This is a genomic window from Microbacterium sp. Leaf203, from assembly GCF_001421275.1.
Lineage (GTDB): Bacteria > Actinomycetota > Actinomycetes > Actinomycetales > Microbacteriaceae > Microbacterium > Microbacterium testaceum_A.
In genome coordinates this window covers 1229380-1278898 of sequence record NZ_LMKF01000022.1, presented here as the reverse complement: position 1 = coordinate 1278898, position 49519 = coordinate 1229380, and the positions used below count along the sequence as shown (strand labels likewise).

At 70.7% G+C, this 49519-nt stretch carries 42 protein-coding genes and 1 riboswitch; of the genes, 31 read left to right on the top strand and 11 right to left on the bottom strand.

Annotated elements, in window-relative coordinates; genetic code table 11:
* Positions 1-98: 98 nt before the first annotated feature.
* The 4 genes from ASE56_RS07175 (at position 99) to trpS (ending at position 4568) form a co-directional block, all read left to right on the top strand.
* Positions 99-884, top strand: a complete 786-nt coding sequence (locus ASE56_RS07175; protein ID WP_056226742.1) for a succinate dehydrogenase iron-sulfur subunit — start codon at positions 99-101, stop codon at positions 882-884.
* Between the two features lie 226 nt (positions 885-1110).
* Positions 1111-2310 (top strand): YihY/virulence factor BrkB family protein, encoded by a 1200-nt coding sequence (locus ASE56_RS07170; protein ID WP_081349632.1) that lies wholly within the window; start codon positions 1111-1113, stop codon positions 2308-2310.
* Positions 2311-2485: 175 nt separating this feature from the next.
* On the top strand, positions 2486-3334 hold the full coding sequence (locus tag ASE56_RS07165; protein WP_056226738.1) for an exodeoxyribonuclease III: 849 nt from the start codon (positions 2486-2488) through the stop codon (positions 3332-3334).
* Between the two features lie 229 nt (positions 3335-3563).
* Positions 3564-4568, top strand: coding sequence for a tryptophan--tRNA ligase (trpS, locus tag ASE56_RS07160; RefSeq protein WP_082450344.1), 1005 nt, complete (start codon positions 3564-3566; stop codon positions 4566-4568).
* A 173-nt stretch (positions 4569-4741) separates the two neighbouring features.
* Here trpS and ASE56_RS17710 read toward each other — a convergent pair whose 3' ends face one another.
* Positions 4742-5014 (bottom strand): DUF559 domain-containing protein, encoded by a 273-nt coding sequence (locus ASE56_RS17710; RefSeq protein WP_235556944.1) that lies wholly within the window; start codon positions 5012-5014, stop codon positions 4742-4744.
* Positions 5015-5724: 710 nt separating this feature from the next.
* Here ASE56_RS17710 and ASE56_RS07150 point away from each other — a divergent pair.
* The 9 genes from ASE56_RS07150 to ASE56_RS07110 all read left to right on the top strand — a co-directional run bounded on the left by ASE56_RS07150 (position 5725) and on the right by ASE56_RS07110 (position 15331).
* Positions 5725-6288 (top strand): GNAT family N-acetyltransferase, encoded by a 564-nt coding sequence (locus tag ASE56_RS07150; RefSeq protein ID WP_056226734.1) that lies wholly within the window; start codon positions 5725-5727, stop codon positions 6286-6288.
* A 46-nt stretch (positions 6289-6334) separates the two neighbouring features.
* Entirely contained in the window at positions 6335-7195 is an 861-nt protein-coding gene (locus ASE56_RS07145) for an Fpg/Nei family DNA glycosylase (protein WP_056226731.1), read from the top strand.
* Between the two features lie 331 nt (positions 7196-7526).
* On the top strand, positions 7527-8600 hold the full coding sequence (ribD, locus tag ASE56_RS07140) for a bifunctional diaminohydroxyphosphoribosylaminopyrimidine deaminase/5-amino-6-(5-phosphoribosylamino)uracil reductase RibD (RefSeq protein WP_056226730.1): 1074 nt from the start codon (positions 7527-7529) through the stop codon (positions 8598-8600).
* Positions 8600-9256 (top strand): riboflavin synthase, encoded by a 657-nt coding sequence (locus ASE56_RS07135; protein WP_056226728.1) that lies wholly within the window; start codon positions 8600-8602, stop codon positions 9254-9256. The genes ribD and ASE56_RS07135 overlap by 1 nt, the downstream gene beginning before the upstream one ends.
* Positions 9253-10521, top strand: coding sequence for a bifunctional 3,4-dihydroxy-2-butanone-4-phosphate synthase/GTP cyclohydrolase II (locus ASE56_RS07130; protein ID WP_056226726.1), 1269 nt, complete (start codon positions 9253-9255; stop codon positions 10519-10521). Before ASE56_RS07135 ends, ASE56_RS07130 begins: the two co-directional genes overlap by 4 nt.
* Positions 10521-10994, top strand: coding sequence for a 6,7-dimethyl-8-ribityllumazine synthase (gene ribH, locus ASE56_RS07125; RefSeq protein ID WP_056226723.1), 474 nt, complete (start codon positions 10521-10523; stop codon positions 10992-10994). The genes ASE56_RS07130 and ribH overlap by 1 nt, the downstream gene beginning before the upstream one ends.
* Before the next feature lie 231 nt (positions 10995-11225).
* Complete coding sequence (locus ASE56_RS07120; RefSeq protein WP_056226721.1) at positions 11226-11579, top strand: hypothetical protein; 354 nt, start codon at positions 11226-11228, stop codon at positions 11577-11579.
* Positions 11580-11758: 179 nt separating this feature from the next.
* A complete protein-coding gene (locus ASE56_RS07115; protein ID WP_056226719.1) occupies positions 11759-13210 on the top strand; it encodes an MFS transporter in 1452 nt (483 codons plus the stop codon).
* 243 nt (positions 13211-13453) lie between these two features.
* On the top strand, positions 13454-15331 hold the full coding sequence (locus ASE56_RS07110) for an ABC transporter ATP-binding protein (protein ID WP_056226717.1): 1878 nt from the start codon (positions 13454-13456) through the stop codon (positions 15329-15331).
* Positions 15332-15345: 14 nt separating this feature from the next.
* Here the strand turns inward: ASE56_RS07110 and ASE56_RS07105 are convergent, their stop codons facing one another.
* Both ASE56_RS07105 and ASE56_RS07100 read right to left on the bottom strand, forming a co-directional pair.
* Positions 15346-16809, bottom strand: a complete 1464-nt coding sequence (locus ASE56_RS07105) for an ABC transporter permease (protein ID WP_056226715.1) — start codon at positions 16807-16809, stop codon at positions 15346-15348.
* A complete protein-coding gene (locus ASE56_RS07100; protein WP_056228358.1) occupies positions 16806-17570 on the bottom strand; it encodes an ABC transporter ATP-binding protein in 765 nt (254 codons plus the stop codon). The genes ASE56_RS07105 and ASE56_RS07100 overlap by 4 nt, the downstream gene beginning before the upstream one ends.
* 171 nt (positions 17571-17741) lie before the next feature.
* On the opposite strand from ASE56_RS07100, the gene ASE56_RS07095 reads away from it, so the two are divergent.
* Positions 17742-18197, top strand: coding sequence for a hypothetical protein (locus tag ASE56_RS07095; protein WP_056226713.1), 456 nt, complete (start codon positions 17742-17744; stop codon positions 18195-18197).
* A 100-nt stretch (positions 18198-18297) separates the two neighbouring features.
* On the opposite strand, the gene ASE56_RS07090 is transcribed toward ASE56_RS07095, so the two are convergent.
* Positions 18298-20190 (bottom strand): phosphoenolpyruvate carboxykinase (GTP), encoded by a 1893-nt coding sequence (locus ASE56_RS07090; RefSeq protein WP_056226711.1) that lies wholly within the window; start codon positions 20188-20190, stop codon positions 18298-18300.
* A gap of 117 nt (positions 20191-20307) precedes the next feature.
* Between ASE56_RS07090 and ASE56_RS07085 the strand changes: the two genes are divergently transcribed.
* Positions 20308-21747, top strand: coding sequence for an XRE family transcriptional regulator (locus ASE56_RS07085; RefSeq protein WP_056226709.1), 1440 nt, complete (start codon positions 20308-20310; stop codon positions 21745-21747).
* Positions 21748-22053: 306 nt separating this feature from the next.
* Here ASE56_RS07085 and ASE56_RS07080 read toward each other — a convergent pair whose 3' ends face one another.
* Positions 22054-23526 (bottom strand): NAD-dependent succinate-semialdehyde dehydrogenase, encoded by a 1473-nt coding sequence (locus tag ASE56_RS07080; protein WP_056226708.1) that lies wholly within the window; start codon positions 23524-23526, stop codon positions 22054-22056.
* A gap of 137 nt (positions 23527-23663) precedes the next feature.
* Positions 23664-25514, bottom strand: a complete 1851-nt coding sequence (locus ASE56_RS07075; RefSeq protein ID WP_056226706.1) for an FAD-dependent monooxygenase — start codon at positions 25512-25514, stop codon at positions 23664-23666.
* A gap of 97 nt (positions 25515-25611) precedes the next feature.
* Between ASE56_RS07075 and ASE56_RS07070 the strand changes: the two genes are divergently transcribed.
* The 4 genes from ASE56_RS07070 (at position 25612) to ASE56_RS07055 (ending at position 30951) form a co-directional block, all read left to right on the top strand.
* The gene (locus ASE56_RS07070; protein ID WP_056226704.1) at positions 25612-26316 is read left to right on the top strand and encodes an IclR family transcriptional regulator; all 705 of its coding nucleotides are present in this window, start codon (positions 25612-25614) and stop codon (positions 26314-26316) included.
* 141 nt (positions 26317-26457) lie between these two features.
* The gene (locus tag ASE56_RS07065) at positions 26458-28110 is read left to right on the top strand and encodes a thiamine pyrophosphate-binding protein (protein WP_056226702.1); all 1653 of its coding nucleotides are present in this window, start codon (positions 26458-26460) and stop codon (positions 28108-28110) included.
* A complete protein-coding gene (locus ASE56_RS07060) occupies positions 28107-29576 on the top strand; it encodes an FAD-binding oxidoreductase (RefSeq protein WP_082450343.1) in 1470 nt (489 codons plus the stop codon). Before ASE56_RS07065 ends, ASE56_RS07060 begins: the two co-directional genes overlap by 4 nt.
* Positions 29577-30180: 604 nt before the next feature.
* Entirely contained in the window at positions 30181-30951 is a 771-nt protein-coding gene (locus ASE56_RS07055; protein WP_200914132.1) for an endonuclease domain-containing protein, read from the top strand.
* Positions 30952-31378: 427 nt separating this feature from the next.
* Here the strand turns inward: ASE56_RS07055 and ASE56_RS07050 are convergent, their stop codons facing one another.
* Entirely contained in the window at positions 31379-32761 is a 1383-nt protein-coding gene (locus ASE56_RS07050; RefSeq protein WP_056226697.1) for an MFS transporter, read from the bottom strand.
* 119 nt (positions 32762-32880) lie between these two features.
* Here ASE56_RS07050 and ASE56_RS07045 point away from each other — a divergent pair, with 119 nt between their 5' ends.
* From ASE56_RS07045 to ASE56_RS07020, 6 genes are all read left to right on the top strand, one after another.
* Positions 32881-34341, top strand: a complete 1461-nt coding sequence (locus ASE56_RS07045; RefSeq protein ID WP_056226695.1) for a fumarylacetoacetate hydrolase family protein — start codon at positions 32881-32883, stop codon at positions 34339-34341.
* Positions 34338-35024, top strand: coding sequence for a GntR family transcriptional regulator (locus ASE56_RS07040; RefSeq protein ID WP_056226693.1), 687 nt, complete (start codon positions 34338-34340; stop codon positions 35022-35024). Before ASE56_RS07045 ends, ASE56_RS07040 begins: the two co-directional genes overlap by 4 nt.
* Before the next feature lie 104 nt (positions 35025-35128).
* Entirely contained in the window at positions 35129-36649 is a 1521-nt protein-coding gene (gene hpaE, locus ASE56_RS07035; RefSeq protein ID WP_056226691.1) for a 5-carboxymethyl-2-hydroxymuconate semialdehyde dehydrogenase, read from the top strand.
* Positions 36650-36696: 47 nt separating this feature from the next.
* The gene (gene hpaD / locus ASE56_RS07030) at positions 36697-37845 is read left to right on the top strand and encodes a 3,4-dihydroxyphenylacetate 2,3-dioxygenase (protein ID WP_056226689.1); all 1149 of its coding nucleotides are present in this window, start codon (positions 36697-36699) and stop codon (positions 37843-37845) included.
* Positions 37846-38108: 263 nt separating this feature from the next.
* Entirely contained in the window at positions 38109-38894 is a 786-nt protein-coding gene (locus ASE56_RS07025; protein WP_056226687.1) for a fumarylacetoacetate hydrolase family protein, read from the top strand.
* Positions 38879-39679, top strand: coding sequence for an HpcH/HpaI aldolase/citrate lyase family protein (locus ASE56_RS07020; protein WP_056226685.1), 801 nt, complete (start codon positions 38879-38881; stop codon positions 39677-39679). Before ASE56_RS07025 ends, ASE56_RS07020 begins: the two co-directional genes overlap by 16 nt.
* Here ASE56_RS07020 and ASE56_RS07015 read toward each other — a convergent pair.
* The gene (locus ASE56_RS07015) at positions 39673-40512 is read right to left on the bottom strand and encodes a helix-turn-helix transcriptional regulator (RefSeq protein ID WP_056226683.1); all 840 of its coding nucleotides are present in this window, start codon (positions 40510-40512) and stop codon (positions 39673-39675) included. The two genes, ASE56_RS07020 and ASE56_RS07015, sit on opposite strands and share 7 nt — an antisense overlap.
* A gap of 101 nt (positions 40513-40613) precedes the next feature.
* On the opposite strand from ASE56_RS07015, the gene hxlB reads away from it, so the two are divergent.
* The 3 genes from hxlB (at position 40614) to ASE56_RS07000 (ending at position 42693) form a co-directional block, all read left to right on the top strand.
* Positions 40614-41186: a 6-phospho-3-hexuloisomerase gene (hxlB, locus tag ASE56_RS07010; protein WP_056226681.1), complete on the top strand. Its 573-nt coding sequence runs from the start codon at positions 40614-40616 to the stop codon at positions 41184-41186.
* Positions 41187-41215: 29 nt separating this feature from the next.
* Positions 41216-41839, top strand: coding sequence for a 3-hexulose-6-phosphate synthase (hxlA, locus tag ASE56_RS07005; RefSeq protein ID WP_056226679.1), 624 nt, complete (start codon positions 41216-41218; stop codon positions 41837-41839).
* A 122-nt stretch (positions 41840-41961) separates the two neighbouring features.
* A complete protein-coding gene (locus ASE56_RS07000; RefSeq protein WP_056226677.1) occupies positions 41962-42693 on the top strand; it encodes a DUF6882 domain-containing protein in 732 nt (243 codons plus the stop codon).
* Between the two features lie 48 nt (positions 42694-42741).
* Here the strand turns inward: ASE56_RS07000 and ASE56_RS06995 are convergent, their stop codons facing one another.
* The 3 genes from ASE56_RS06995 to glyA all read right to left on the bottom strand — a co-directional run bounded on the left by ASE56_RS06995 (position 42742) and on the right by glyA (position 45738).
* On the bottom strand, positions 42742-43221 hold the full coding sequence (locus ASE56_RS06995; RefSeq protein ID WP_056226675.1) for a hypothetical protein: 480 nt from the start codon (positions 43219-43221) through the stop codon (positions 42742-42744).
* A gap of 90 nt (positions 43222-43311) precedes the next feature.
* Entirely contained in the window at positions 43312-44196 is an 885-nt protein-coding gene (locus tag ASE56_RS06990) for a bifunctional methylenetetrahydrofolate dehydrogenase/methenyltetrahydrofolate cyclohydrolase (protein WP_056226673.1), read from the bottom strand.
* Positions 44197-44463: 267 nt separating this feature from the next.
* On the bottom strand, positions 44464-45738 hold the full coding sequence (gene glyA, locus ASE56_RS06985) for a serine hydroxymethyltransferase (protein WP_056226671.1): 1275 nt from the start codon (positions 45736-45738) through the stop codon (positions 44464-44466).
* Between the two features lie 57 nt (positions 45739-45795).
* A riboswitch (ZMP/ZTP riboswitch) is annotated at positions 45796-45881 on the bottom strand.
* Between the two features lie 171 nt (positions 45882-46052).
* Here glyA and ASE56_RS06980 point away from each other — a divergent pair.
* The 3 genes from ASE56_RS06980 to ASE56_RS06970 all read left to right on the top strand — a co-directional run bounded on the left by ASE56_RS06980 (position 46053) and on the right by ASE56_RS06970 (position 49379).
* A complete protein-coding gene (locus tag ASE56_RS06980; protein WP_235556943.1) occupies positions 46053-46439 on the top strand; it encodes a YrdB family protein in 387 nt (128 codons plus the stop codon).
* Complete coding sequence (locus ASE56_RS06975) at positions 46436-47851, top strand: FAD-binding oxidoreductase (RefSeq protein ID WP_081349628.1); 1416 nt, start codon at positions 46436-46438, stop codon at positions 47849-47851. The genes ASE56_RS06980 and ASE56_RS06975 overlap by 4 nt, the downstream gene beginning before the upstream one ends.
* Positions 47852-47978: 127 nt before the next feature.
* Complete coding sequence (locus ASE56_RS06970; RefSeq protein ID WP_056226669.1) at positions 47979-49379, top strand: L,D-transpeptidase family protein; 1401 nt, start codon at positions 47979-47981, stop codon at positions 49377-49379.
* Positions 49380-49519 lie beyond the last annotated feature (140 nt).

Here is a 49519-nt window from a genome sequence, read left to right as displayed (position 1 = left end):
CCCCGCCGATCACATCGAACTCGGCTGGAAGCCCGTGGTGTTCACCAAGAACGAGGCCGGGGAGCTGCGCTACCCGCCGCTGGAGAGGAAGTACTGAGATGGCATCCACCGTCATCGAACAGGTCGACACCTCGGACGAGGTCGCGGAGACCCCCGAAGACACCGGGATCCAGTCGTTCCTGGTCACCTTCAACATCCGCCGCTTCGACCCCGAGGTCGACGACGAGCCGCGTTGGGTCGATTACGACGTGGAGCTCTACTCCACCGACCGCGTGCTCGACGCGCTGCACAAGATCAAGTGGGAGACCGACGGCTCGCTGTCGTTCCGCCGCTCCTGCGCGCACGGCATCTGCGGATCGGATGCCATGCGCATCAACGGCCGCAACCGCCTCGCCTGCAAGACGCTGATCAAGGATCTCGACATCTCGCAGCCGATCTACGTCGAGGCCATCAAGGGTCTGCCCCTCGAGAAGGACCTCATCGTCGACATGGAGCCGTTCTTCGCCTCCTACCGCGAGGTTCAGCCCTTCCTCATCTCGAACTCGAAGCCCGAGGCCGGCAAGGAGCGCGTGCAGTCGATCGTCGACCGCGAGGTCTTCGACGACACCACCAAGTGCATCCTGTGCGCCGCGTGCACCTCGTCGTGCCCCGTGTTCTGGACCGACGGTCAGTACTTCGGCCCCGCCGCGATCGTCAACGCGCACCGCTTCATCTTCGACTCGCGCGACGACGCGGGCGATGTGCGCCTCGACATCCTCAACGACAAAGAGGGCGTGTGGCGCTGCCGCACCACCTTCAACTGCACCGAGGCGTGCCCCCGCGGCATCGAGGTCACCAAGGCCATCGCCGAGGTCAAGCAGGCCGTCCTGCGCGGCGGTCGCTAACCNGCGAACGGCGGGTGCGCCCGGTCCCTGAGCTCGTCTCATGGGGTCGGCGCCCCGCCGTTCGGCGTTTCCGCCCACGTTGCGCGCGCAAGTCGCCGAGATCCCGTCGCTTCGGGCATGGCCGAGGCGACATTCTCCGGCGACCCACGCGCGGGTAGAAAGGGGCCGGATGCCGTGGCTCCACGGAACGGCCGGGGCCGCGGCATCCATTCATTAGGCTTTTCCGGTGACCGATCACCGCCACGACCCGCGGCCGCTGCCCGCGGTGCGCGACGACGACAGCTCGCTACGGGAACGTCTCGAGGCGGCGCAGACGGCCGTGCGCGAGCGGTTGGACGAACCCATCGCGCGTGCCGCGAAAATCGCGGAGTGGTTCCCGATCCGCGTCTGGCGGCACTTTCTACGCCACAACGGCTTCCTGCTCGCCGCCGGCATGAGCTACCAGGCGCTCTTCGCCGTGTTCTCGGCGCTGTACCTCGCGTTCGCCGGGGTCGGGATCTGGCTGGGCGGAAGCAAGACGGCGATCGACGGGCTCATCCACATCGTCAACAGCTACATCCCCGGGATCATCAGCGAGAACGGGCTGGTCAAACGCGAGCAAGTCGAAGCCGTCGCCCAGGAGAGCGGTCGACTGCTCACCATCACGGGCATCGTGGCCGTCGTCGTGGTCGTGTGGACGGCGATCGGCTTCGTCACCTTCACCCGCCGCGCCGTGCGCGACACGTTCGGACTGCCCTTCGACCTGCGCAACTACGTGCTGCTGAAAGCCCGCGACCTGGTCGCGTCGATCCTCTTCGGCATCGCCCTGCTCGTGGGCGCACTGCTCGGCTCGATCACCACCGGCGCCGTCGATCTCGTGTTCGGACTGATCGGGTGGGATCGAGAGACCCTCGGCTGGTCGATCGGCGCACGGATCGTGTCGCTCGTCGTGGCCTTCGGCGTGAACACCGTCGCGCTCGCATCGCTCTTCCGGTTCCTCACCGGCACGACCCTCACCTGGCGCCGCGCCTGGCCGGGGGCGCTCGTCGGCGCGACCGGGATGGTGGTGCTGCAGGTCGCCGCGGGCTTCCTCTTCGTCTACACGCCCTCGAACCCGCTGCTGGCCACCTTCACCGTGCTGATCGGATTCCTGCTGTGGTTCCGCTTCATCGGCATCGTGATCCTCGTCTCGGCCGCCTGGATCGCCGTCGCCGCGGGAGACCGCGACGTGCCGCTCCGTTCTCCCGAGGACCGACTCGCGATGGAACAGGCCGCCCTCGTCATCGCCGCCCAGGTGGGGGTGCGCGAGGCGCAGAAGGAACTTGCTCTCTCGCACTGGCCGTGGCGGTGGCGGGCCAAGCGCAGACTGAACACGGCGGAGAAGCAGCTGGCACGGGCGCGGGCCGACGTCCCGGCACCGCGTCGGGTGTCCCTCATTCCGGACTGATCCGGCGGCAGGCGCCGTTGGTGGACGCGCTGTCTCGGCCGGCCGCCTGTCGATGGTCTCTCTCGGCGGGTGCTCCCTCGGTAGGCCCTCCCCCAGCGGCCCTCTCTCGGTGGCGTTCGCTCTGCAGGCCCCCCTCGGCGGGCCCGATGTCGGAGGTCGTCGATAGGCTCGTCGGGTGGCTCGTTCCGTGCGTATCGTCTCCGTCAACGTCAATGGCATCCGTGCCGCCGTCCGCAAGGGCATGGTCGAGTGGCTCGACGCCTCGGGCGCCGACATCGTCACTCTGCAAGAGGTGCGGGCCACCGCCGACCAGCTCGCCGAGGCCCTGCCGGGGTGGGAGATCGTCAACGACGAAGCTCTCGCGAAGGGGCGGGCGGGAGTCGCCATCATCAGCCGTCTGCCCGGCGTCGAGACCCGCACGCACCTCGGCCCCGAGCCGCTCGACGCGTCGGGCCGCTGGATCGAGACCGACTTCGACATCGATGGCGAGACCATCACCATCGTCAGCGCCTACGTGCACAGCGGCGAGGTCGACACCCCCAAGCAAGACGCGAAGTGGCTCTTCCTCGACGCGATGGAGCGTCGCCTCGCCGAGCTGAAGACCGAGCGCGAGCTGGCCCTCGTGACCGGCGACCTCAACGTGGGTCACCGCGAGCTCGACATCAAGAACTGGCGCGGCAACCGCAAGAACGCCGGGTTCCTCCCGCGCGAGCGTGCGTACTTCGACCGCTTCTTCGGCCCCGCGGGCGAGCAGGTCGAGGGCGTCGACGGCTCCACCGGCACGGGCCTCGGCTGGATCGACGTCGGCCGCCGCGCCATGGGCGAGGTCGACGGTCCGTACACGTTCTGGTCGATGCGCGGAAAGGCGTTCGACACCGACAGCGGCTGGCGAATCGACTACCACGTCGCCACGCCCGCCCTGGGCGAGCGCGTGACGTCGTACCGGGTCGACCGCGCCCCGTCGTACGACACCCGGTGGAGCGACCACTCCCCCGTGATCGTCGACTACACGCTCGGGCGCTGACACCGAGGGCTTCCCCGAGGACGCGGGGCGCCCGCGGCCCGGGGCGCGCGGGTGTCCGGCCCGGAGCGTCGGGGTGTCCGGCCCGGGGCGCGTCAGGCCCGCGACACCGGCATCCGGGTCGTCCTGCGCCGAGGGCGGTGTCCCAGATCGCCCGGCGGGCCGGGTGTCGGCATCCAGGAAACCGCTTCGACGGCAGGAACGTCCCGCGCACGCCGCCTAGGATCGTACGGTGACCACCGAGCGCCTCTACTCCGGAATGCAGCCCTCCGCCGACAGCCTTCAGATCGGCAACTACATCGGGGCTCTCCTGCAGTGGCGCGACCTCCAGGACCAGTACGACGCCTTCTTCTCGGTCGTCGACCTGCACGCCCTGACGCAGCCGGGCGACCCCGCCGAGCGCCGCGAGAAGACCCGCCGCACCGCCGCCCAGTACATCGCCGCCGGCATCGAGCCCTCGCGCTCGACGCTGTACGTGCAGTCGCACGTGCCCGCGCACGCCGAGCTGCAGTGGGTGCTGTCGACCCTCACGGGCTTCGGCGAGGCCGGGCGCATGACGCAGTTCAAGGACAAGTCGGCCCGCTACGGGACGGACGCCACCAACGTCGGACTCTTCACCTACCCGGTGCTGATGGCCGCCGACATCCTGCTGTACCAGACCGATGTCGTGCCCGTCGGCGACGACCAGAAGCAGCACATCGAGCTCACCCGCGACCTTGCCGAGCGCTTCAACCAGCGCTTCGGCGAGACCTTCACGGTCCCCAAGCCCGTGATCCAGCGCGAGACCGCCCGCATCTACGACCTGCAGAACCCCACGGCCAAGATGTCGAAGTCGGCCGAGTCCGACGCGGGCGTGCTGTGGCTTCTCGACGATCCCAAGGTCAGCGCGAAGAAGATCATGCGCGCCATGACCGACTCCGAGGGGTCAGTGCGCTTCGACCGCGAGGCGAAGCCGGGCGTCTCGAACCTGCTGGTCATCTACTCGGCCCTCACCGGCCGCGAGATCACCTCGATCGAAGACGAGTACGCCGGCCGCGGGTACGGCGACTTCAAGAAGGGCCTCGCCGAGGTCGTCGTGAACGAGTTCGAGCCGGTGCGCGCGCGGGCCATGGAACTGCTCGACGACCCCGCCGAGCTCGACCGCGTGCTGGCCGTGAACGCCGGCAAGGCGGCATCCGTCGCCGAGAAGACCCTCACCGACGTGTACGACCGCATCGGTCTGCTCCGCCGCGGCTGATCCTGCGTCTGTCCACCGCCCGCACGACTCTCCGAGTCGTGCGGGCGTTGCCGTTTCGGGGGGGGGCTCGACGCGCGCGGCACAACTCCTGCAGATCCCGCCTCACCCACACCCTTCGCCCGCTTGAAGCCACGATGTGCAGGAGTTGTGCGCGCGACAACGGGCTCCCCGGATCACCGCCGATGACGGGACGCGAGGCCCGCGATCGCCGCCCGCACCATGTCCGGTTGGTACAGGATCTCCTCCGCGAGGAGGCGGAGAGTCGCGTAGCCTGCCGCGGCAGCGGCTCGATCGCGCCGGCGGTCCTCACGCTGGGCGTCCCAAGAGGAGTGGTGGGCCTTGCTGTCGCATTCGATGATGAGCCACCTCTCCACGACGAAGTCGACGCGACCGACGAGGGGAATTCGGACCTGGGTCTCCCACCTCAGACCAAGGCTGCGGAGCATGAGCCGCACGATCGTTTCAGGCCCGGATTCTGCTGTGGGGTCGACGAGCCGCTGGAGCGATCGGAATCTGCGCGGCAGCCGACTGAAGACATCCGCCACCTCGCGCTCCCCGATCAGACCGGAGTTCCACGCGCTGTCCAGCGAAGCCACAAGGCTCCGCGGCGGCTGACACTGGGCGGACTGTACGAGTGCCTCTGGGAGCGGCGCATGTACCTCTCGCGGTGCCGCGGAGCTCGATCGCCAATGCGCGCGGAGGTCCGGGCCCCGGTGTGGCAGACGACTGGCCTCCCGATCGAATTGCACGTGCAGCCGCTGAGCGTCGTGGGCGAAAACGCCTCGCTCTCGGAGGAGGGAGAGGCAGTCGAGACGGCCTCCGTACTCCACCGCGCGCAGCACGTCTCGTGGACACTCGGCCGGCAGGTAGGCGTCGCGACGCGGACGAAGAAGCCGACCGTCGTCGATCGCGCGGGCGATCTCGGCACGGGTCAGGCCTCTGGCACGGAGGTCGCGATAGGAGGCGGAGGCGAGGGACATGCGTCCGAGAATTCCGTCTCGCGACGGGCCGGAACGGCCCAGGCAGACATCTGGGGATAAGTCGTACGGAGCGCGCGACACAACTCCTGCAGATCCGGTCCCCGCAGAAGCGGTATGGCCCTCAGCGGCCGATCTGCAGGAGCTATGCCATGAACACCCCCCGGTAGCGTGGCCGGATGGAACCGAAGATCCTGCGCACCGCCCGCCTCGAGCTGTCGGCGCCGCGCGAGAACGACGTCGCGGCGATCCACGTGGAATGCCAGGATGCCGCGATCCAGAGGTTCACGACGGTACCGGCGCCGTACCTCCCCGAGGACGCGGAGACCTTCGTCGAGCTGACGCGCGGGTGGTGGGCCGAGGGGTCGGAGGCGACCTGGGCGATCCGCCTCGAGGGGCGACTCGTCGGCATGGTGGGCCTGGCGAAGCTGCCCTCGGGCGGTCCCGAGAACGGCTACTGGGTGTCGCCGAGCGCGCGTGGGCGGGGGCTGGCGACCGAGGCCGCGCGCGCGGTCGTCGACTGGGGCTTCGCGCTCGAGCGTCCGGCGATAGAGCGCATCGAGTGGCGCGCGGTCGTCGGCAACGCCGGCTCGGCACGCGTCGCGCAGGCGCTGGGATTCCGCTACGAGGGGCTTCTGCGGCACGCGCACGTGAACTCCCTCGGTCGTTCCGACCTCTGGGTCGGAGGGCTGCTGCGCGACGACGACCGCGCGCCCCAGCCCTGGCGGGTGCTCGAACCCTGACGCAAGGCCCCGTGCCGATGTCGGAGGTCGGTGGCACGATGGGCGCATGCCGGAGATGCCAGAGGTCGAGGGGCTCGTCGAATACCTGCGCGGGCGGGTGACGGGGCTGCGCGTCGACAAGGCCACCGTGTCGGCGATCAACGCGCTCAAGACGTACGACCCGCCGTTGACGGCCCTCGTCGGCGCGCGCATCACGGGCGTCGATCGCCACGGCAAGTTCGTCGACGTGGCGTCCGACGCCGGCATCCATCTCGTGTTCCATCTCGCCAAGGCGGGGTGGCTGCGCTGGTACGACGCCCTGCCCACGACGATCGTCAAGCCGGGCAAGACGCCGATCGCGCTGCGCGTGGGCTTCGACGATGGCTCGGGTTTCGACCTCACCGAGGCCGGCACGAAGAAGTCGCTCGCCGTGTACGCCGTGCGCTCCCCCGCCGAGGTGCCGGGCATCGCACGGCTGGGTCCCGATCCGCTGAGCGAGGGCTTCGACCGGGCGACGTTCGGCTCGCTGCTCGAGGGCCGTCGCACGCAGATCAAGGGCGTGCTGCGCGATCAGTCGATCGTCGCGGGGGTCGGCAACGCCTATTCCGACGAGATCCTGCACGCGGCCAAGATGTCGCCGTACGCCCTGGCCGCGAACCTGTCGGAGGCCGAGGTCGACCATCTCTACAGCGCGATGACGACGACGCTGGCCGAGGCGATCGACGCGGCAGGCAAGCCCCCGGCCGAGTTGAAGGACGCCAAGCGTCGCGGCATGCGCGTGCACGGACGCCGCGGCGAGGCGTGCCCGGTGTGCGGCGACGAGGTTCGCAGCGTGTTCTTCGCCGACAACTCCCTCGAGTACTGCCCCACCTGCCAGACCGGCGGCAAGCTGCTCGCCGACCGTCGACTGTCGCGACTGCTCAAGTGACCGCATCGCGAGACGCGGGGTGCGAGACGCAGCGCCGCGGGGGCCGGAGAGAGCGACCACGAAACGTCGCCGTATGACCGGGAATGAAACCGCGAGAGGCACGTTGAGTAGGATCAGAAGTGCAAAAACGTGCTCCGGGGTCGGTGAGAATCCGAACCGGCGGTGACAGTCCGCGAACCCCTCCGCTCACGCGGTGGGGCCGATCCGGTGGAATTCCGGGACCGACGGTGATGCGAGGGTGAGCCCTCGCTAGTCCGGATAGGAGGCAGCACGGACGGCGCGACACGCCTTCCCGCTGGCCCTGCCCCGACTCCGCGGGAAGGACAAGGAAATGGCATCCGCCGTCGAGATCGACGCCATGCGGCGAGCTCTGCAGCTCGCCCGGCGCGGCCCGCGCGGGCTCAACCCCCAGGTGGGCGCCGTGATCCTGTCGCCTGCGGGTGAGGTTGTCGCCGAGGGATTCCATCGCGGCGCGGGCACCGCCCACGCCGAGGTCGACGCGCTGTCGAAGCTCGCCCCCGGTGCCGCACAAGGCGCCACTGCCGTGGTGACCCTGGAGCCGTGCAATCACACCGGTCGCACCGGCCCGTGCGCTGTCGCGCTCATCGAGGCGGGCATCGCCCGCGTGGTCTACGCGCTCGACGACCCCACCGACGCGGCGGCCGGTGGAGCCGACCGCCTGCGCGCAGCCGGGGTCGACGTCGAGGCGGGACCCGAGGCGGATGCCGCCGAGGCGCTCGTCGCCGACTGGACGCACCTGCAACGCAGCGGCCGCCCGCACGTCATCGTGAAGTGGGCGCAGAGCCTCGACGGTCGCGCCGCGGCCGATGACGGCACGAGCCAATGGATCACCGGACCCGACGCCCGCCGCGACGTGCACGCGCGCCGCGCGCAGGCGGACGCGATCGTCGCCGGCACCGGCACCGTCCGTTCCGATGATCCGGCGCTGACCGCGCGAGCGGATGACGGGACGCTGCTCGAGGACCAGCCGATGCCGGTCATCATCGGCGAGAGCGAAACGGCTCCGGATGCCGCGGTGCGCCGCCACCCGCGCGACCCCCTGTTCTGCTCGACGCGCGACCTGCGCGCGGTGCTCGCCGATCTCGCCGAGCAGGGCGTGCAGCGCGTGTTCGTAGAGGGCGGGCCGACCCTCGCGAGCGCCTTCGTGCGCGAAGGCCTCGCCGACGAGCTGCTCGTCTACATCGCGCCCGTGTTGCTCGGCGGTTCGCGCCTCGCACTCGGAGACGTCGGCGTGCCGAGCATCGACGCGGCGAAGCGCCTGGCGGTGGCATCCGTCACCTCCCTCGGCGACGACCTGCTGATCGTCGCCCGCCCAGCCGAGACCGCACCCGAAAGCACCGAGACTGTGCCCGCGACCGCGGGCGAGAACGAAGGAGACGCCTGATGTTCACCGGAATCGTCGAAGAGATCGGGGCCGTCACGGCCGTCGAGCCCTCGGGCGACGGCGTGCGCCTGACGCTGCGCGCCCCCCTGTCGGTGTCGGACGCCGGCCACGGCGACTCGATCTCGGTGAGCGGTGTGTGCCTCACCGTCGTCGATCAGGGCGACGACTGGTTCACCGCCGACGTGATGAAGCAGACCCTCGACATGTCGACGCTCGCCGACGTCGCCCCGGGCCGCGCGGTCAACCTCGAGCGCGCGACCGCCGCGCACGGCCGCCTGGGCGGGCACATCGTGCAGGGCCACATCGACGGCACCGGTGTCGTGCGCGAGGTACGGCCTGGAGCGCAGTGGAGCGTCGTGCGCGTCGGCATCCCGTCCCCCCTCGCCCCCCTCGTGGTCGACAAGGGGTCAATCGCGATCGACGGCGTCTCGCTCACCGTGAGCGCCGTGAGCGAAGCCTCCGAGCCCGAGCCGTGGCTGGAGGTCTCGCTCATCCCCGAAACCCTCGAGGCCACGACACTCGGCCGCGCCGAAGCCGGCACGCCCGTGAACCTCGAAACCGACATCCTGGCCCGTCATGTCCAGCGCATGCTCGCCTTCCGCACGACAGAGAATCCCGCGGCGACCGCCGCACAGACCGAGAGGGGCTCCCGATGAGCCTGTCCACCATCCCCGAGGCCCTGGAAGCCCTGCGTCAGGGGCGGCCGATCCTGGTCGCCGACGACGAGAACCGCGAGAACGAGGGCGACGTCATCATCTCGGCGCAGCTCGCGACCCCCGAGTGGCTCGCCTGGACCGTCCGCTGGTCCAGCGGTTACGTCTGCGCCCCCATGCCCGCCGAGTGGGCCGACCGTCTCGACCTGCCGCCCATGGTCGAGGTCAACCAGGACGCCCGCGGCACCGCGTACACGGTCAGCGTGGACGCGGCATCCGGAGTCACCACCGGGATCAGTGCCGCCGACCGCGCGCGCACCCTCAACGTGCTCGCTGCACCCGACTCCGAGCCGTCGAGCCTGATCCGCCCCGGACACGTGCTCCCTCTGCGCGCGGTGGACGGCGGCGTGCGCGAGCGCGCGGGGCACACGGAGGCCGCCGTCGATCTCATGCGCCTCGCGGGGCTCGAGCCCGTCGGTGCGATCGCCGAGGTCGTCGCCGAGGACGGCAGCATGATGCGCCTGCCCGGACTGTTCGAGCTCGGCGAGCGCGACGGCATCCCGGTCATCACGATCGAACAGCTCATCGGTCACCTCAACGAGACCGACCCGCTGCCCGCCACCGCGCCCGCCCGCCGCCGCGTGAGCCTGCGCGCCGAGTCGAACGTCCCCACCTCGCACGGCACCTTCCGCTTCCTCGCCTATAAGGACCGCATCACCGGCACCGACCACCTGGCGGTGGTCTCGGGCGACCTCACCGAGACGGCGCCCCTCGTGCGCGTGCACTCGGAGTGCCTGACGGGCGAGGCGTTCGGTTCGCTGAAGTGCGAGTGCGGGCCGCAGCTCGAGGCGGCTCTCGACACGATCGACCGCGACGGCGGCATCGTGATCTACATGCGCGGTCACGAGGGTCGCGGCATCGGCCTCATCAACAAGCTGCGCGCCTACAACCTGCAGGAGCGCGGCATGGACACCGTCGACGCCAACCTCGCCCTCGGCCTGCCCGCCGACGCGCGCGATTACGCCGCCGCCGCCGGCATCCTGACCGACCTCGGCGTCGAGAAGGTGCGGCTGCTGACGAACAACACCGACAAGGTCGCGCAGCTGCGCGGCTTCGGTCTCGATGTCGTCGAGCAGGTTCCGCTGCTCGTGGGCGTCGGCCCGAACAACCACCAGTACCTCGAGACGAAGCGCGACCGGATGGGTCACATCATCGCCGAGGACGACCTGCGCGATGCCCTCGCGCACATGAAGGAAGAGAGCGCCTGATGGCCGGCAGTGGAGCACCCGAGACCGGCGGCGTCGACGCGTCGGGCCTGAACGTCGTCGTGGTCGCGGGAACGTGGCACGAGGTCATCACGAACGGTCTGATCGCGGGCGCGAAGCGCGTGCTCGACGCGACCGGTGCGACCTACCGCGTCGTGCGCGTGCCCGGCTCGTTCGAGCTCCCCGTCGCCGCCAGCGCGGCATTCGAGGGCGGAGCGGATGCCGTGGTGGCCCTGGGCGTGATCATCCGGGGCGGCACGCCGCACTTCGAGTTCGTCTCGTCGGCGGCCACCGACGGTCTGACCCGCGTGGCCCTCGACGCCGGCAAGCCGGTCGGCTTCGGCGTGCTGACGCTGGACGACGAGCAGCAGGGCCTCGACCGTGCGGGGCTCGAAGGCTCCAAGGAGGACAAGGGCGAAGAGGCCGCGGATGCCGCGATCCGCACCGCCCTCGTTCTGCGGGAGCTGCGCGGCTGACGCGTCGTTCCTGACGGGCCCGGTGACCTCTGCGGTCGCCGGGCCCGTTCTCGTCCGAGGGGTGCAGGGGGCTGAGCCCGTCGACGCCACCGAGGTCCGCGCGTCGGGGCGCGCCCTTCGACAGCCTCAGGGCCGCTCGCGGGTCCGGGGCCGTGCGCGCGGGCCAGGAAGCGCGCGCGGTGAGGCCCCCCTTCCTGGCGGGTGACGCACCGCGTCCCTACCCTGTCGGGTATGGAGATCCTGCGCAGCGTCGTCGTCCTCGTCCACCTCGTCGGCTTCGCCATCCTCTTCGGCGCGTGGGTCGTCGAGGCGGTCAGCCGCCGGGCGCGCGTCACCTCGTTGATGAACTACGCCCTCCTCATCTCCCTGGTCACGGGCCTGGCGCTCTCAGCGCCGTGGGGCCTCGATCATGAGCTCAACTACGCCAAGATCGGCATCAAGCTCGTTGTCCTGCTCGTCATCGGCGCACTGCTGGGCATCGGTTCGGCCCGACAGAAGCGCAACGGGTCGCTGTCGCCGGCGATCTTCTGGCCGATCGGCATCCTGGCTTTGCTCAACGCCGGTCTCGCGGTGATCTGGCACTGACGACGCCGCTCGTCGGCATCCACTCAGCACGCGCATAGACTGGAGGGTCTAACGCCCCCCACTCGGAGACGTTTCCGGTGCTCCCTCGCGCGCCCGCTCACACACACCCCCGTGATCGCGGCGCGCCACCGCTGCGCCCCACCCCGGACGCGATTGATCGACCTTCTCGTCAGGCAGTCATGACCACCTCCTCCCCCTCCACCCGATCCGCTGCGGCCCCCGCGAACCCCCGTTCGCGCGTCATCACCGCGAGCCTGATCGGCACCACGATCGAGTTCTACGACTTCTACGCGTACGCCACGGCTGCGGTCCTCGTCTTCCCGATCCTGTTCTTCCCGACCGGCAACGAGACCACATCGCTGCTGCTGTCGTTCAGCGTCTTCGGCGCCGCCATGATCGCGCGCCCGCTGGGCGCCATCGTCTTCGGCCACTTCGGCGACCGCTTCGGCCGCAAGGCCACCCTCGTGGCATCCCTTCTCACCATGGGTGTGGCGACCTTCCTCATCGGCTGCCTGCCCACCTTCAACGAGATCGGCGTCTGGGCTGCGGTCCTGCTGCTGGTCATGCGTCTCGCACAGGGCTTCGCACTGGGAGGCGAGTGGTCGGGCGCGGCGCTCGTCGCCACCGAGAACGCCCCGAAGGGCAAGCGCGCCCTGTTCGGAACCTTCCCGCAGCTGGGTGCCCCCATCGGCTTCATCATCGCCAACGGCGTCTTCCTGTTCATCAACTTCGCCCTCCCCCACCCCGACGGCACCGCGCAGCGCTCGGCCGAGTTCCTCGCGTGGGGCTGGCGCGTGCCGTTCCTGTTCTCGGCGGTCATGGTGATCGTCGGACTCTGGGTGCGCCTGCGACTGGTCGAGAGCGAATCGTTCGCGAAGGCCGAGAAGACCGGCGCCATCAAGAAGTTCCCGCTCGGCGAGGCCGTGCGTCGCAACTGGAAGCAGCTCATCCTCGGCACGTTCATCATGCTGGCGACGTACGTGCTCTTCTACCTCATGACGAGCTTCACGCTCTCGTACGGCATCAAGCCCACCCTCGAGGGGGCTCAGGCCGCCGCCGAGAAGGCGGGGACGGCGTTCAACGCGGCCGAGTTCGTGCCGGGCCTGGGCTACGGCTACACCGACTTCGTGATCATGCAGATCATCGGCGTGGTGTTCTTCGGCATCTTCACGATGCTGTCGGGCCCGATCGCCGACCGGATCGGCCGTAAGCGCCTGCTCATCGGCGTCACGGCCGCGATCATCGTGTTCGGTCTGACGTTCTCGTTCTTCCTGGTGCCGCACGCCGACCCGGCGTTCACGCGCATCCTGGTGCAGTCGTTCCTCATCCTCGGCTTCATGCTCATGGGCGCGACCTTCGGGCCGATGGGCGCGGTGCTGCCGGAGCTCTTCCCGACCAACGTGCGCTACACGGGGTCGGCGATCTCGTACAACGTGTCGTCGATCCTCGGCGCGGCCCTCGCCCCGATCGTCGCTGTCGCGCTGTGGGCGGCCGGTGGCGGCAACCCGTGGCTCGTGGGCGTGTACCTCTCGGCGATGGGCGTGCTGACCCTCGTCGCACTCGTGCTCTCGCCCGAGACGAAGGACGTCGACTACGACGACAACCTCGCCGCGGGAGCGACCGCGCCGTAACGGGTTCGCTCTCGACACCGGATGCCACGGGGCCCAGGCCTCGTGGCATCCGTCGTTCGTGCCGCGGGCGGTCGGGTGGCGGGCCGGATTCCGGACAACCTGAGCGTTCGCGGCGTTGCGGTCCCGGATCGACAGGCGTGCGGCCATTCTCTCGGGAGTTTCGCACGCCATCGAGGGGACCGACCGGGGGTGTCGGTGGGGCGGGGTACGGTCGAAGCACCCCATTCCTTTCCCGAGGTGAGCATGTCGTTTTCCGCTCCCGCGCGTGGTCGGCGCGGCCGCCGCGCGCCCGAAGGCCCGCGCGCGTCGTTCCGTCAGCTGGTCCCCTTCCTGCTCGAGCACAAGCGGACGCTCGTCGTCGTCGCCATGCTCAGCGTGCTCGGCGCCGCCGCCACGCTCGCGCAGCCGCTGCTCGTCGGCGAGGTCATCTCGCGCGTGCAGAGCAGCGTCCCCCTCGGCGCCCTGGTGTGGCTGCTGGTGGCTTTCGTCGTGCTGTCGTCGGTCATCTCGGGCTTCCAGCACTACCTGCTGCAGCGCACCGGCACCGCCGTGGTCTTCTCGAGCCGGCGGCGACTCATCTCGCGCATCCTGCGCCTGCCGATCAGCGAGTTCGACGCGCGTCGCACGGGCGATCTCGTCTCGCGCGTGGGAACCGACACGACCCTGCTGTACGCGGTGCTCACCCAGGGCTTCGCGGATGCCGTGGGCAACGCCCTCATCCTCGTCGGCGCGGTCATCGCGATGGCCGTCATCGATCCGCTGCTGCTCGGGCTCATCATCGTGGTCGTCGGCGCCTCGCTCGCGGTGGTCGTGCTGCTGAGCACGCGGATCCGCTCGGCATCCGCCGATCAGCAGGCCAAGGTCGGCGAGCTGTCGTCGGGCGTCGAGCGCGCGGTCGGCTCCATCCGCACGATCCGCGCGTCGGGCGCGACCGAGCGCGAGATCGCGGCGGTGACCGAGAACGCCACGGCCGCGTACGCCGCGGGCGTGCGCATCGCGCGGGTGTCGGCGCTGATCGTGCCGATCGCCTTCGTCGCGCTGCAGGTGTCGCTGCTCGTCGTTCTCGGTGTCGGCGGGTACCGCGTGGCATCCGGCGCCATCGACGTCGCCGCGCTCGTCACGTTCGTGATCTTCCTCTTCCTGCTCGTGCAGCCTCTGGCCTCGGCGATCGGCGCGATCACCTCGGTCAACCAGGCGCTGGGGGCGCTGGGGCGCATTCAAGAGGTGCTCGACCTCCCCCTCGAAGACGACGCCGACCGTCCGTCGTCGCCTGCGGCGGTTCCGGATGCCGCGGCCCTCGCGTTCCGCGACGTGCACTTCCACTACCCCGACGACGTCGTGAAGGCGCGCGAGGCCGCCGCTGCCGAGGCCCGGTCCGTGTTGGAGCAGGCGCACCTCGAGCGGGCGGCCGACGAGACGGTCGCCGAGGTCGACGACGACCGCGACGTGCTGCGCGGGGTGTCGTTCGAGGTGCCGCGCGGATCGCGCGTCGCGCTCGTCGGGCCCTCAGGTGCGGGCAAGAGCACGATCCTCGCGCTCATCGAGCGGTTCTACGACCCGACGGAGGGAGCGATCCTCGTCGACGGCGTCGACGCCCGCGACCTCTCCCGCGGCGACCTGCGCGCGCGCTTCGGCTACGTCGAGCAGGACGCGCCGACCCTGGCCGGCACGATCGCCGACAACCTGCGACTCGCCTCGCCCGCGGCATCCGACGCCGACTGCGAGCGGGTGCTGCGCGCGGTCAACCTCGCCGATGTGCTCGAGCGCAGCCCGCTCGGCGTCGACGCTCCCGTGGGCGAAGACGGCGTCATGCTCTCGGGCGGAGAACGCCAGCGCCTCGCGATCGCCCGCGCGCTGCTGGCCGCTCCCCCGGTGCTGCTGCTCGACGAATCGACCTCGTCGCTCGACGGCGTGAACGAGCAGCGCATGCGCGAGGCGATTGACGCCGTCGCCACCGACCGCACCCTGCTCGTCATCGCGCACCGCCTGTCGACGGTCGTCGACAGCGACCTCATCGTGGTGCTCGACAAGGGCCGGGTCGTGGGTCGGGGCACGCACAGCGAGCTTGTGGCATCCACCCCGCTCTATCGCGACCTCGCGAAGCACCAGCTGTTGGTCTGAGCCGCGACCGCGGGTCAGTCGCCCGCGAGAGCATCGATCGGCGACACCGCGGTGGCCAGGCGCGTGGGCGCGACGGCGGCGACGGCGGTGAGCAGTGCCGTCGCCACCGCGACGATGCCCACGGTCGCCCACGGGATCGCGGGCAGCACGAACGTCGGTGACGAGAACTCCGGCGGGACGCCGACCGAACCGAGCAGCGACTGCGCTCCCGCCCAGCCGTAGACCACGCCGAGCACGAGCCCGAGGGCCACCGACGTCACGGTGAGGTGTGCGGCCTCGAGCAGCACCATGCGTCGGATCTGCGGGGCGGCGAAGCCGAGCGTGCGCAGGAGGCCGAGCTCCCGACGGCGCTGGATCACCCCGAGGGTCAGCAGGTTCACCAGGCCGACAGCGGCGATCACGGCCGACACGGCCACGAGCGACATCATGATCGCGGCGAAGGTGTCCATGAGCGACAGCAGTTCCTCCGGCGGTTCACCCCCGCCCGAGCTGATGAGCACCTCGCGAGCCGACTGCGACGCCACCGCGAACATCGTCACGAGCGTCACGCCCATCACGACGCCGATCGCCATGCGGCTCGATCTTTCGGGATAGCGCAGGGCGTTCTCTGCCGCGAGGCGCGCCTCGGCCGATCGGCCGAAGAGGCGTCCGGTCACCCGCAGCAGGGGTGGCATGATCACCGTCGCGCCCAGGCTCAGTCCCGTGAACGAGAAGATGCCGCCCACGAACGCGACGACCACACCGAGCGGTGACAGCAGGCCCAGAGCCACACCGGCCGCCAGGACGAGGGAGCCGCCGAGGAAAAGGATCCCCGCGACGATGCGGCGGGCACGACCACCGACGGCCTCGCTCCGATTGCGCTCGGTCGCGCCCGAGATCGCCTCGAGCGGCGTCACCTCGAGAACCCGGCGCGAGCCGGCCCAGGCGGCGGCCCACGTCGTGAGGGTCACGATGACCGCGGGCGCGACGAGCACCGGCTGCAGGAGCGCGTACTCGACGTCGATCCCCCACACGGTGCGCGCCACCGGCAGCAGTGCAGCAGCGCCCGCGGCGCCGCCGATCAGGCCCACGGCCGCTCCGATGGCCCCCACCACGAGACCTTTTCGCGCGACCCGCACCCGCTCCGACCGCGCCGACGCCCCGATCAGGCGCATCAGGGCGATCTGCCGGGTGCGCCCCGCGACGATGGTCGCGAACGTGGTGGTGGTGACGATCGCCGCGACGAACATCGCCACCCCCACCAGCAGTGCGCTGAGGATCGCCACGACCACCACGACGCTCTCGCGACCCGCGAGATACGGCGCCGCCAGCAGCCACGCGCCGATGAACCCCGTCGCGGCGATGAGCAACGTGCCGAAGCCGCTCGAGATCGCGGCGACCAGCACCGAGGCGCCGAGACCGCGCTCCGCACGCGGCAGGGAGCGCGTCCGGCGGCGGGGGCGCGACGCGCGCACCGGCCGCTCGACGACGGCGCTCACGCCCCGACCTCCGACGACAGCATGTATGCCGAGATGGCCTCGGCGCTCTGGCGCGGAGTGTCGGCCACGACGCGGCCGTCGCCGAGGAAGATCACGCGGTCGGCGTGCGAGGCGGCCATCGGGTCGTGCGTCACCATCGCGATCGACTGCCCGTGCTCCCGACTCGCCGCAGCGAGCAACGCGAGCACCTCGCGGCCGGTGCGCGAGTCGAGGTTGCCGGTCGGCTCGTCGGCGAAGATCAGGTCGGGCTGCGTCGCCAGGGCTCGGGCGATGGCGACCCGCTGCTGCTGGCCACCCGAGAGCTCATGCGGACGGTGACGCAGGCGGCCACCAAGCCCCATCGACTCGACCAGCGCGTCGATGCGGCGTCGGGCCTCGGCAGAGGGCGACCGACCGGCCAGCTCGAACGGCAGGGTGATGTTGCCGAGCACGTCGAGCGTGGGCACGAGGTTGAACGACTGGAAGACGAACCCCACGCGCGACCGACGCAGCACCGTGAGGTCGAGGTCGCTGAGGCCCGTGATCTCGGTATCGCCGATGAACGCGCGGCCCGAGGTCGCGGCATCCAACCCCGCCATGACGTGCATGAGGGTGGACTTGCCCGAACCGGACGGCCCCATGATCGCGGTGAACTCGCCGCGTCGCAGGCCGATCGTCACGTCGTCGAGAGCGTGGACCCGCGATTCGCCGGCACCGAAGGTCTTCGTGAGGTTCTGCACCCGCGCGGCCATCGGCGCGGTGTCGAAAGAGTTCTGCTGCATGAACCCGACGCTACGAATCACTCCCGACCGGCGGCATCGGCCTGACGTCGTCTCGTCGTACATCCCGGGGATGACGCTGCACCAGCGGCGGGGTGAAATGCGTCTCGAGACGGACGGGGGTCATCCCCGCGGACGACGCCCCCGCGATCCCCACTCGGTCACGATCGACCCATGACATCGCACCGCTCGTCTCCCCTCCTCCTCGCGCTCGCCGTCGCCGCGGGCGGGAGCCTCACCCTCGCGTTGGCGGGATGCACCGGCATCCAAGAAGCCTTCTCTCAAGAGGTCACCACGGAGTTCCGCGATACGGCCGAGGTCGTCGCGCAGTCCGCGACGACCGTGCCCTGGCTGCCCGCCGACGCGACCGAGATCGTTCTGAAGACCAAGCGCGACGGCGAGGTCGCCGCAGCGATCGCGCGGAGCGGCTCCGCGCTCGATCCGGCCACCTGCCTCGAGATGGAGCGTCAGTCGGCTCCGACCGTGCACATCGATGACGCCCCCGACGTCTACGCGAAGGACCGAGTGTTCGCGTGCGGGGCGTGGTCGGTGATCGCCACGACCGACGGCTGGTACGGCTGGACGCCGAACAGCCCCGGCGAGAAGGAGAAATCGCCGGCGGCATCCTGAGCGGAAACACCGACGCCCCTCCCGCGCGCCAAGAACGGGAGGGGCGTCGATTCGAGGGCTCGCCCTGTCCGCACGAAACGGTGCGGAGGGCGAGCCGGTCTCAGGAGCGCTGCAGGCGGTAGCGCAGCGCGGCGAGCTCGGCGCGCAGGGCGGCCGGCAGGTGCGAACCGAAGGTGTCGTAGAACTCCTCGGTCAGGTCGGCCTCGGCGAGCCACGACGCGCGATCGATCGAGAACAATTCCTCGAGGTCGGCGGCGGGCAGGTCGAGACCCGACAGCTCGAGGTCGTCGAGCTTGGGCAGGCGGCCGATCGGGCTGTCCACAGCATCCACCTGTCCGTCGACGCGGCGGATGATCCAGTCGATCACGCGGGCGTTGTCGCCGAAGCCGGGCCAGAGGAACCGGCCGTCGTCACCCTTGCGGAACCAGTTGACCTGGAAGATGCGCGGAGCGCGGTCGAAGCGGAGCTTCTGGCCGACCTTCAGCCAGTGGCCGAAGTAGTCGCCCATGTTGTACCCGCAGAAGGGCAGCATCGCGAACGGGTCGCGGCGCAGCTCTCCGACGGTGCCCTCCTGGGCGGCGGTCTTCTCGCTCGAGACCGTCGAGCCGATGAACACGCCGTGCGACCAGTCGGTCGCCTCGACGACCAGCGGCACGTTGGTGGCGCGACGACCGCCGAACAGGATGACGTCGAGGGGGACGCCCTCGGGGGCCTCCCAGTCCTCGGCGATCTGCGGGCACTGGGCGGCGCCGACCGTGAAGCGCGAGTTGGGGTGCGCGGCGGGGCGGCCCGACGCGGGCGTCCAGGCGTTGCCCTCCCAGTCGATGAGGTGCGGGGGCGCCTCGTCTGTCAGGCCCTCCCACCACACGTCGCCGTCGGGGCGGAGCGCGACGTTGGTGAAGATCGTGTTGCCCCAGAGCGTCTCGATCGCGGTGACGTTCGTCGACTCGCCGGTGCCGGGTGCGACGCCGAAGAAGCCGGCCTCGGGGTTGATGGCCCACAGGCGTCCGTCTTCACCCGGGCGGATCCACGTGATGTCGTCGCCGAGCGTCTCGACGCGCCAGCCGGGGATCGTCGGGCGGAGCATCGCGAGGTTCGTCTTGCCGCAGGCCGAGGGGAACGCGGCGGCGACGTGGTACGCCTTGCCCTTCGGGTCGATGACGCGGATGAGCAGCATGTGCTCGGCGAGCCAGCCCTCGTCACGGCCGATGACCGAGGCGATGCGCAGGGCGAAGCACTTCTTCGCGAGGATCGCGTTGCCGCCGTAGCCCGAGCCGAACGACCAGACCTCGAGGGTGTCGGGGAAGTGGACGATGTACTTCTCGTCGTTGCAGGGCCACGCGACATCCTGCTCGCCCGGGGCGAGGGGCGCACCGACCGAGTGGACCGTCTTGACCCACGGCGCACCGCCTGCGATCTGCTGCGTGACCGAGGTGCCCACGCGGGTCATCACGCCGATGGATGCCACGGCGTAGGCGCTGTCGGTGATCTGCACGCCGATGTGGCTCAGGGGCCCGCCGACCGCGCCCATCGAGAACGGCACGACGTACATGGTGCGACCGCGCATCGAGCCCTCGAAGACGCCGTCCAGGGTCTCGCGGATCTCGGCGGGGGCGATCCAGTTGTTCGTGGGACCGGCGTCTTCTTCGCGGTTCGAGGCGATGTACGTGCGCGACTCGAGGCGCGCGACGTCGCCGGGGTGCGAGCGGGCGAGGTACGAACCGGGACGCCACTCGGGGTTGAGCTTGATGAGCTTGCCCTCGTCGACCATCTCGCGCAGCAGGGCGTCGTTCTCGGCGGCCGAGCCGTCGACCCAGTGGATGCGGTCGGGCTGGGTGAGGGCGGCGACCTGGTCGACCCACGCGGTGAGGGCGGCGAGGCCGGGGCCTTCGACGGCGGGGCGTTCCCCGTGGCCGGCGCGAGCCACGCGGCCCGCACGGGTGACGGGCGCGGCGGTGCGCGGGGTGGAGTTGAAGATGTCGGCGAGTGCCATGTCGTTCTCCTCGGTTGAGAGCGAAATCGGTGGTCTTCCTCCATGTTGGGCGCGCGAGCGACTTCTTTCCGAGAACTTTGCCCGTAAGAATCCACGATCTTTCGATATGGTCAAGGAATGGCATCGTCGTTCGAACTCACGACCCTCGGGCACCGCATCCGGCACCACCGACTCGCGCGCGGCTACACCCTCGACGAGCTCGGTGCGATGGTCGGCGTCGCCGGCAGCCAGCTGAGCCTCATCGAGAACGGCAAACGCGAACCGAAGCTCTCCCTCCTGCAGGAGATCGCGCGGGCCACCGAGACCGAGGTCACCGAGCTCCTCTCACGGGAGCCCCCGAACCGCCGGGCGGCCCTCGAGATCGAGCTCGAGCGGGCCCAGACCAGTCCGTTCTTCCGGCAGCTCGGCATCCCTCCCGTCAAAGTGACCAAGGGAACGAGCGACGACACGATCGAGGCCGTGCTGGGACTGCACCGCGAACTGCAACGGCGCGAGCGCGAGACGATCGCGAGCCCCGAAGAAGCCCGCCGCGCCAACACGGAGCTGCGCCTGCGCATGCGGGAGATGTCGAACCACCTGCCCGAGATCGAACGTCTCGCCGAGAAACAGCTCAAGGCCGCGGGGCACTCGACCGGCGCCCTCACCCACCGCACGGTGAGCATCATGGCGGAACAGCTGGGCTTCGAACTCATCTACGTCAGCGACCTGCCGCACTCGGCGCGCTCGGTCACCGATCTCGAGAACGGGCGCATCTACCTGCCTCCCGCGTCGATCCCGGGCGGCCACGGCCTGCGGTCGATGGCTCTGCAAGCGATGGCGCACCGTCTGCTCGGACACCGCCCGCCCACCGACTACGCCGACTTCCTGCAGCAGCGCCTCGAGATCAACTACTACGCCGCCTGCTGCCTCATGCCCGAGACGAGCTCGGTCGCCTTCCTCACACAGGCGAAGAAGGACCGCAACCTCGCCGTCGAGGACTTCCGCGACGCGTTCGGGGTGACCCACGAAGCAGCCGCCATGCGCATGACGAACCTGATGACCGTGCACCTCGGCATCCGCCTGCACTTCATGCGCGTCGACGGCGACGGTGCGATCTCGCGCGTCTACGAGAACGACGACCTCCCCCTGCCCACCGACGTCACCGGCTCGGTGGAAGGGCAGATCGTGTGCAAGAAGTTCTCGGCGCGGTCCGCCTTCGACGAGCACAACCGCACCACCGAGCACTACCAGTACACCGACACTCCCGCCGGAACCTACTGGTGCTCGAGCCAGACGGGAACGACCTCGAACGGCGACTTCTCGATCACCGTGGGCGTGCCGTTCGACGACGCCCGGTGGTTCCGCGGACGCGAGACCACGAAGCGGGGCGTCTCGCACTGCCCCGACGAGTCGTGCTGCCGCCGCCCCGACACCGAAGCCGCGGAGCGCTGGTCGGGCAAGGCCTGGCCGAGCGCCCGCGTGCACCAGTACATGTTCTCGCCGCTCCCCCGCGGCATGTTCCCCGGCGTCGACGACGCGGAGGTCTTCGCGTTCCTCGACCGCCACGCGGACGGCTGACGCCGGCGGAGGCGGCACAACTCCTGCAGGATCCGCCGGATCGCAGCCGAGAGAGGCGCGAACGGAAGGCATTGCAGGAGTTGTGCACGGGTGACCGCCGAGACGCCTGGATGCCGGCGCCCCGGCGAACCCGAACAACGCGGCGAACCCGCAGCACACCTCCTGCAGGGCTGACGGGATAGAGCCGAACGGGGGCCGAACCGACGGATGTGCAGGAGTTGTGCACGGGCGACTGCGCGGATGCCACGACCCCGGGGCCCTCGCGGGGCGCCGGGGTCGTGGCATCCGGTGTCTGGTCCTGCCCGATCAGGCGTAAGGGTTGGCCGTCAGCGTGTACTTGGTCTGCAGGTACTCGTGGATGCCCTCGTCGCCGCCCTCGCGGCCGAGGCCCGACTGCTTCCACCCGCCGAAGGGGGCCGCGGCGTTCGAGACGACGCCGACGTTGAGGCCCATCATTCCGGTCTCGAGCTTGTCGATCATGCGCTGACCGCGCGCGAGCGACTCGGTGAAGACGTACGAGACGAGGCCGTACTCGGTGTCGTTGGCGAGGCGCACGGCGTCGTCCTCGTCGTCGAAGGGGATGATCGCGAGAACGGGTCCGAAGATCTCCTCGCGGAGGATGTCGCTGCCCGGCTGCACGTCGGCCACGACAGTGGGCTCGAAGAAGGTGCCGGGGCCGTCGATGGGCGAGCCGCCCACGGTGACCTTCGCGCCACGCTCGACGGCGTCGCCCACGAGGGTCTTGGCCTTGTCGACCGCGCGGTCGTCGATGAGGGGTCCGATCTGCACGTCCTCCTCGGTGCCGCGACCGATCTTCATGCCCTGCACGCGCTCGGTGACCCGGCGGGTGAACTCCTCGACGACGCTGCGCTGCACGATGAAGCGGTTGGCCGCGGTGCAGGCCTGCCCGATGTTGCGGAACTTGGCGAGCATCGCGCCCTCGACCGCCTTGTCGAGATCGGCGTCCTCGAAGACGACGAAGGGCGCGTTTCCGCCGAGCTCCATCGAGGTGCGGAGCACGCCGGGGGCCGCCTGCTGCAGCAGCTTCACGCCGACCGGCGTGGATCCGGTGAACGAGAGCTTGCGCAGGCGCGGGTCGGAGATGATGCGCTCCGACACGGGGCCGGTGTTCGTGGTGGTCACGACGTTCACGACACCGGCGGGGAGCCCCGCGTCTTGCAGGATCTGCGCGAAGAACAGGGTCGTCAGCGGCGTGAGCGTGGCCGGCTTGATGACGACCGTGCAGCCGGCGGCGAGCGCGGGGGCGATCTTGCGGGTGGCCATCGCGAGGGGGAAGTTCCACGGGGTGATGAGGTAGCACGGGCCCACGGGGTGCTGCGAGACGATCATGCGACCGGTGCCCTCGGGGTTGGCGCCGTAGCGCCCCTGGGTGTGCGCGGTGACCTCGCTGAACCAGCGCAGGAACTCCCCGCCGTAGCCGACCTCTCCGCGAGCCTCGGCGAGGGGCTTGCCCATCTCGAGGGTCATCAGCAGAGCGATGTCCTCCTTGCGCTCCTGCAGCAGGTCGAACGCGCGGCGGAGGATCTCGGCGCGCTCGCGCGAGGGGGTCGCGGCCCACGACGGGAAGGCGTCGGCCGCGGCATCCATCGCCGCGATGCCGTCGTCGACGGTCGCGTCGGCGATCTGGTGGATGACCTCACCGGTGGAGGGGTCGTTGACGGCGACGGTCGCACCGCCCGTGGCGGGGCGCCACTCCCCGTTGATCAGCAGGCCGGTGGGTACGGATGCCAGCAGCTCGCTCTCGCGCGAATCGGTCATGAATCCTCCTGGATCGATGCGGGGGTGTCCCGCCCATTCTCGTCAGCACACGGGGGTGCGCCGATATACGTGGCGTACAAAGGGGGTGGCGTGCTCGCCGCCGTGGCCAGCCCTCCCCGGGCGCACGTCGCCCCCCGTCAGCGCGCGGCCGCCTCCGCCGGCTGCGCGATCACCCCGGCGAAGAAGCGCTCCAGGCCGGCCGGATCGGTCAGCGGCAGGACGTGGGCGACGTACTGATCGGGGCGCACGACCACGACGGCTCCCTCGGCGGCGATCTCGCGCTCGGCGAAGATGTCGGCGCTCGTCCAGGCCGAGGGCGCGGCGGCGAAGACCTTCTCCCCGTCGGTCAGGCCGAGCGGACCCGAGCGCGGGCGGAACAGCTCCGGCACGTCGACCACGTCTTCCCAACGACCCGGGTACACCGCCTTCACATCGAACACCGCGTCGAGGTCGGCACCCTCGGGGGTGAAGCGCTCGACGATCTCGCGCGCCGCCGCCGCCCATTCGCGCAGCGCCGAGCCCTCGGCATCCGCGAAGGCGTACACGCGCCAGCGCCCGTCGGCCGTGGCGTGGTGACCGAGGTGCACGGGGTTGCCGTCGCACACCCGCACGACCTCGACGCTCTTGAAGCGCTTGCCGACGGGGAATCCGGATGCCAACTCCTGAGCGGGCGCGTCGGCGGTGATCGCTGAGGGGCCGTAGTGCGTCATGAAGCCCGAGGGGAACTCGGCCGTGGCCAGGTAGTAGGTCGACAGCTCCGCGGGGTCGGTGATCTCGCCGGGCTTGCGCGCCATGAGCGACGACCACTCGCGGTCGAAATCGATGAGCTGCTGGGCGACGGGGCGGCGCTCGTCGTCGTAGGTGCGCAGGAGGTCGGCGGAGGCCAGGCCGGTGAGCACGTGTCCGAGCTTCCAGCCGAGGTTGAAGCCGTCCTGCATCGACACGTTCATACCCTGCCCGGCCTTGGCGCTGTGGGTGTGGCAGGCATCGCCGGCGAGGAAGACGCGCGGGGCGTCGAGGTCGTCGACGAACCGGTCGGTCACCCGATGCCCCACCTCGTACACGCTGTGCCACGCGACCTGCTTCACGTCGATCGAGTAGGGGTGCAGGATCTCGTTGGCCCGCCGGATGACCTCCTCGATCGGGGTCTGACGCACGCGGTGGTCGTCGTCGGCCGCGACCTCGCCGAGGTCGATGTACATGCGGCTGAGATAGCCGCCCTCGCGCGGGATGTGCAGGATGTTCCCCGCCGCGGCGTTGATCGCGCACTTGATGCGCCAGTCGGGGAAGTCGGTCTCGACGAGCACGTCCATCACTCCCCACGCGTGACGGGCCGCAGCGCCGACGTGGGTGCGGCCGATCGCCTGGCGCACGCCGCTGCGGGCACCGTCGCATCCGGCGACGTACTTCGCGTGGATCGTGCGCTCCCCTTCGTCCGTGCGGACGCGCACCTCAACGGGGTACTCCCCCTCACCGACCTCGAGGCCGAGGAACTCCACGCCGTAGTCAGGGCGGATGCGCGCGGGGCCGTCGGCCGCGGCCTCGGCGAAGTAGTCGAGCACGCGGGCCTGGTTCACGATGAGGTGCGGGAACTCGCTGATCTTGAAGCCGTAGTCCTCGGTGCGGGTCGTGCGCACGATCTTGGCGGGATCCTCGGGGTCGGGCGCCCAGAAATTCATCCAGCCGATGTTGTACGCCTCAGCGGTGATGCGGTCGGCGAAGCCGAACGCCTGGAACGTCTCGACGCTGCGGGGCTGGATGCCGTCGGCCTGACCCAGCGGCAGACGCCCCTCGCGCTTCTCGATGAGGCGCGTGGTGAGCTGGGGGAATTGCGACATCTGCGCGGCCAGCAGCATGCCGGCGGGTCCGGAGCCCACGATCAGCACGTCGACCTCGTCGGGCAGGCGCTCGGGCCGGTCGAGGCCGGTGCCCGCGGCGTTCTGCACGCGCGGATCGCCCGAGACGTAGCCGTGGTGGTGGAACTGCATCGTTTCTCCTGACGTCGATGTCGAGGTTGCCCCGCGAGACGGTGTGTTCTATATTCGAACTCAGCGTTCCGCTATCGAACGAGAGGTTAGCCGAGCCATGACGCCGCGGCAAGACTCCTCCCCCGCCTCGCAGACGCTGAGTCGCGGCATCCGCCTCCTCGAAACCCTCGCCGACGCCCGCACTCCGCTCACGATCGACGAGCTCGCGGGGCGCGTCGACCTGCACCGCTCCGTGGCCTACCGACTGCTGCGCACGCTCGAACACCACGGCCTCGTCACCCGCGACGCGGCGGGAGCGGTGCGCCTCGGCACGGGCCTGGCCGCCCTGGCCGCGGGCGTCGCCGCCGACCTGCAGGCCGAGGCCCTCCCCGAGCTCACCGCAGCCGCGAACGACCTGGGCATGACGTGCTTCCTCGTCGTGCTCGACCACGACGAATGCGTGACCCTCGCGAGCGTCGAACCCCGGCACACGGTGACCGCGGTGGCGCAGCGGCCCGGGTCGCGGCATCCGGTCACCCGAGGCGCTCCCGGTCGGGCGATCCTCGCGCAGCTCCCGCCGCGTCGGTGGCCCGACGACGTCGACGCGCGGTTGGCGTCGGAGGTGGCGGATGCCGCGGAGCGCGGCTGGGCGCGCAGTCACGACGAGGTGATCCCGACGCTCCGCGCGGTGGCGGTCCCCCTGCAGGTGCAGGGCCGCGAGCCCGCGGCGGTCGCCGCCGTGCACGTGTCGACCGATCTCGACGACGCCGCGATCGCGGTGCGGCTCGAGGCGGCGGCATCCGCGATCCGGGGGGCGCTGTAGGTCGGCCGCGCGATCGTATATGATCGCTCCCGTCAGGCGCACGAGGTCGTGCGTCGCTGCTCGAAAAAGGGGCACGTAGCGCGAGACCCGCGCGAGACACATACGGCTCATTCCCGTTCCTGTTTCGCGAAAGGCTTCCGCATGCCCATCGTCTCCGCGCACGTCGCCCACACCCTCGGCCGCCACCTCGACCACGTCTTCGGCGTGATGGGCAACGGCAATGCGTACTTCCTCGACGCCCTGCACCGGCACACCGACGCCGTCTTCACGGCGATGCGGCACGAGGCCGGCGGGGTCGTCGCCGCCGACGCGCACTATCGCGCGTCGGGTCGCATCGCCGCCGCCACCGCCACCTACGGCGCCGGCTTCACCAACACCCTGACCGCTCTGGCCGAGTCGGCGCAGGCGCGCATCCCCCTGCTGCTCGTGGTCGGCGACGAGCCCACCTCGGGCCCGCGCCCGTGGGGCGTCGACCAGGTCGCGCTCGCCTCGGCCGTGGGCGTGCGCACCTACACCGTCGGCGACCGCGACGCCTCGGCCACCGTGCTCATCGCGCTCGAGCACGCGCTGACGTATCGCGTCCCCGTGGTGCTGGCGATCCCCTACGACGTGGTCACCCGCGAGGCCGGAGAGCTGACGGATGCCGGGACCGTGACGATCCCCGCTCCCCTGGCCCCGCAGGGCCCCTCGGCGAGTGCCGCGCTCGACCGCATCGCCGATGCCCTCGCCGGAGCCGAGCGGCCGTTCCTACTCGCCGGCCGCGGAGCCTGGCTCGCCGACGCCGGCCCCGCGCTCGGGCGCCTCGCCGAGACGACCGGGGCGATCACGGCATCCACCGCCCTCGGCCGGGGCATCTTCCCCGCGTCCGAGCACGACCTCGGCGTCACGGGCGGATTCGGCGCCGCGGGAGCGATGGAGCTCGTGCGCGAAGCCGACGTCGCCGTGGTCTTCGGCGCGGGGCTCAACCAGTTCACGATGCGCTTCGGCGAGCTCTTCGCCCCGGGCACCGATGTCTTCCAGGTCGACGTGGCGACCACCGCGACCCACGCCCAGGTGGGGGGATTCGTGCGGGCGGATGCCGCGGTGGCGGCCGAGGAGATCACCAGCCGCCTGCGCTCCCGCGGCGCGATGTCGTCAGGCTGGCGCGATCGCGTCGACGCCGCCCCGCTGCGCGAGCAGGAGGCGGGCGAGGGCCTCGCGCCGGATGGCCGACTCGACCCCCGCTCCGCCGCCGCACGGATCGGTGAGCTGCTGCCCGAGGACCGTGTCGTCGTCTCGGACGGCGGACACTTCCTCGGCTGGTCGAACATGTACTGGCCCGTCGCCTCCCCCGACCGCGTGATGATGGTCGGCACCGCGTACCAGTCGATCGGCCTCGGCTTCCCCTCGGTCGCGGGAGCGATCGCCGCCCGCCCCGACGCGACGGTCGTTCTCACCACCGGCGACGGCGGTGGCCTCATGGCGATCGCCGACCTCGAGAGCGCCGTGCGCACGGCCGCCGGCCACGGCATCGCGGTGGTGTGGAACGACGCCGCCTACGGCGCCGAGATCAACCTCTACGGCCTGAAGGGCCTCGCCCGCGAGCCGATGCTCATCCCCGAGGTCGACTTCGCCGCGGTCGCCCGCGGCTTCGGCGCCGAGGGCGTGGTGGTACGCGAGGTCGCCGATCTCGAGGCGCTGGCGGAGTGGACCCGCCGCGACCCCGCCGAGCGGCCCTTCCTGCTGCTCGACCTGCGCATCAGCGGCACCGTCATCGCGCCGTACCAGCGCGAGATCATCAAGGTGAACTCGTGAACGAGTCCGCGGCGGGGGCCGGTCCCGTACCGGGCTTCGCGGGCGCCGCCGGACACAGGCCCACGGGTGCTGCCTGCGTAGGGCACGACGCCTCGACCGCGTCCGCCGCGGACACCCCGACCGACACCCTCGGCGACCTCCGCACCGCCCTCGGCGACCGCCTCCTCACCGACGTGGACAGCCTCGCCGCCTACGCCGTCGACAGTTCGCGCGCGCAACCCGAGGGGCTGCCCCTCGCCGTCGTGCGGGCGACCTCGACCGGCGACGTGTCGACGGCTCTCGCGTGGGCGCACGCCCGCGGCATCCGGGTCTCCGTCCGCGGAGCGGGCACCGGGCTCTCCGGCGGGGCCGTGGCGTACGCCGGCGGTCTGGTCGTCTCGCTCGAGGCCATGAACCGCATCATCGACATCGACGTCGACAACCGTCTCGCCGACGTCGAGGCGGGGGTGATCACGGCGGATCTCGATGCCGCCGCCCTCGCGCACGGCCTGTTCTTCCCGCCCGACCCGGCGAGCGCGCAGTGGTCGACGATCGGCGGCAACATCTCCACGAACGCCGGGGGCCTGCGCTGCGTCGCCCACGGCGTGACCACCGACGTCGTGGCGGCCCTCGAGATCGTGCTCGCCGACGGCCGCGTGATGCGCACCGGCGCGCGCACACGTAAGAACACCACCGGCTACGACCTCACCAGCCTGTTCACGGGGTCGGAGGGCACGCTCGGCGTGATCACCGCTGCGACCGTGCGCCTCAAGCCCGTGCTGCCCGGGCAGCCCCGCACCTTCCGTGCGAGCTTCGACGACATCGAAGACGCCGGCCGCGCGGTCACCGCGATCGTGTCGGGCCCGGCCGCCCCCGAGGTGCTCGAGCTGCTCGATGCGCGCAGCGTCGAGATCATCGAGGCGTTCCACCCGAGCGGCCTCCCCTCGCCCGGCGCGGCCATGCTGGTTGGTCAGACCGTCGGTTTTGCAGCGCTCGACACCGCCGAGGCCATCGCCGCGCTCTGCCGTGAGCACGGCGCCGCGGAGACCGAGATCAGCGACTCCGACAGCCTGCTCGAAGCCCGTCGCCTGGCGAACCCCGCGCTCACCGCGCAGGGACTGCGGGTGTCGTGCGACGTCGGCGTGCCGGTCGCGCAACTGGCGACGGTGTTCCGCGGCATCGGCGAGCTGGCCGAGCGCCACGGCCGCCGCATCGCCGTGGTCGCGCACGCGGGCGACGGCAACCTGCACCCGACGGTCGAGGCGGGCGAGAGCCCCAAGGAGTACGCCGCGGCCGAGCTCGTGATCGACGACATCACGCGCCTCGCCCTCTCACTCGGCGGCACCATCTCGGGCGAGCACGGCATCGGGTCGGTCAAACGCCACGAACTCCCCTGGCAGCAGGATGCCGTGGCTCTCGACGTGCAGCGGGCTATCAAGGCCGCGCTGGACCCGCGCGGCATCCTGACGCCCGACCGCTCGATCTGAGGTCCGGCCCGGGCTGGCCGGGATGCTGGGCCATCGGCGCGGGTGGTCTCCGTCGCGCACGCGGGACGGAAGGCGACGCGCGCGACGCTGGGCCCCGGGCACTCGTTTACCGCAAATGGTCGACCCCACGCGCACGCGGCGACCATATGAGGCATATGACGCAGGCGACAAAATTCTCGCTTGCCGCAAATGGTCGACCCCATGCGCACGCGGCGACCATGTCAGGCAAACGACGTGGGCGAGAGATGTCGCTTGCCGCAGGTGGTCGGCATGAAGCGGGACCGAACCACCATCTGAGGAAAACGACCCCCCGGGCAGACGGCGCGTTGCGCCGGAGACCCGCCCTGTTATCCACAGATCGCGGATGCCGCGCCGACGGCCATGCGCGGTGTGCGATGTTTCGGGGGTGAGAGCTGCTCCCCTTCCCGTCGAGCTACCCGAGTCCTTCTCGGTCTCTGCGGCGAGGAATCTCGGGGTGCCGCGAAGTCGGCTTCGGGCTGCCGACCTCTCCTCTCCTTTCCACGGAGTACGGACGCGCTCTGCTCGGCCGGACGATGCGTTCGAGACATCCGTTCGACGACGGTCAGCCGCCTACGCCGCACGCATGCGGGAGTGCGAGTTCTTCTGTCTGGTCGCCGCGGCCGTGGCGTGGGGCGCGCCGCTGCCCTCATCGGTTTTCCACCTCCGCGACGGACCGGACCGGCTCGTCGAGCGTCCCCTCGATGTCGGAGTGCTCCTGCCCGCTCGCGCAGGCAGGGCGCGCGGAGTGCGCGGCATCTCGCTCACCGAGGGGATGGGCAGTGTCCGCATCGAACCCGTGAGCGGGCTGCGGGTGACGAGCCCCGCAACGACCTGGGCCATGATGGGCGCCCTGCTGCAGCGGGACGACCTGGTCGCGCTCGGCGATGCATTGGTGCGCGAGCCCATGCGCTCCGATGACCCACCAGCGCTCGCGACGATCGCCGAGCTCACGGCAGCTCTCGAGGCGGGGCGGCGGCGGGGTGCCGCTTCGCTGCGCGCAGCACTTCCCCTGGTGCGTACTCGCTCACGGTCGAGGAAAGAGACCCAGACCAGACTCCTGCTTCTGGCCGCGGGCCTGCCCGAACCGTCGCTGAATCACCCCGTGGTCGTCGAGCGCGAGGTCGTAGCCCTCGTCGACCTCGCGTTTCCGGAGCGCAAGGTGGGCTTCGAGTACGAAGGCGAGCAGCACCTCACGGACCCGCGGCAGTGGGCACGCGACATCCGGCGCTACGAGATGCTCGCCGACCTCGGATGGCGCATCATTCGCGTGACCGCGTCCGACCTCGCGCAGCACCGGAAGGAGTTCGTGAAGAGGGCGCGCGCGGCGCTCTCCCGCGGACCGCGCCGCGGTTGACGCGCGCCGTCGGCCGGGCGCCCCACGCTGTGCGAGCCACGGCATCCGCTCACGTGCCTCGATGGGCCGCCGGCCCGAGCAACACCGACCGACCATCCAGGGCAAGTGAATCGACGGGCCCCGCGTTCATTTGCCTCGAATGGCCGCCGGCCCGGGCAACACCGCCCACCTCAGGCAACCAATCGACAGGCCAAACGCTCACTTGCCTCGAATGGCCGCCGGCCCGAGCATCACCGACCATCTGAGGCAAACCAACCGACAGGCCGAGGGCTCACTTGCCTCGAACGGCCAGCCGGCCCGGGCAACACCGACCATCTCAGGCAAATAAGCCCGCCGGGCCGCTGAGCCGGCCGCGGCCCTGAACCGCGCGCCGCGCAACGCCGAACGGCCCCACCGCGCCGGAGCGCGACAGGGCCGTTCGATCGGGTCAGACCTTGGACAGCCCGCGGACTGGGCTCACCTCCTGCTCGGCCTCGTGATCAGGACCCAACGGGATGCCGCTGCGGTCGCGCAGCAGCAGCGTCGCGACGAGACCGAGCACGGCCATGATCGCCAGGTACACCGTGACCGACACGGTCGTCCCCGTCGCGTCGACGAGCGCCGTCGCGATCGTCGGGGCGAAGGCGCCACCCAGGATCGCGCCGATGGCGTAGGCGATCGACACCCCCGAGAAGCGGATGGATGCCGGGAACAGCTCGGCGTACAGCGCCGCCTGGGGCCCGTAGGTCAGGCCGAGGCCGACGGTGAGCAGCATGAGGCCGACTGCCAGCAGCACGATGCTGCCGGAGTTGACCAGCGGGAACAGCGCCATGATCGCGACGAGCATCGAGATCCAGCCGATGATGTAGGTGTTGCGGCGCCCGATCTTGTCGCCGAGCCACCCGCCGAGCCACGTGAAGATCAGCCACGTCACGGCCGAGAGCGTCACGGCGCCGAGCACGTCGGCGGTCGCGAGCCCCAGAGGGCCGTCGGGGTTGGTCGCGTAGCGCTGGATGTAGCCGCCGGTGGTCATGTAGCCCACGGCGTTGTTGCCGGCGAAGACGAACGCGGCGATAATCACGAGCAGCGAGTGCTTGCGGAACAGCTGCACGATCGGCATCCGGGTCTGCTCCTTGCGCTCGGCGAGCTCGACGAACACCGGGCTCTCCTCGACCTTCTTGCGCACGTAGTAGCCGACCAGGATCAGCACGAACGACAGCAGGAACGGCACGCGCCAGCCCCACGCGAGGAAGGCGTCACCCGGGGCGATCAGCGCCATGAGCGCGAGCATGCCGCTCGCGAGCAGCAGGCCGAGGGGAACGCCGAGCTGCGGCGAAGCGCCGAAGAGGCTGCGCTTGGTCTTCGGCGCATGCTCGACGGCCATGAGCACTGCGCCACCCCACTCGCCACCGGCCGAGATGCCCTGCAGCACGCGCAGGAGGATGAGCAGCACGGGGGCGGCGACGCCGATGACCTCATAGGTCGGCAGCACGCCGATGAGCGTGGTCGAGGCGCCCATCATGATGAGCGTCAGCATGAGCACGACGCGGCGACCGTATTTGTCGCCGAGGTGCCCGGCGAGGAAGGCGCCGAGCGGACGGAACAGGAAGCTCAGACCCACCGTGAGGAATGACAGGATCTGCGCGATCCCGGGGCCGGCGGGCGCGAAGAACAGCTGGCCGAACACGAGACCGGCGGCCGAGGCGTAGAGGAAGAAGTCGTACCACTCGACGGTGGTGCCGACAACGGTGGCGAAGACCACGCGGCGGCGGTCCTTCGGGGTGGAGATGGTGCCGGTGGGCGTGAAGCCCTGCGGCTGAGAGCGGGACATGGGGACTCCTTCGAGACGTCATCGTCAAACCCCGGGACGTCGTCGTCGGCGACGAGGCGTGGTGTTGCTGGGGCGTTGGTCATCGTATACGATTTCGAATACGACGCAAGGGAGCATCCATGACCGACACCGACCCCCGGTTCACCGCCCTCGGTGCGCGCCCCGGCAAGATCGTGGCCGTCCACCTCTCCTACGCCTCGCGCGCCGATCAGCGCGGACGCCGCCCCGCCGCCCCGTCGTACTTCTTCAAGCCGTCGAGCTCGCTCGCCGCGTCCGGCGCCGAGATCGTCCGCCCGGCCGGCACCGAACTCCTCGCCTTCGAGGGGGAGATCGCGCTCGTCATCGGCGAGCCCGCGCGGTGGGTGACCCCGGATGCCGCGTGGTCGCACGTGGCATCCGTCACCGCCGCGAACGACTTCGGCCTGTACGACCTCCGCGCGAACGACAAGGGCTCGAACGTCCGCTCCAAAGGCGGCGACGGCTACACCCCGCTCGGTCCCGCGCTCATCGACGCCCGCGAGGTCGATCCCACCGCCCTGCGCCTGCGCACCTGGGTGAACGGCGACCTCGTGCAAGACGACTCGACGGCGGGCCTCATCTTCCCGCTCGCCCAGATCGTCGCCGACCTTTCGCAGCACTTCACCCTCGAGACCGGCGACGTGATCCTCACCGGCACGCCGGCCGGCTCGTCGGTGGTCGTGCCCGGAGATGTGGTGGACGTGCAGGTGGGTGCCGGCGCTCACTCGACCGGCCGGCTCCGCACGACCGTGACCCAGGGCGCGCAGTCTTTCGACCCCGCGATCGGCTCGCTCCCCGCGGTCGACGACACCCAGCGCACCGAGGCGTGGGGCTCGGCCGAGGCGGCCGGGCTCACCCCTCCGGCCCCCGTCCTCTCCCCCGCCCTGCGCGACAAGCTCTCGCGCGTCCCGGTCGCCGCCCTCAGCGGGCAGCTGCGCAAGCGCGGCCTCAATGACGTCACCATCGACGGCGTGCACCCGCTCACCCCCGGCAGTCGCTTCGTCGGCACGGCGCGGACGCTGCGCTTCGTCCCGCACCGCGAAGACCTCTTCGCCTCGCACGGCGGCGGACAGAACGCCCAGAAGCGCGCGTTCGACGCGGTCGGCGAGGGCGAGGTCATCGTCATCGAGGCACGCGGCGAGACCGGATCGGGCACGCTCGGCGACATCCTCGCGATCCGCGCGCACGCCCGGAAGGCCGCGGCGATCGTCACCGATGGCGGGGTCCGCGACGCCGAGGCCGTGGCCGCGGTGGGCATCCCCGTCTTCACCGCGGGCCCGCACCCGGCCGTCCTGGGTCGCCGTCACGTGCCGTGGGAGACCGACGTGGCCGTCGGCTGCGGCGGTACCACCGTCGAGCCCGGCGACATCCTCGTGGGCGACGGCGACGGCGTGATCGTCATCCCGCCCGCGATCGCCGAAGAGGTGGTCGACGCCGCCCTCGCGCAAGAGACCGAAGACGCGTGGATCGCCGGTCAGGTGGCATCCGGTCACCCGATCGAGGGGCTGTTCCCGATGAACGCGGAATGGCGCGCCCGGTACGAGAGCGAGACCACCCGATGAGCGACGTCACCGCCAGCAGGAGCAAGTCGCAGCAGGCGTACCACTGGATCAAGCAGCGCATCGCCTCGCAGGACTTCACCCCCGGCTACCGCCTGGTGCTCGGCTCGATCGCCGGCGAACTCGACATGAGCGTCGTGCCGGTGCGCGAGGCGATCCGCCAGCTCGAGGCCGAGGGCCTGGTGATGTTCGAGCGCAACGTCGGCGCGCGCGTGTCGATGGTCGACGACACCGCCTACCGCTTCAGCATGCAGGCCCTCAGTCTGCTCGAGGGGGCCGCGACGGCCCTGTCGGCGCGCGCGCTCACCGCCGACGACGTGCGCCGTGCCCGCCAGGTCAACGAGCTGATGGTCGAGACGCTCGAGCACTTCGACCCGCGTGCCTTCACCGCGCTCAACCAGGAGTTCCACGCGATCCTGTTCGAGAAGTGCGCCAACCCGCGCATGCTCGAGCTCGTGCAGGCCGAGTGGGCGCGCCTCGGGCACCTGCGCGATTCCACGTTCAGCTTCGTGCCGGGCCGTGCCGCGGAGTCGGTGCGCGAGCACGAGAACATCCTCGTCCTCATCGAGAACGGCGCTCCCCTGGCCGAGATCGAGAAGGTCTCGCGCCGACACCGCTCAGCCACCCTCGACGCCTACATGATCCACGAGCACCCCGACGAAGTGCTCGGCCTCCCCGCTTTCTGACCTCGAAAGACCCTTCCGGATGCCATGACCCCGCGCCCCGACGACATCGCCGTCGCGGATCGCCTGCCACCCGGCATCCACCCCTCTTCACCGAAGGAGCACCCATGACCACCCCGCTCACCACCGCCCGCCGGATCCCGGCCGATCTGCCCGAGCTCATCCAGCACTACATCGGCGGCCGGTTCGTCGACTCGGTCGACGGCGACACCTTCGACGTGCTCGACCCGGTGACCAACCAGACCTACCTGCAGGCCGCCGCCGGCAAGAAGGCCGACATCGACCTCGCCGTCGCGGCCGCACGCAAGGCCTTCACCGAGGGACCCTGGCCCCGGATGCTGGCGCGCGAGCGCTCGCGCGTGCTGCACCGCATCGCCGACATCGTCGAGTCCCGCGACGAGCGCCTCGCCGAGCTCGAGTCGTTCGACTCGGGCCTGCCGATCACGCAGGCGCTCGGTCAGGCCCGGCGCGCGGCCGAGAACTTCCGCTTCTTCGCCGACCTGATCGTGGCCCAGACCGACGACGCCTTCAAGGTGCCGGGCCGTCAGCTCAACTACGTCAACCGCAAGCCGATCGGTGTCGCGGGCCTCATCACGCCGTGGAACACCCCCTTCATGCTCGAGTCGTGGAAGCTCGGCCCCGCCCTCGCCACCGGCAACACCGTGGTCCTCAAGCCCGCCGAGTTCACGCCCCTGTCGGCGTCGCTGTGGGCCGGGATCTTCGAAGAGGCGGGCCTGCCCGAGGGCGTGTTCAACCTCGTCAACGGCCTCGGTGAAGACGCCGGCGACGCGCTCGTGAAGCACCCCGAGGTGCCGCTGATCTCGTTCACCGGTGAGAGCTCGACGGGCCAGCTGATCTTCGCCAACTCGGCGCCCTTCCTCAAGGGCCTCTCGATGGAGCTGGGCGGCAAGAGCCCGGCGATCGTCTTCGCCGACGCCGACCTCGACGCCGCGATCGACGCGACCATCTTCGGCGTCTTCTCGCTCAACGGCGAGCGCTGCACCGCGGGCAGCCGCATCCTCGTGGAGCGCTCGGTCTACGACGAGTTCGTCGAGCGCTACGCCGCTCAGGCCGACCGCGTGAAGGTCGGCTTCCCCGACGACCCCGACACCGAGGTCGGCGCCCTCGTGCACCCCGAGCACTACGCCAAGGTCATGTCGTACGTCGAGCTCGGCAAGACCGAGGGACGCCTGGTCGCCGGCGGCGGCCGCCCCGAGGGCTTCGAGGAGGGCAACTTCGTGCGCCCCACGGTCTTCGCCGACGTGGCGCCCGACGCGCGCATCTTCCAGGAGGAGATCTTCGGCCCCGTCGTCGCGATCACCCCCTTCGACACCGATGACGAGGCCCTCGCACTGGCCAACAACACGAAGTACGGCCTGGCCGCCTACGTCTGGACCAACGACCTCACGCGCGCGCACCTGTTCGCGCAGAACGTCGAGGCCGGCATGGTGTGGCTGAACTCCAACAACGTCCGCGACCTGCGCACCCCCTTCGGCGGCGTGAAGGCCTCGGGCCTGGGCCACGAGGGCGGCTACCGCTCGATCGACTTCTACACCGACCAGCAGGCCGTGCACATCACGCTCGGCGGCGCCCACAACCCCACCTTCGGCAAGGCGCAGGCGCACTGAGCCCGCCCGACCCCCGAGCCGCCGACACACACGCAAGGACGCGAACCATGGCAAAACACACCGAAGAACAGAAGACCTCCTCCGGGTTCTGGGTGACCGAAGAGGCACCGATCCAGTCGGACAACCCCATCCCCACGCCCACCTCACCCGCGCCCGACATCCTGCGCTGCGCGTACATGGAGCTCGTGGTGACCGACCTCGCGGCATCCCGTGTCTTCTACGTCGACGTCCTCGGCCTGCACATCACCGAAGAGAACGACGAGGCGATCTACCTCCGCTCGACCGAGGAGTTCATCCACCACAACCTGGTGCTGCGTCAGGGGCCGGTCGCGGCCGTCGCGACGTTCTCGTACCGCGTGCGCAGCGCCGACGACCTCGACAAGGCCGTCGCGTTCTACGAGGAGCTCGGCTGCGACGTGCGCCGCGAGCCGAACGGCTTCACGAAGGGCATCGGCGACTCGGTGCGCGTGGTCGATCCCCTCGGCTTCCCGTACGAGTTCTTCTTCGACACCGAGCACCAGGAGCGCCTGTCGTGGCGCTACGACCTGCACTCCCCCGGCGAGCTCGTGCGTCTCGACCACTTCAACCAGATCACCCCCGACGTGCCGCGCGCGGTGAACTTCATGCAGTCGCTCGGCTTTCGCGTGACCGAGGACATCCAGGACGAAGAGGGCACCGTCTACGCGGCCTGGATGCGCCGCAAGCCCACCGTGCACGACACCGCCATGACGGGCGGCGACGGCCCCCGCATGCACCACGTGTGCTTCGCGACGCACGAGAAGCACAACATCCTCGCGATCTGCGACAAGCTCGGCGCCCTTCGTCGATCGGATGCCATCGAACGCGGCCCCGGTCGCCACGGCGTCTCGAACGCGTTCTACCTGTACCTGCGCGACCCCGACGGGCACCGCGTCGAGGTCTACACGCAGGACTACTACACCGGCGACCCCGACAACCCCGTCATCACCTGGGACGTCCACGACAACCAGCGCCGCGACTGGTGGGGCAACCCCGTCGTGCCGTCGTGGTACACCGAGGGCTCGCTCGTGCTCGACCTCGACGGCAACCCGCAGCCGGTGCGCGCCCGCACCGACTCGAGCGAGATGGCCGTGACCATCGGCGCCGACGGCTTCAGCTACACCCGCGCCCCCGAAGAGGTCGGATCGGGCGAGTTCAAGCTGGGCAACCAGCTCTGAGCCGCCAGCCCGCCAGCGCCCCAGCCAGCGCCAGCGCCCCAGCCAGCACCCGCCCCCATGTCCCACTTATGGCGGTCTGAGCCCCTCTCACCCAGCCAAATTCGGGACACGCTCCACCAAAAGTGGGACGCGTGCACAGCCGCAGGCCGTCCAGCCCACCCATGTCCCACTTTCGGCTGGTTGGACACCCCTCAGCCAGACGAATCTGGGACACGCTCCACCAGAAGTGGGACGAGGTTCGTGAGACCAACCAAGGAGACCCCATGCTCACCGACGCACAGATCGACGCCATCGCGGCCCAGCTCGCCGAGGCCGATCGCGCGCACGCGGTGATCCCGCGGATCACGGCGAGGTATCCGGATGCCGTGGTCGAAGACTCCTACGCGATCCAAGGCCGCTGGCGCGATACGCAGATCGCCGCCGGTCGCACCCTCGTCGGGCGCAAGATCGGCCTGACGTCGAAGGCGATGCAGCAGGCGACGGGCATCACCGAGCCCGACTACGGCGTGATGTTCGATGACACGGTCTACCGCTCGGGAGACGAGATCCCGGTCGCCCTGTTCTCGAACGTGCGCATCGAGGTCGAACTCGCGTTCGTGCTGAAGACCCCGCTCGAGGGTCCCGACTGCACGCTCGACGACGCCCTCGCCGCGATCGACTACGCCGTGCCCGCGCTCGAGGTGCTCAACTCGCACATCGAGCTCGAGGGCCGCACGATCGTCGACACGATCAGCGACAACGCCGCCTACGGGGCGATGGTGCTCGGCGACGTGCGCAAGCGTCCCGACGAGATCGACTTGCGGTGGGTCCCGGGCGTGCTGAGCCGCAACGGCGAGATCGAAGAGACCGGCGTCGCCGCGGGCGTCCTCGGCCACCCGGCGACCGGGGTGGCGTGGCTCGCGAACAAGTTCCACCAGCACGGCGCGCGCCTGGAGGCGGGAGAGATCATCCTGGCAGGATCGTTCACGCGCCCGATGTGGGTGTCGCAGGGCGACGACGTGCTGTGCGATTACGGACCGATGGGAACGATCTCGTGCCGCTTCGTCTGACCCCGACTTTCCGGGCCGCCCTCGCGGCATCCGATCGCCCCCTCGCGGGCATGTGGGTGTGCTCGGGAAACGCCACGATCACCGAGATCGCCGCGGGCTCGGGCCTCGACTGGCTGTTGCTCGACATGGAGCACTCCGCGACCTCGCTCGAGTCGGTGCTGACTCAGCTGCAGGTGGCCGCCGCCTATCCGGTCACCCCGGTCGTGCGCGTGCCGTGGAACGACCCCGTGACCATCAAGCGGGTGCTCGATCTGGGCGCGCAGAACCTCATCGTGCCGATGGTCTCGACCGCCGACGAGGCCCGCGCCGCGGTCGCCGCCACGCGGTACCCGCCGCAGGGCGTGCGCGGGGTCGGCAGCGCCCTCGCCCGCAGCGCGCGCTGGAACCGGGTCGACGGCTACCTCGCCGACGCCGCCGAGCACGTCTCGCTCACGGTGCAGATCGAGACGACGGCAGGCGTCGACAACGCGGCCGCGATCGCCGCGGTCGAGGGAGTGGATGCCGTCTTCGTCGGCCCCAGCGACCTCTCGGCCTCGATGGGCCTGCTCGGGCAGCAGTCGCACCCCGATGTCGTGGCGGCGGTGCATCGCGTGTTCGCCGCAGCGGCGGATGCCGGGACCCCCGTCGGCGTGAACGCCTTCGACCCCGCGGTGGCCGAGGCCTACCTCGACGCCGGCGCGGATTTCGTCGCGGTCGGCGCCGATGTGGCGCTGCTCGCCCGCGCGTCGGAGGCACTGGCGGCGCGGTTCGTCACCGCCCGCGCGGAGCAGCGCGACAGCTACTGAGCGCGCGCCGTCCCGAGGGCCGCGAGCTCGGCCCGCGTGGAGACGCCGGCTTTGCGCAGCAGATTCGACACGTGGAACTTCGCGGTGTTCTCGCTGATGCCGAGGCGTTCGGCGATCGCGCGGTTGCGTGAGCCGGCCACGACCAGGCTGAGCACCTCGCTCTCGCGGGGGCTGAGATCGACCGCTTCGTCGAGGAAGTCGGGACGCGGCGGCGGATCGAGCGGCAGGACGACCGAGAGCTCCGACCCCCACCCGGGGGTCGAGGCGACGTCGAACGCCCCGTTGAGTGCGCTGACCCGCTCGACGATCGGTCCCAGCGAGTCGTCGTGAGCGGTGAGGGTGCCTGCTCCGTCGTCGCGGATGCCGATCAGCAGGTTGAGCCCGTCGCAATCCCATTGGATGCGCACGCGGTGCGGAGCGCCCCGATCGAGCAGGGCGAGGACGGCGCTGCGGACGATCGCCCGCGCCTCGTGGGCGACTTCGCCGGGGAGGGCGCGCCCGGTCGCCGGCGGTTCGACGAACTGCACGTCGAGGTCGCCGTGTCGAACGAGCGGGCGAAGGTCGGTGCGCAACCGGGCGAAGGCCCCGGCGACGGGCTCGAGCAGGGCGCTGCGCTGTTGATCGGTCGACGTCCGCAGCACGACGAGGGCGGCCGCCGCGGTCTCCACGGCCAGGGCGCGTGCCGCCCGGTCGTCGAGGCGCGTGGAGCGCAGGATCGCCAGCACCGATTCGAGCGTCACGGCGTGGCGGTCGGCCTGCTCGGCGACGATGCGTTCGTGCTCGATGACGAGGGCGCGAGACGCGGGGGACGACAACTCGGCGGACGGGTTCACCCGCCCCAACCTAGCCCACGAGGAGCACCTACCCGATCGGGTAGGTGAACCTGTGCCGTCGACCGGCCACGCGCCCCGCTCCCCGGGCGAAGCATGGAGCCATGACTTCCCCCGACGCCGGCATCGCGGCATCCCTCTCCCGCATCGCGGGTGAGCTGACCTCCGTCGTCGATCGCCTCGCGACCGGTGACGGCGCGGACGACGTGCTCGAGGTGCTGGCCGGCGCCGACCGCGTGTTCATCCTCGGCGCCGGCCGCTCGGGCCTCGCGCTGCAGATGACCGCGATGCGCCTCATGCACCTCGGCCTCGCCGTGCACGTCGTCGGCGAGACCACCGCCCCCGCGATCCGCGCCGGGGATGTGCTGCTCACCGCCAGCGGCTCGGGAACGACGACCGCGATCGTCCGCGCCATCGAGACGGCCACCGAGGTCGGCGCCCGCATCGTGGCGATCACCACCGCTCCCGACTCGCCCCTCGGGCAGGCGGCGGACGCCCTCGTCGTGGTCCCCGCCGCGACGAAGCTCGATCGCTCGGGCAAGGCTTCCACCCAATACGCCGGCGGCCTGTTCGAGCAGGCCGTCGTGCTCGTCGGCGACGCGATGTTCGACGCGCTCTGGCAGCGCTCGGGCCTCTCGGCCGACGACCTGTGGCCCCGCCACGCGAACCTCGAATGACCCTCCACCCCGACAGTCAGGACCCCCGAATGAAGCTGCAGTTCGCCATGGACACCCTCTCCACCGAGGCCGCCCTCGACCTCGCCGCCGCCGCGGCCCCGCACGTCGACATCCTCGAGCTCGGCACCCCGCTCATCAAGAGCGAGGGCCTGTCGGCCATCACCGCGATCAAGAAGGCGCACCCCGACAAGATCGTCTTCGCCGATCTGAAGACGATGGATGCCGGCGAGCTCGAGGCCGACATCGCCTTCGGCGCCGGCGCCGACCTCGTGACGGTGCTCGGCAGCGCCGGAGACAGCACGATCGTCGGCGCCGTCACCGCCGCCAAGAAGCACGGCAAGGGCGTCGTCGTCGACCTCATCGGGGTCGCCGACAAGCCGGCCCGCGCGAAGGAGGTCATCGCCCTCGGCGTCGAGTTCGTCGAGATGCACGCCGGGCTCGACGAGCAGGCCGAGGAGGGCTTCACCTTCGCCACGCTGTTGCGCGACGGAGAAGCCTCGGGCGTGCCGTTCTCGGTCGCCGGGGGCGTCAACGCGTCGAGCATCGCCGACGTGCAGAAGGCGGGCGCCCAGGTCGCCGTCGCCGGCAGCGCCATCTACAGCGCCCCCGATGTGGGCGCCGCCGCCGCGGAGCTGCGCGCCGCGATCGTCTGAGCGCCGACGACATCTTCGACTCGACGACGGGCTGGGCGATGGTTCGCCCGGCCCGTCGTCGTGTCGACGGCCGGTCCTCGTTTCGTCCGTGCGATTCCGAGCGACCGGTCTAGCGTGGAGCGGTGACGACTTATCCGACTCTCCGGGCTCTCGCCGATCGCGCCTCGTTCTTCACCGCCCTCCGCCAGGACGCACTGGGCCAGGCGGCTGAGGAGCTCGGCGACCACCGATGGGACGTCGACCTCGCGACGGGGACGTTCGCGTTCTCGTCGACCACCGACCCGACCCGCCGATTCGTCTGCCGCGCGCACCTCATCGCGTCGATCGCCCCCGGTCCCCGCTCCGTCCTGTGGGGGTGGGCGCACCCCGCGGGAGGCGGCGATCAGGGGGTGGCCGCGCAGCTGCGCGCCTACGGCGAAACCCATGGGATCGCCGAGCTCACCTCACCCGAGGTTCCGTTCCCCGCGGATGCCCCGGGCGACGCCGACTGGATCGCGCAGGTGTCGCACGAGATCGCCGGAGCGGCCGTCGACATCACCGGCCGCTCGGCGTACTACTCCGCACCCTCGGGTGAATCCGGCACGCGCGCGGTGCTGCTTCTCGATGCCCCGTTGCCCGCGCTGACCGTCGCCGAAGCGATGATCCGGATGCCACGCATCCTGTCGACCACGACGCCCGCCGATCCGCGCGGAGCCGTGTGGAACCTCGCGCGCTTGGCCGGGTGGACCATGACGTGGACCGACGAGGCGTTCTCGGGCGCCGTCCTATCCGACTCGTCCGGCTCGGTCACCTTCGACTTCGACGAGCAGGCGCGGATCACGTCGATGAAGGCCTCCCTCGGCGGCACCGCCTGAGAACGCGAAAGGGCCGCGCTGATGCGGCGCGACCCTTTCGAACGGGAGTCAGTCCTCGTCGTCGTCTTCGTCGTCGTCGCCGATGATCTCGATGTCCTCGACCTCGAGCTCGGGCGTGAGCTGCACGTGCACGAGAGCGTCGGGGAACGAGGTCTGACCGGCGAAGACCACGATGATCGCGTCGGCGAACACGCCCACGCCGATCGCTTCGAGGTCGGTGCGCAGGTCGACGTCGGCATCGAGCTCGTCGTCATCGAGGGCGTCCTCGATGTCGCTCGAGATCTCTTCGACGATGGCGCGCCAGCGCTCCTCGCCGACCGAGAGCACGTCCTTGAGGTTGCTCATGATCGCGTCGAGGTCGGGGGCTTCTTCTTCGTCGATCTCGGGGTCGAGGTCGACCTCCACCTCGACGCCGGCGGCATCCAGGTGTCCGGAACCGATGACGCTGTCTTCGTCGATCTGGGCGTCTTCGAGCAGGCCGCTCTCGGTGACGCGGCGGAGGAGGTCGTTCAGCACGGACTCAGTCATGAGAAAACCTTGCCACGTCGCACGCGCTCGCGCCTCCCCATTGCGTGCGACGCTCCGTCTGTTCAACCGGCGGCATGGCGTGGTTCACCGTCAGGGGGTGGTGGCGCGCTCCGCCGCCTCGACGACGTTGGTCATCAGCAGGGCCACGGTCATGGGTCCGACACCGCCGGGGTTCGGCGAGACGAAGCCGGCCACGTCGGCGACGTCGGGGTGCACGTCGCCGTACACGCGCGACTTACCGGTCTCGGGGTCGGTCTCGCGCGTGACACCCACGTCGAGGACGGCCGCGCCGGGCTTGACATCCTCCGCGCGCACGATGTGTTTCACGCCCGCGGCGGCGACGATCACGTCGGCCTCCCGCAGGTGCTTCGCCAGGTCGGCGGTGCCGGTGTGGGTGAGGGTCACGGTGGCGTTGATCTCGCGGCGGGTCAGCAGCAGCCCGATCGAGCGGCCGATCGTGACGCCGCGGCCGACGACGACGACCTCTTTGCCCTTCAGGTCGTAGTCGTTGCGAAGCAGCAGCTCGATGACCCCGCGCGGCGTGCACGGCAGGGGCGTGTGGATCGGGGCGTTGACGTTGAGCACCAGACGACCGAGGTTCGTGGGGTGCAGGCCGTCGGCATCCTTCGCCGGATCGATGCGCTCCAGGACGCGATCGGTGTCGATGTGCTTCGGCAGCGGCAGCTGCACGATGTAGCCGTGGCAGGCGGGATCGGCGTTGAGCCGGTCGATGACGGCCTCGACCTCTTCCTGTGTGGCCTCGGCGGGCAGCTCGACCTGGATCGAGTTCATGCCGATCGCCTCGGACTGCTTGTGCTTCATACCGACGTACAGCTGCGAAGCGGGGTCGGCGCCCACGAGCACGGTGGCGATGCCCGGCACGATGCCGCGTTCGCGCAGGGCCGCGACGCGCTCGGTGAGCTCCGCCTTGATCGCCGCCGACGCGGCCTTACCGTCGAGAATCGTCGCCGTCATGGCATCCCTCGTTCTGTGTCTGTCGTTCATGGTGTCGCGAAGTCGCCGCCCCGCAACCCCTCGGCGATAAACGCCGATCCTGTCGAGACGCGCCGCCTCGCACCGTGTTTCGGAAGAAAGAGCGTTTGTCGCGGCTGGGCGCCGCGCGAATGCGACGCGCGGGCTGCGCGGCGGGAAGCGGGGGCCGGATGCCGGCACCCGGCGTCGCGCGAAGAGCGGCCGCCCACCGGGACGGGGCCGCCGCAGCAGCCCCGCCCCGGCCGGGGGTCACTGCTGCAGGTCGGGGTACAGCGGGAAGGCGTCGGCGAGGGTCGCGACGCGCGCGCGCAGGGCCTCGACGTCGGCGCCGGGGATCAGCGCGAGCGCGATGATGTCGGCCACCTCGGTGAACTCCGCGTCGCCGAAGCCGCGGGTCGCGAGCGCCGGCGTGCCGATGCGCAGACCCGAGGTCACCATCGGCGGACGCGGGTCGTTCGGCACCGCGTTGCGGTTGACAGTGATGTGGATGTCGTGCAGCAGGTCTTCGGCCTGCTTGCCGTCGATCTCGGCCTCGCGCAGGTCGACGAGCACGAGGTGCACGTCGGTGCCGCCCGAGCGCACGGCGATGCCGGCGTTCTTCACGTCGTCCTGGGTGAGGCGGTCGGCGAGGATCGAGGCTCCGCGCAGGGTGCGCTCCTGGCGTTCTGTGAACTCGGGCGTCATCGCGAGCTTGAACGCCGTCGCCTTCGCGGCGATGACGTGCATGAGCGGGCCGCCCTGCTGGCCGGGGAAGACCGCGGTGTTGATCTTCTTGGCCAGGTCGGCGTCGTTGGTGAGGATGAGGCCCGAGCGCGGGCCGCCGATCGTCTTGTGCACGGTGGTCGAGACGACGTGCGCGTGCGGGATCGGCGAGGGGTGCACGCCCGCGGCGACGAGACCGGCGAAGTGCGCCATGTCGACCCACAGCAGGGCGCCCACCTCGTCGGCGATCGCGCGGAAGGCGGCGAAGTCGAGCTGGCGGGGGTAGGCCGACCAGCCGGCGATGATGACCTTCGGCTTGTGCTCGAGGGCGAGGCGGCGCACCTCGTCCATGTCGATGATGCTGGTCTCGGGGTCGACGCCGTAGGCGACGATGTCGTACAGACGGCCAGAGAAGTTGATCTTCATGCCGTGGGTCAGGTGACCGCCCTGGTCGAGGGCGAGGCCCAGCAGCGTGTCACCGGGGCGGGCGATCGCGTGCAGCACCGCGGCGTTGGCCGAGGCGCCCGAGTGGGGCTGAACGTTGGCGAACTCGGCGCCGAACAGCTGCTTGGCGCGCTCGATGGCGAGCGACTCGGCGACGTCGACCTCTTCGCAGCCGCCGTAGTAGCGACGACCGGGGTAGCCCTCGGCGTACTTGTTGGTCAGCACCGAGCCCTGCGACTGCAGCACCGAGACGGGGACGAAGTTCTCGGACGCGATCATCTCGAGGAAGCCGCGCTGGCGGTTGAGTTCGCGCTCGAGGACCTCGGCGATCTCGGGGTCGACCTCGGAGAGGGGGGCGTTGAAGTACGGATCGGTCATGCGATCTCCTTGACGATGGTTCCGGATGCCGCGGGCTCGGCGAGCCCGCGTAGATACCGCATCGACCCAGGCGTGCGGTCGAATACCGTCAAGCGGTCGCTCCCCGGTGGTTCCCCACCTCAACGCCAGTCGCGACGGTGCCACTTTAGCGGGTAAACCCCCCGCGGCCCCACGCGTCGTGGCATCCACCGTTCCTCCACAGGTTCCGCCCCACCGGGGTCCGGTCCCTTCGGCCGGGCCTCGATCGCGCCGCCGTCGGCTCGACGCCGAGGGATCGCGGATGCCGCGGCCCGAGGCCCGCGTAAAATGGCGGGGTGACCGACTCCCGCAACGTCCGCGCCCAGGCGCCTCTCGCTCCCGGCATGCGCCCCCGGCCGTCGGCGTGGGAGATCGGCAGCGTCGTCTGCGGCCTGTTCGCCTTCGTGACCCTCGCGGTCTGGGGCTTCCTGGCCTGGCCGTTCCCCTGGAACATCGTGGCCGGCATCGGCGCCCCGGCCCTGGCGATCCTGGTGTGGGCGCTCTTCGTCTCGCCGCGCGCCGTTCTCGCCGTGCACCCGTTCGTGCGCGCCCTCGTCGAACTGTTCGTCTACGCCGCCGCCACGGTGGCCTGGTGGAGCATGGGTCAGGCCTGGGTCGGCCTCATCTTCGCGATCGTCGCCGTCGTCCTAGGCGCTCTGAACGGCCGCCGGCGCCTGGCATGACGCCCGACGGGACGGCGGATTCCGCGCCGTCCGCGCGCTCCCGGGCGGCGGCTGACCGCACGCTCGAGCTTCTGCGGGCCGAGCTCGGCGAGCGCGTCGACACCTCGCCCGCGGCCCTCGACGCCGCGCGGGCCGACAAGTCGGGCCACGCCGCCGAGGGACTCCCCCTCGCGGTCGTGCACGCGGGATCCATCGCCGATGTCCAAGCGGTCATGCGCGTCGCCACGGCCACCCGCACCCCGGTGGTCCCGCGCGGAGCGGGCACCGGCCTCGCCGGAGGCGCGAACACCGGCGGCGGCGAGATCAGCCTGTCGCTGCGCGGCATGGACCGCATGCTCGAGGTGCGCCCCGACGATCTGCTGGCCGTCGTCGAACCCGGCATCCTGAACGCCGATCTCAACGCACAGCTCGAACCGCACGGGGTGTGGTGGGCGCCGGATCCCGCGAGCCGGGCCATCTCGACCGTCGGCGGCAACATCGCCACCGGCGCGGGCGGCCTGCTGTGCGCGAAGTACGGCGTGGTGCGCGACGCGGTGCTCGGTGTCGACCTGGTGCTCGCCGACGGGCGCCTCCTCCACCTCGGTCACCGCAGTGTCAAGGGCGTGACCGGCCTCGACCTGACCTCCCTGGTCATCGGGTCGGAGGGCACGCTCGGTGTCGTCGTCGGCGCGACGCTCAAGCTCCGTCGCCTCGTCGAGGGCGAGCGCGTGACCCTCACGGCCCTGTTCGAGGGCGTGCGGGCCGCCGCCGTGGCGTCGGCCGCGGTCACGGCATCCGGTATCCAGCCCGCGATCATGGAGCTGATGGATGCCACGAGCCTCGCGGCCGTGCACCGCCTGCTGTCGCTGCCGGCCCCCGTCGCCGGCGCCGCCCAGCTGACCGTGCAGACCGACGGACCCGTCGCCGTCGACGAGGCGCGCGCGGTCGCCGAGGTGCTGCGCGCCGCCGGAGGCACGGTGACCGTCGCCGCCGATGCAGCGGAGGGCGAGGCGCTGCTGGCCGTCCGCCGCGCGATGCATCCCGCGATGGAGACCCTCGGCACGACCCTCATCGAAGACGTGGCGGTGCCGCGCAGCGCCCTGCCCGACATGTTCGACGAGATTGCGCGGATCGAGCGCGAGTTCGGCCTCGTCATCCCCGCGGTCGCCCACGCGGGCGACGGCAACCTGCACCCCAACTTCGTTTTCGAGGGGCCCGAGGTGCCGCCGATCGTGTGGGAGGCGGCGGAGGAACTCTTCCGCGCGGCACTGGCGCTGGGCGGCACCCTCACCGGAGAGCACGGGATCGGCGTGCTCAAGCGGCGCTGGCTCGCCGATGAGCTCGGCGACGACCAGTGGACTCTGCAGCGCGACATCGCCCGGGTCTTCGACCCGCTCGGCATCCTGAATCCGGGCAAGGTCTTCACCCCCTGAGCCGTGCGTTGCGCGGCCGTTCCGGCCGCGTCGCGCCACCGACGTGATCAGACCGTGATATTGGTCACGGTGTACGCGCAACATCCGCTCGTAGCATAGGAAGACTGACTATCGGGGGGTTTCACTTATGACCGACGGCGCACCTGGCACCGACGGCGCGACCTACGCCTGGGCACCGCCCGAGCCGACGAAGCGCAAGAACCGTTCCGGCCTCTGGATCGGCATCCCCGCCGGCGCGACGGCCGTGGCTCTCATCGCCGCCTCCCTCGTGCTGATCGCACCGGGTGCATCGGTCGCGGGCGTGCAGATCGGCGGCCTGACCGCCGGCGCCGCCGCCCAGGCGATCTCGAACCGCCTGGCCGAGACCGCGATCACCGTCGACTCCCCCGCCGGCGCTGTCACCGTCACGGGAGCCGACCTCGGCGCGACCGTCGACGCCGCCGCCCTCGCCGATAAGGCCTTCGCCGACAACCCCATGTGGAAGCCCGCTTCGTGGTTCCCCGAGGGCACCGGCGTGCAGGTGCAGGTGAACGCCGACGAGGCCGCCACCGCCCTGAAGAACCGCGCCCCCGGCACCTACCGCGCGCCCGTCGACGCCTCCATCGCGTACGACGCGGGCTCGCAGGCGTACGTCGCCACCCCCGCCGAAGCCGGCGAGGGCATCGACGTCGCCGCCGTGACAGCGGCCCTCCAGTCCGCGTTCGACGCGGGCCAGAGCACCGCGACCGTCACCGCGAGCCTCGTGCCCGTCGACGCCCCCGTCTCCACCGACGAGGCCGGCGCCGCTGTCGCCACGCTCAACGGCATCCTGGATTCGGTCGGCTTCTACGTCGGCGAGGAGCGCACCGTCCCCGTCGACCGCGCGACCGCCGCTTCGTGGCTCACGGTCACCCCCGACGGCAAGGGCGACTTCGCCATCTCGGCCGATCAGGCCGCGATCCAGTCCGCCGTCGCGGGCCTCCCGGGCGCGGTCGACCGCGCCGCCGTCAACGCCGACGTGATCGTCGACACCGGCGGAGAGGTCATCAAGGCGCTCACCGAGGGGCAGACGGGCCGCGCGCTCGGCGACACCAGTGGGGTGGCCGCAGCTTTCGCGAAGCAGCTCGCCGAGGGCAACGGTCGCTACGCCCTGCCCGTGACCGAGACGCCGTTCGACACCACCAAGACCGAGCGCCGCATCGACGTCAACCTCAGCACGCAGACCACCACGCTGTGGCAGAACGGCCAGGTGTACCGCACGTACACGATTTCGTCGGGCGCGGGCGATCACGCCACCCACACCGGTAACTTCCGCATCGGCTGGAAGACCGCGATGCAGGACATGGGCTGCGTCCCCGGCTACGACTACTGCACCAAGGACGTCCCCTGGGTCGCGTACTTCAACGGCGACGAGGGCTTCCACGGCACGTACTGGCACAACAACTTCGGCACGCCGATGAGCCACGGCTGCATCAACATGACCATCCCGCAGGCCAAGGAGCTGTACGACTGGGCCTACCGCGGTACCGAGGTCTCGGTCCACTACTGAGCCCGGGTTTCTGGAGAGGGGCGGATGCTTCGGCATCCGCCCCTCTGCTTTTCTCCCTGCGCGCCTCGCGTCTCGCGTCGCCCCGCCGCGACCGAACGCAGGACTTCCGCACTGAAGCCGGCCCAGACACTCCGCTTCCT

What these genes read in the sequence shown, in the direction of transcription:
- ASE56_RS07075 (WP_056226706.1), bottom strand. Translation starts at nt 25,514, where the DNA reads ATGCAGTTCCACCACCACGGCTACGTCTCGGGCGATCCGCGCGTGCAG.
- ASE56_RS07065 (WP_056226702.1), top strand. Translation starts at nt 26,458, where the DNA reads ATGCCCATCGTCTCCGCGCACGTCGCCCACACCCTCGGCCGCCACCTC.
- ASE56_RS07050 (WP_056226697.1), bottom strand. Translation starts at nt 32,761, where the DNA reads ATGTCCCGCTCTCAGCCGCAGGGCTTCACGCCCACCGGCACCATCTCC.
- ribH (WP_056226723.1), top strand. Translation starts at nt 10,521, where the DNA reads ATGGCCGGCAGTGGAGCACCCGAGACCGGCGGCGTCGACGCGTCGGGC.
- ASE56_RS07175 (WP_056226742.1), top strand. Translation starts at nt 99, where the DNA reads ATGGCATCCACCGTCATCGAACAGGTCGACACCTCGGACGAGGTCGCG.
- ASE56_RS07120 (WP_056226721.1), top strand. Translation starts at nt 11,226, where the DNA reads ATGGAGATCCTGCGCAGCGTCGTCGTCCTCGTCCACCTCGTCGGCTTC.
- ribD (WP_056226730.1), top strand. Translation starts at nt 7,527, where the DNA reads ATGGCATCCGCCGTCGAGATCGACGCCATGCGGCGAGCTCTGCAGCTC.
- ASE56_RS07040 (WP_056226693.1), top strand. Translation starts at nt 34,338, where the DNA reads ATGAGCGACGTCACCGCCAGCAGGAGCAAGTCGCAGCAGGCGTACCAC.
- ASE56_RS06995 (WP_056226675.1), bottom strand. Translation starts at nt 43,221, where the DNA reads ATGACTGAGTCCGTGCTGAACGACCTCCTCCGCCGCGTCACCGAGAGC.
- ASE56_RS07045 (WP_056226695.1), top strand. Translation starts at nt 32,881, where the DNA reads ATGACCGACACCGACCCCCGGTTCACCGCCCTCGGTGCGCGCCCCGGC.
- ASE56_RS07085 (WP_056226709.1), top strand. Translation starts at nt 20,308, where the DNA reads ATGGCATCGTCGTTCGAACTCACGACCCTCGGGCACCGCATCCGGCAC.
- hxlA (WP_056226679.1), top strand. Translation starts at nt 41,216, where the DNA reads ATGAAGCTGCAGTTCGCCATGGACACCCTCTCCACCGAGGCCGCCCTC.
- ASE56_RS07100 (WP_056228358.1), bottom strand. Translation starts at nt 17,570, where the DNA reads ATGCAGCAGAACTCTTTCGACACCGCGCCGATGGCCGCGCGGGTGCAG.
- hpaD (WP_056226689.1), top strand. Translation starts at nt 36,697, where the DNA reads ATGGCAAAACACACCGAAGAACAGAAGACCTCCTCCGGGTTCTGGGTG.
- ASE56_RS07145 (WP_056226731.1), top strand. Translation starts at nt 6,335, where the DNA reads ATGCCGGAGATGCCAGAGGTCGAGGGGCTCGTCGAATACCTGCGCGGG.
- ASE56_RS07090 (WP_056226711.1), bottom strand. Translation starts at nt 20,190, where the DNA reads ATGGCACTCGCCGACATCTTCAACTCCACCCCGCGCACCGCCGCGCCC.
- ASE56_RS07150 (WP_056226734.1), top strand. Translation starts at nt 5,725, where the DNA reads ATGGAACCGAAGATCCTGCGCACCGCCCGCCTCGAGCTGTCGGCGCCG.
- ASE56_RS06990 (WP_056226673.1), bottom strand. Translation starts at nt 44,196, where the DNA reads ATGACGGCGACGATTCTCGACGGTAAGGCCGCGTCGGCGGCGATCAAG.
- ASE56_RS07135 (WP_056226728.1), top strand. Translation starts at nt 8,600, where the DNA reads ATGTTCACCGGAATCGTCGAAGAGATCGGGGCCGTCACGGCCGTCGAG.
- ASE56_RS06975 (WP_081349628.1), top strand. Translation starts at nt 46,436, where the DNA reads ATGACGCCCGACGGGACGGCGGATTCCGCGCCGTCCGCGCGCTCCCGG.
- ASE56_RS07095 (WP_056226713.1), top strand. Translation starts at nt 17,742, where the DNA reads ATGACATCGCACCGCTCGTCTCCCCTCCTCCTCGCGCTCGCCGTCGCC.
- ASE56_RS07130 (WP_056226726.1), top strand. Translation starts at nt 9,253, where the DNA reads ATGAGCCTGTCCACCATCCCCGAGGCCCTGGAAGCCCTGCGTCAGGGG.
- ASE56_RS07110 (WP_056226717.1), top strand. Translation starts at nt 13,454, where the DNA reads ATGTCGTTTTCCGCTCCCGCGCGTGGTCGGCGCGGCCGCCGCGCGCCC.
- ASE56_RS07115 (WP_056226719.1), top strand. Translation starts at nt 11,759, where the DNA reads ATGACCACCTCCTCCCCCTCCACCCGATCCGCTGCGGCCCCCGCGAAC.
- ASE56_RS07080 (WP_056226708.1), bottom strand. Translation starts at nt 23,526, where the DNA reads ATGACCGATTCGCGCGAGAGCGAGCTGCTGGCATCCGTACCCACCGGC.
- ASE56_RS07055 (WP_200914132.1), top strand. Translation starts at nt 30,181, where the DNA reads ATGCGGGAGTGCGAGTTCTTCTGTCTGGTCGCCGCGGCCGTGGCGTGG.
- hxlB (WP_056226681.1), top strand. Translation starts at nt 40,614, where the DNA reads ATGACTTCCCCCGACGCCGGCATCGCGGCATCCCTCTCCCGCATCGCG.
- ASE56_RS06970 (WP_056226669.1), top strand. Translation starts at nt 47,979, where the DNA reads ATGACCGACGGCGCACCTGGCACCGACGGCGCGACCTACGCCTGGGCA.
- hpaE (WP_056226691.1), top strand. Translation starts at nt 35,129, where the DNA reads ATGACCACCCCGCTCACCACCGCCCGCCGGATCCCGGCCGATCTGCCC.
- ASE56_RS17710 (WP_235556944.1), bottom strand. Translation starts at nt 5,014, where the DNA reads ATGCTCCGCAGCCTTGGTCTGAGGTGGGAGACCCAGGTCCGAATTCCC.
- ASE56_RS07025 (WP_056226687.1), top strand. Translation starts at nt 38,109, where the DNA reads ATGCTCACCGACGCACAGATCGACGCCATCGCGGCCCAGCTCGCCGAG.
- ASE56_RS07070 (WP_056226704.1), top strand. Translation starts at nt 25,612, where the DNA reads ATGACGCCGCGGCAAGACTCCTCCCCCGCCTCGCAGACGCTGAGTCGC.
- glyA (WP_056226671.1), bottom strand. Translation starts at nt 45,738, where the DNA reads ATGACCGATCCGTACTTCAACGCCCCCCTCTCCGAGGTCGACCCCGAG.